The 57,671-nt window shown below is 44.5% G+C and carries 57 protein-coding genes (2 of these 57 cut by a window edge); 6 read left to right on the forward strand and 51 right to left on the reverse strand.

Going from position 1 to position 57,671, the window contains the following annotated elements; genetic code table 11:
• From IRB79_RS00285 to prfA, 11 genes are all read right to left on the reverse strand, one after another.
• Positions 1-69, reverse strand: the 5' end (the start) of a protein-coding gene (locus IRB79_RS00285) for a TIGR01440 family protein (protein ID WP_431833404.1). The gene continues 498 nt to the left of window position 1, outside the view; 69 of the gene's 567 nt are visible here — the first part of the coding sequence; it begins with the start codon at positions 67-69; its stop codon lies off the left edge, out of view.
• Between the two features lie 22 nt (positions 70-91).
• Entirely contained in the window at positions 92-532 is a 441-nt protein-coding gene (gene rpiB, locus IRB79_RS00290) for a ribose 5-phosphate isomerase B (RefSeq protein ID WP_048010927.1), read from the reverse strand.
• A gap of 115 nt (positions 533-647) precedes the next feature.
• Positions 648-1,943, reverse strand: coding sequence for a methyl-accepting chemotaxis protein (locus tag IRB79_RS00295; RefSeq protein WP_243506202.1), 1,296 nt, complete (start codon positions 1,941-1,943; stop codon positions 648-650).
• Positions 1,944-1,960: 17 nt separating this feature from the next.
• Positions 1,961-2,401 (reverse strand): low molecular weight protein arginine phosphatase, encoded by a 441-nt coding sequence (locus IRB79_RS00300; protein WP_243506204.1) that lies wholly within the window; start codon positions 2,399-2,401, stop codon positions 1,961-1,963.
• 190 nt (positions 2,402-2,591) lie between these two features.
• Positions 2,592-3,143 (reverse strand): manganese efflux pump MntP, encoded by a 552-nt coding sequence (locus IRB79_RS00305; protein WP_243506206.1) that lies wholly within the window; start codon positions 3,141-3,143, stop codon positions 2,592-2,594.
• Positions 3,144-3,256: 113 nt separating this feature from the next.
• Positions 3,257-4,300 (reverse strand): L-threonylcarbamoyladenylate synthase, encoded by a 1,044-nt coding sequence (locus IRB79_RS00310; RefSeq protein ID WP_243506207.1) that lies wholly within the window; start codon positions 4,298-4,300, stop codon positions 3,257-3,259.
• Between the two features lie 177 nt (positions 4,301-4,477).
• Positions 4,478-4,924 (reverse strand): GNAT family N-acetyltransferase, encoded by a 447-nt coding sequence (locus tag IRB79_RS00315; protein WP_243506209.1) that lies wholly within the window; start codon positions 4,922-4,924, stop codon positions 4,478-4,480.
• 185 nt (positions 4,925-5,109) lie between these two features.
• On the reverse strand, positions 5,110-5,490 hold the full coding sequence (gsiB, locus tag IRB79_RS00320) for a KGG domain-containing protein (RefSeq protein ID WP_243506210.1): 381 nt from the start codon (positions 5,488-5,490) through the stop codon (positions 5,110-5,112).
• A 171-nt stretch (positions 5,491-5,661) separates the two neighbouring features.
• A complete protein-coding gene (gene spoIIR / locus IRB79_RS00325; RefSeq protein WP_243506211.1) occupies positions 5,662-6,351 on the reverse strand; it encodes a stage II sporulation protein R in 690 nt (229 codons plus the stop codon).
• Between the two features lie 122 nt (positions 6,352-6,473).
• Entirely contained in the window at positions 6,474-7,328 is an 855-nt protein-coding gene (prmC, locus tag IRB79_RS00330; protein ID WP_243506212.1) for a peptide chain release factor N(5)-glutamine methyltransferase, read from the reverse strand.
• Between the two features lie 7 nt (positions 7,329-7,335).
• Positions 7,336-8,409 carry a peptide chain release factor 1 gene (gene prfA / locus IRB79_RS00335; protein ID WP_243506213.1) on the reverse strand — a complete coding sequence of 358 codons (1,074 nt, stop codon included), beginning with the start codon at positions 8,407-8,409 and terminating at the stop codon, positions 7,336-7,338.
• Positions 8,410-8,624: 215 nt separating this feature from the next.
• Here prfA and IRB79_RS00340 point away from each other — a divergent pair, with 215 nt between their 5' ends.
• Together IRB79_RS00340 and IRB79_RS00345 are read left to right on the forward strand one after the other, a co-directional pair.
• Entirely contained in the window at positions 8,625-9,278 is a 654-nt protein-coding gene (locus tag IRB79_RS00340; protein WP_243506214.1) for a GntR family transcriptional regulator, read from the forward strand.
• Positions 9,279-9,289: 11 nt separating this feature from the next.
• Positions 9,290-10,252 carry a DMT family transporter gene (locus tag IRB79_RS00345; protein ID WP_243506215.1) on the forward strand — a complete coding sequence of 321 codons (963 nt, stop codon included), beginning with the start codon at positions 9,290-9,292 and terminating at the stop codon, positions 10,250-10,252.
• Positions 10,253-10,282: 30 nt separating this feature from the next.
• On the opposite strand, the gene IRB79_RS00350 is transcribed toward IRB79_RS00345, so the two are convergent.
• The 9 genes from IRB79_RS00350 to IRB79_RS00390 form a co-directional block, all read right to left on the reverse strand.
• Positions 10,283-10,723, reverse strand: a complete 441-nt coding sequence (locus IRB79_RS00350; RefSeq protein ID WP_243506217.1) for a putative periplasmic lipoprotein — start codon at positions 10,721-10,723, stop codon at positions 10,283-10,285.
• Positions 10,724-11,011: 288 nt separating this feature from the next.
• Positions 11,012-11,632 (reverse strand): thymidine kinase, encoded by a 621-nt coding sequence (locus IRB79_RS00355; RefSeq protein WP_009332277.1) that lies wholly within the window; start codon positions 11,630-11,632, stop codon positions 11,012-11,014.
• A 204-nt stretch (positions 11,633-11,836) separates the two neighbouring features.
• Positions 11,837-12,049, reverse strand: a complete 213-nt coding sequence (gene rpmE, locus IRB79_RS00360) for a 50S ribosomal protein L31 (RefSeq protein WP_009332279.1) — start codon at positions 12,047-12,049, stop codon at positions 11,837-11,839.
• 162 nt (positions 12,050-12,211) lie between these two features.
• Positions 12,212-13,480, reverse strand: a complete 1,269-nt coding sequence (gene rho, locus IRB79_RS00365; RefSeq protein ID WP_113882361.1) for a transcription termination factor Rho — start codon at positions 13,478-13,480, stop codon at positions 12,212-12,214.
• A gap of 405 nt (positions 13,481-13,885) precedes the next feature.
• Positions 13,886-14,848 (reverse strand): class II fructose-bisphosphatase, encoded by a 963-nt coding sequence (gene glpX / locus IRB79_RS00370; protein WP_009332282.1) that lies wholly within the window; start codon positions 14,846-14,848, stop codon positions 13,886-13,888.
• A gap of 147 nt (positions 14,849-14,995) precedes the next feature.
• A complete protein-coding gene (locus tag IRB79_RS00375) occupies positions 14,996-16,282 on the reverse strand; it encodes a UDP-N-acetylglucosamine 1-carboxyvinyltransferase (RefSeq protein WP_243506219.1) in 1,287 nt (428 codons plus the stop codon).
• A 531-nt stretch (positions 16,283-16,813) separates the two neighbouring features.
• On the reverse strand, positions 16,814-17,458 hold the full coding sequence (gene fsa / locus IRB79_RS00380; protein WP_243506221.1) for a fructose-6-phosphate aldolase: 645 nt from the start codon (positions 17,456-17,458) through the stop codon (positions 16,814-16,816).
• 193 nt (positions 17,459-17,651) lie between these two features.
• Positions 17,652-18,509 carry a class II fructose-bisphosphate aldolase gene (locus IRB79_RS00385; RefSeq protein ID WP_019380596.1) on the reverse strand — a complete coding sequence of 286 codons (858 nt, stop codon included), beginning with the start codon at positions 18,507-18,509 and terminating at the stop codon, positions 17,652-17,654.
• Positions 18,510-18,763: 254 nt separating this feature from the next.
• Positions 18,764-19,141: a response regulator gene (locus IRB79_RS00390; protein ID WP_175502221.1), complete on the reverse strand. Its 378-nt coding sequence runs from the start codon at positions 19,139-19,141 to the stop codon at positions 18,764-18,766.
• A gap of 217 nt (positions 19,142-19,358) precedes the next feature.
• Here IRB79_RS00390 and IRB79_RS00395 point away from each other — a divergent pair, with 217 nt between their 5' ends.
• The gene (locus IRB79_RS00395; RefSeq protein WP_243506223.1) at positions 19,359-19,880 is read left to right on the forward strand and encodes a DUF2529 domain-containing protein; all 522 of its coding nucleotides are present in this window, start codon (positions 19,359-19,361) and stop codon (positions 19,878-19,880) included.
• A 39-nt stretch (positions 19,881-19,919) separates the two neighbouring features.
• Here IRB79_RS00395 and hxlA read toward each other — a convergent pair whose 3' ends face one another.
• The 22 genes from hxlA to IRB79_RS00505 form a co-directional block, all read right to left on the reverse strand.
• The gene (gene hxlA / locus IRB79_RS00400) at positions 19,920-20,546 is read right to left on the reverse strand and encodes a 3-hexulose-6-phosphate synthase (RefSeq protein WP_243506225.1); all 627 of its coding nucleotides are present in this window, start codon (positions 20,544-20,546) and stop codon (positions 19,920-19,922) included.
• A gap of 91 nt (positions 20,547-20,637) precedes the next feature.
• Complete coding sequence (locus tag IRB79_RS00405; protein WP_243506226.1) at positions 20,638-21,477, reverse strand: SDR family oxidoreductase; 840 nt, start codon at positions 21,475-21,477, stop codon at positions 20,638-20,640.
• Positions 21,478-21,488: 11 nt separating this feature from the next.
• Positions 21,489-22,550, reverse strand: coding sequence for a mannonate dehydratase (gene uxuA, locus IRB79_RS00410; protein WP_243506227.1), 1,062 nt, complete (start codon positions 22,548-22,550; stop codon positions 21,489-21,491).
• Positions 22,547-23,182 (reverse strand): bifunctional 2-keto-4-hydroxyglutarate aldolase/2-keto-3-deoxy-6-phosphogluconate aldolase, encoded by a 636-nt coding sequence (locus IRB79_RS00415; RefSeq protein WP_243506228.1) that lies wholly within the window; start codon positions 23,180-23,182, stop codon positions 22,547-22,549. Before IRB79_RS00415 ends, uxuA begins: the two co-directional genes overlap by 4 nt.
• 11 nt (positions 23,183-23,193) lie before the next feature.
• Positions 23,194-24,213: a zinc-binding alcohol dehydrogenase family protein gene (locus IRB79_RS00420; protein ID WP_243506229.1), complete on the reverse strand. Its 1,020-nt coding sequence runs from the start codon at positions 24,211-24,213 to the stop codon at positions 23,194-23,196.
• An 11-nt stretch (positions 24,214-24,224) separates the two neighbouring features.
• Positions 24,225-25,499, reverse strand: coding sequence for a TRAP transporter large permease (locus tag IRB79_RS00425; protein WP_206840777.1), 1,275 nt, complete (start codon positions 25,497-25,499; stop codon positions 24,225-24,227).
• Positions 25,496-25,990: a TRAP transporter small permease gene (locus IRB79_RS00430; RefSeq protein ID WP_243506230.1), complete on the reverse strand. Its 495-nt coding sequence runs from the start codon at positions 25,988-25,990 to the stop codon at positions 25,496-25,498. Before IRB79_RS00430 ends, IRB79_RS00425 begins: the two co-directional genes overlap by 4 nt.
• A 78-nt stretch (positions 25,991-26,068) precedes the next feature.
• The gene (locus tag IRB79_RS00435) at positions 26,069-27,073 is read right to left on the reverse strand and encodes a TRAP transporter substrate-binding protein (RefSeq protein WP_243506231.1); all 1,005 of its coding nucleotides are present in this window, start codon (positions 27,071-27,073) and stop codon (positions 26,069-26,071) included.
• A gap of 28 nt (positions 27,074-27,101) precedes the next feature.
• On the reverse strand, positions 27,102-28,112 hold the full coding sequence (gene allD / locus IRB79_RS00440; RefSeq protein WP_243506232.1) for an ureidoglycolate dehydrogenase: 1,011 nt from the start codon (positions 28,110-28,112) through the stop codon (positions 27,102-27,104).
• 10 nt (positions 28,113-28,122) lie between these two features.
• Positions 28,123-28,668 carry a 6-phospho-3-hexuloisomerase gene (hxlB, locus tag IRB79_RS00445; protein WP_243506233.1) on the reverse strand — a complete coding sequence of 182 codons (546 nt, stop codon included), beginning with the start codon at positions 28,666-28,668 and terminating at the stop codon, positions 28,123-28,125.
• 10 nt (positions 28,669-28,678) lie between these two features.
• Entirely contained in the window at positions 28,679-29,635 is a 957-nt protein-coding gene (locus IRB79_RS00450) for a sugar kinase (protein ID WP_243506235.1), read from the reverse strand.
• Between the two features lie 19 nt (positions 29,636-29,654).
• The gene (locus tag IRB79_RS00455) at positions 29,655-30,659 is read right to left on the reverse strand and encodes a LacI family DNA-binding transcriptional regulator (RefSeq protein ID WP_243506237.1); all 1,005 of its coding nucleotides are present in this window, start codon (positions 30,657-30,659) and stop codon (positions 29,655-29,657) included.
• A gap of 184 nt (positions 30,660-30,843) precedes the next feature.
• Positions 30,844-32,448 (reverse strand): CTP synthase, encoded by a 1,605-nt coding sequence (locus tag IRB79_RS00460; protein ID WP_243506239.1) that lies wholly within the window; start codon positions 32,446-32,448, stop codon positions 30,844-30,846.
• 273 nt (positions 32,449-32,721) lie between these two features.
• Positions 32,722-33,303 (reverse strand): DNA-directed RNA polymerase subunit delta, encoded by a 582-nt coding sequence (gene rpoE / locus IRB79_RS00465; protein ID WP_243506241.1) that lies wholly within the window; start codon positions 33,301-33,303, stop codon positions 32,722-32,724.
• A gap of 518 nt (positions 33,304-33,821) precedes the next feature.
• Positions 33,822-33,998, reverse strand: a complete 177-nt coding sequence (locus IRB79_RS00470; RefSeq protein ID WP_243506243.1) for a hypothetical protein — start codon at positions 33,996-33,998, stop codon at positions 33,822-33,824.
• A 148-nt stretch (positions 33,999-34,146) separates the two neighbouring features.
• The gene (icmF, locus tag IRB79_RS00475; protein ID WP_243506244.1) at positions 34,147-37,413 is read right to left on the reverse strand and encodes a fused isobutyryl-CoA mutase/GTPase IcmF; all 3,267 of its coding nucleotides are present in this window, start codon (positions 37,411-37,413) and stop codon (positions 34,147-34,149) included.
• Between the two features lie 59 nt (positions 37,414-37,472).
• Entirely contained in the window at positions 37,473-38,117 is a 645-nt protein-coding gene (locus IRB79_RS00480; RefSeq protein ID WP_243506246.1) for a TetR/AcrR family transcriptional regulator, read from the reverse strand.
• A 32-nt stretch (positions 38,118-38,149) separates the two neighbouring features.
• Positions 38,150-39,289, reverse strand: a complete 1,140-nt coding sequence (locus IRB79_RS00485; protein ID WP_243506247.1) for an acyl-CoA dehydrogenase — start codon at positions 39,287-39,289, stop codon at positions 38,150-38,152.
• A 63-nt stretch (positions 39,290-39,352) separates the two neighbouring features.
• Complete coding sequence (locus IRB79_RS00490) at positions 39,353-40,483, reverse strand: acyl-CoA dehydrogenase (RefSeq protein WP_243506248.1); 1,131 nt, start codon at positions 40,481-40,483, stop codon at positions 39,353-39,355.
• A 49-nt stretch (positions 40,484-40,532) separates the two neighbouring features.
• Positions 40,533-41,387 (reverse strand): 3-hydroxybutyryl-CoA dehydrogenase, encoded by an 855-nt coding sequence (locus tag IRB79_RS00495; protein WP_243506249.1) that lies wholly within the window; start codon positions 41,385-41,387, stop codon positions 40,533-40,535.
• A 272-nt stretch (positions 41,388-41,659) separates the two neighbouring features.
• Positions 41,660-42,847 (reverse strand): acetyl-CoA C-acetyltransferase, encoded by a 1,188-nt coding sequence (locus IRB79_RS00500; RefSeq protein ID WP_243506250.1) that lies wholly within the window; start codon positions 42,845-42,847, stop codon positions 41,660-41,662.
• A gap of 327 nt (positions 42,848-43,174) precedes the next feature.
• A complete protein-coding gene (locus IRB79_RS00505) occupies positions 43,175-45,286 on the reverse strand; it encodes a (Fe-S)-binding protein (RefSeq protein ID WP_243506251.1) in 2,112 nt (703 codons plus the stop codon).
• Positions 45,287-45,563: 277 nt separating this feature from the next.
• Between IRB79_RS00505 and cls the strand changes: the two genes are divergently transcribed.
• Positions 45,564-46,745 carry a cardiolipin synthase gene (gene cls / locus IRB79_RS00510; RefSeq protein WP_243509682.1) on the forward strand — a complete coding sequence of 394 codons (1,182 nt, stop codon included), beginning with the start codon at positions 45,564-45,566 and terminating at the stop codon, positions 46,743-46,745.
• 30 nt (positions 46,746-46,775) lie between these two features.
• Positions 46,776-47,732: a UV DNA damage repair endonuclease UvsE gene (gene uvsE, locus IRB79_RS00515; RefSeq protein WP_243506253.1), complete on the forward strand. Its 957-nt coding sequence runs from the start codon at positions 46,776-46,778 to the stop codon at positions 47,730-47,732.
• Between the two features lie 29 nt (positions 47,733-47,761).
• On the opposite strand, the gene IRB79_RS00520 is transcribed toward uvsE, so the two are convergent.
• From IRB79_RS00520 to speE, 7 genes are all read right to left on the reverse strand, one after another.
• Complete coding sequence (locus IRB79_RS00520; protein ID WP_243506255.1) at positions 47,762-48,310, reverse strand: cysteine dioxygenase; 549 nt, start codon at positions 48,308-48,310, stop codon at positions 47,762-47,764.
• 25 nt (positions 48,311-48,335) lie between these two features.
• Entirely contained in the window at positions 48,336-49,238 is a 903-nt protein-coding gene (locus IRB79_RS00525) for a DMT family transporter (protein ID WP_243509684.1), read from the reverse strand.
• Between the two features lie 369 nt (positions 49,239-49,607).
• Positions 49,608-49,787 carry a XapX domain-containing protein gene (locus tag IRB79_RS00530; protein WP_243506257.1) on the reverse strand — a complete coding sequence of 60 codons (180 nt, stop codon included), beginning with the start codon at positions 49,785-49,787 and terminating at the stop codon, positions 49,608-49,610.
• Between the two features lie 128 nt (positions 49,788-49,915).
• Complete coding sequence (gene argS, locus IRB79_RS00535; protein WP_243506259.1) at positions 49,916-51,583, reverse strand: arginine--tRNA ligase; 1,668 nt, start codon at positions 51,581-51,583, stop codon at positions 49,916-49,918.
• Positions 51,570-52,022 (reverse strand): YwiB family protein, encoded by a 453-nt coding sequence (locus tag IRB79_RS00540; RefSeq protein WP_243506261.1) that lies wholly within the window; start codon positions 52,020-52,022, stop codon positions 51,570-51,572. The genes argS and IRB79_RS00540 overlap by 14 nt, the downstream gene beginning before the upstream one ends.
• A 257-nt stretch (positions 52,023-52,279) precedes the next feature.
• Positions 52,280-53,158: an agmatinase gene (gene speB / locus IRB79_RS00545; RefSeq protein WP_026041615.1), complete on the reverse strand. Its 879-nt coding sequence runs from the start codon at positions 53,156-53,158 to the stop codon at positions 52,280-52,282.
• 60 nt (positions 53,159-53,218) lie between these two features.
• Positions 53,219-54,046 (reverse strand): spermidine synthase, encoded by an 828-nt coding sequence (speE, locus tag IRB79_RS00550; protein WP_197249049.1) that lies wholly within the window; start codon positions 54,044-54,046, stop codon positions 53,219-53,221.
• Between the two features lie 247 nt (positions 54,047-54,293).
• Between speE and IRB79_RS00555 the strand changes: the two genes are divergently transcribed.
• On the forward strand, positions 54,294-56,363 hold the full coding sequence (locus IRB79_RS00555; RefSeq protein ID WP_243506262.1) for a transglycosylase domain-containing protein: 2,070 nt from the start codon (positions 54,294-54,296) through the stop codon (positions 56,361-56,363).
• Between the two features lie 219 nt (positions 56,364-56,582).
• Here IRB79_RS00555 and IRB79_RS00560 read toward each other — a convergent pair whose 3' ends face one another.
• Positions 56,583-57,095: a YwhD family protein gene (locus IRB79_RS00560; RefSeq protein ID WP_243506264.1), complete on the reverse strand. Its 513-nt coding sequence runs from the start codon at positions 57,093-57,095 to the stop codon at positions 56,583-56,585.
• A 37-nt stretch (positions 57,096-57,132) separates the two neighbouring features.
• A protein-coding gene (locus tag IRB79_RS00565; protein ID WP_019380571.1) for a site-2 protease family protein crosses the window boundary here: on the reverse strand, positions 57,133-57,671 show its 3' portion. The gene runs 121 nt beyond the window's last position; the window shows 539 of its 660 coding nt (coding positions 122-660); its start codon lies beyond the right edge, outside the window — the gene reads right to left on this strand; its stop codon occupies positions 57,133-57,135.

A 57,671-nucleotide genomic window follows, 5' to 3' on the forward strand; every position in this document is an offset into this window, starting at 1 on the left:
ACTTAAAGGAACTTGTTCGCAAAATTCACGAATGATTGTATCCAGTTCTTTTTTCCATTGTTCAATCAAAATGCTCACCCTTTCGGAAGATTCACTTCGTTTCGTAAGCAGTAATCTTTCCTACACGGTTTTCATGTCGGCCGCCTTCAAAATCCGTTGAAAGCCATACTTTTGCAATTTCACGAGCCAGGCCAGGGCCAATCACTCGTTCTCCCATAGCGAGGATGTTGCTGTCATTATGTTCACGGGTTGCTTTTGCACTGAATACATCATGCACAAGCGCACAGCGGATTCCCTTTACTTTGTTGGCAGAGATGCTCATGCCAATCCCAGTCCCGCAGATCAGAATGCCTTTGTCGAATTCGCCACCCGCTACCTTTTCAGCAACAGGCAATGCATAATCCGGATAATCTACTGAAGTTTCACATTCACAGCCGAAATCTTCATATTCAATGCCCATTTCATCCATTAGGCTTTTAATTTCTTCGCGGAGATTAAGTCCGCCATGGTCTGATGCAATTGCAATTTTCATTATGAAACCCTCCTGTTTGAAGCCCGCTTATTTTTGACATTATGCTCTTATTTTGACACAAAACCTTGAAAATATAAAGAAAGGGAGCTGCATTTTTGGCTCCCTTAAAAATCGTTTATAGTTTAAATTTAGTAATTGTGCTATTTAATTTTTCTGCCTGTTCTTTAAGCTCGATGGCCAGTTTTTCGACATTGCCAATCACAGCGGTCTGGTGCTGAGTGGCTGCTGAAACCTCCTGTGCGCCTGCTGACGTTTCTTCAGCAATTGCCGCAACTTCCTGGGATTGTGTGGATGTAAGCTGTATTCCCTCCATCTGGTTATCAACCAGGCCTGAAATGGCAGACACGGATGCAGCCATTTCATTGACCACTTTCGCCATTTCCTCAATCACTTCGTTTGTTTTCGTCCCTTTTTTCACTTCATTATTAGCAGTCTCCACTTGGTAAGAGATTTGCGTGACAACATTGCGGACCTCTTCCTGAATGTTTTTTATCAATTCTGAGATGCCCTGGACTGCCTGCGCACTTTCATCTGCAAGTTTACGGACTTCTTCAGCGACTACGGCAAATCCTTTGCCATGGTCCCCCGCACGCGCTGCTTCAATGGAAGCATTTAAAGCAAGAAGGTTAGTCTGCGCTGCAATGTCACCGACAAGCTGAATAATCTGCTCCACTTTCACGGCATTTTGCTCAAGACGCTTCACTGTCTGCAGTGATTCCTCATTATCGTGGGCCAGTTTTTCTATACCTGAAATAAGTGAATGGATCACTTTCTTTGATTCCATCAGGTCCTGAACCATTTCGCCGGAAACATTTTGTGATGCTTTTGCTGTATCCTGGACTTCCTGAGCAATTCGCAGGACATCTTCCATTGATTCAGCTGTTGATTGAATGGAAACCGCAGAACTATCTGCTCCCTGGGAAATCTCGCTGATGGTTCTGGCAATCGCATCTGCCTGCTCTGCAGCTGCCGAAGACTCGGAAGACATCGCAATTACTTTTTCATTCGTTTCTCTAAAGTTCTCGTCAATTTTATGGACCATATCCCTTAAATTGAAAAGCATATGGTTGAATGCAATGCCCAATGAACGGATTTCATCATCCGAGTTGGAAAGCTCTGCGTCCTGGCCGATATCGCCATTGGCAGCCATGAGTGCTGTTTTTTCAAGTTTCTGTAAAGGTTTGATAATGAAACCTGCAGCAAAAAAGGCAAGAACACCTGACCAAAAAATACCCATTCCTAAGGTTAAAATAGTAAAAACACCCTCTCCAAATGGAAGCATCTCTTCAATGCCAGGAAATAAAAAGTAAAGAAATACAGCACTTGTTGTGTATGTAATGATGGCCAGCGATGTGATAAATAATACGAGCTTTTTCCTAAGGCCAAACTTATAGCCCTTTTTCTCCCCCATTATGTTGCCCCCCTGGATTAATCTGGTCTCTTTACGCGATCCAAAATTTGTTCAATCGCTTTTGTCAGATCTTTAAATGTATTTCTATATATCTCAACCGGCCCCCCATATGGATCGATAATATCTCCCGCGGCTCCGGCAAACTCTTTTAGTGTGAAGATTTTGCCCCCTGCTTCAGGAAACATGGACAGAACGGTATTTTTGTGGCCGGCTGTCATTGTTAAAATATAGGTCGCCCAGTCAATTAAATCTTCACTCATGCTGGAAGACTGATGCTGCAGCAGAATCCCATGCTCCTCCAGCACACTTTTTGTATGCGCGGACGCCTCGCTGCCGTCTGCTGCAAATACTCCAGCCGATTTCACTTCTACACCCGGGAGCGATTTGCTTTTTAAAATGGCTTCTGCCATCGGGCTTCTGCAAGTATTTCCTGTACATACAAATAATACTTTTGTCACAGAGATACTCCCTCCTTATATATCGGTCTATAACCATAAAACTTTATTCAAATATTACGGTTTGCACTTTTCTTACATTATAAGACAAATTTCCCATAACACCTATAGCTCCAGTGCAAAAAAAGAAAAAGGCCGCCCCGCACCCTTTCCATTTTTCACAAAATATTAACATTTAAACACAGGCTCACGTCTATAAAAATAAGAGTTTTACCCCGAAAGCAAGGAGGATGGCACCGCCTAGAGCCTCGCTGTAGGAGCCGATCCAGCTTTGGACTTTTCTGCCGGTGAGGAGGCCGGCCCAAGTGAGGATGGTCGCCCCGGCTCCGAAGAACACGAGTACAAGCAATGTTTTGGCTCCGTAGATTCCCAGGCTGAGGCCTACTGAAAAACTATCAAGGCTGACGCTCAAGGCAAAGATCAGCAGCCCTAAGCCCACTGGCGTGATTAAGCTGTCTTCATCATCCCTGAAGCTTGACCAAATCATCTGCACACCTAATAAAAGGAGCAATCCCCCGCCTGCATAACCGGCAATGGCTCCGAATGTATTTGAAAGAAATCGGCCTGCTATCATTCCCAATAAAGGCATCCATACATGGAAAAGGCCAATGGTGATGCCGATTTTAGCTATTTGTCTGAGGCGGAGTTTGTACATCCCCATGCCAAGACCTACCGAAAAGGCATCCATCCCCAATGCGAATGCCATTAGAGCCAGTGTTAAAATTTCTCCGATCATTGCAGACATTTTTCCGCCTCCTTGGACTTGCTAATTCAGCATATGCACGTCCATGCGGTTTTAGAATGCCATTGCCTTTTTCCAAAACAAAAAACCGCTTCATAAGGAAACGGTTTCTTTATCTATCTGCTAATGACCCTGTGTCCTGCTGCTTTCATCAGGCGGTTCATGATTGCGTGCCCCACACCAACACCCGGGAACATCTCACAGAAAATAATATCAGCATCTGTTGTGTTGAAGTATCTTAATGCTTCATAGAGGGAGCTGGCCACGGTCTCAAGCTTTTCCCGCTGCCCGCAGGCATAGATAAAATCAGCACGATAAAATTCCAGGTTTTCTAATGTCGTCAGAACTCCCACCGAAAGGCCTTCCTGCTTTTTATCCTCAACAAAATGCTGGATGTCTTCTCTTGTTCCTTCTACTATATAAAGAGGAGCATCCGGTGCATAGTGCCGGTATTTCATGCCGGGAGATTTTGGCGCCTGGCTTTCATCCGCTAATGCAGGATCCACACTGACCTCGCCTACAACCTCTTCCAGCTGTTCTCTGGTAATGCCGCCTGGCCTTAAGATGACCGGCACTTCACCTGTACAATCCACTACGGTTGATTCCACACCAACACCTGTCGGACCCCCGTCCACTAATCCAGCTATTCTTCCATTCAGGTCTTCCCAAACATGGTCAGCCGTTGTCGGACTCGGCCTTCCGGAGCGATTTGCACTTGGAGCGGCAATTGGCAATCCTGTTTTCTCCAGCAGCGCCAGGGCTAATGGATGATCAGGCATTCTCACACCAACTGTGGATAAACCCGCTGTTGCATAATGGGAAAGTACGTCTTCTTTTAGATTATAAATGAGCGTAAGCGGACCCGGCCAAAATCGATCCATAAGCGCCTGCGCATTTTGCGGAATTTCGGTTACAAAAGCGTCCAGCTGGGCTTTGTCAGCAATGTGAATAATCAGGGGATTATCACTCGGACGTCCTTTTGCCTCAAATATTTTTCTGACCGCTTCATCATTTTCCGCATTCCCACCTAATCCATATACGGTTTCTGTTGGAAAAGCGACCACTTCATTATTTTTTAACAGATCGGCAGCCTGTGAAAACTGTGAATAACTATCTTCTTTATCCACACTGTTATCCACCGACCATCTTTTTGTAATCATTGTTATCCACCTTCACAAAAAATGTTTTATTGCTGCCAAAATTCCTATGTTTTCGACATTTTTTTTGAACATTCCTTTGGAAAGTATAGTAGAAGACGCTGGATAACTCAAGTCTTATCCACAAATTGTGTATAAATAAGAAGGATTTGTGTATAACTTTAGCAAGATACCCACAATTCACATGGATAATTTCAAAAAGAAAGAGTTATCCACAGTCAGGATGTGTTTAACATGCTCCGACTCGAATAAGACTTCCGGCAATCGCGGTATTTCTTCCTGTTTAAAGCCAAGCAGGCTGAAAAATGCCAGCGAGTTTCTTTTATTCGATGCGAGATACAAGGACTCCATGCCCCTATCCCTTGCCAGCATTAATATTTGCTCAAACAAAATAAATAGATCTTTTTCAGATGCTGTGGATGTCATTACAAGGGACCTTAAAAGACCAATCTTTCCATGGGGTTCAATTCCCAGGGTAGCCTTAATATCCCCAGAATCATTCTCCATAATTAAAAAATATTCGATTGCTTCCCTTATCCCATCCGTACTTAAGTTTGCCGATTCCAGAAAAGATGCCAGATTCTCCACATCTGAAGCATCAGCACATCTCACTACACCTGTTTCCATTTCTTCACCCCATTTTCTTATTGTCACTCTATGAATATGAAAAAATAGAAATAGTAGAACTAGATTTGAAAAATATTTCAGAATGTGAGAGAAAGAAAGATTTCTGTAAAATAAAAACACGGCAGCTGTAGGAATTCGGCTGCCGTGTTTATATTACGATCATATGCAATTTATCCGCGGCAAAATTAGTCGTTCGACTTGCCGCCTTTTCTGCCGATTTCTTCGTAGAAATCGCGGTCATGGTTTTCACTTGTTGCTTCTCCGCCTTTGCGTCCAATTTCCTGATAGAATTCCTTGTCATGATTTTCCGCTGTTGCTTCTCCGCCTTTTTGGCCAATCTCCTGATAGAATTCACTATCATGATTTTCCGCTGTTGCTTCTCCACCTTTTTGGCCTATTTCCTGATAGAAGTCCTTGTCATGGTTCTGGCTAGTTGCTTCTCCGCCCTTTTGTCCAATTTCCTGATAGAATTCCTTATCATGATTGCGGCTTGTTGCTTCTCCGCCCATGCGTCCTCTTTCCTCACGAGACATTTTATCGTTGTTATTATTGTTGTTTTTAGCCATTATCTTTCATCTCCTTTTTGTTTAAGTTTTGTTGTTACACTACTTTAAATATCCGTTTTTAGTAGAATCAAACGCATGAAAAGAAGATGTTAAATGCTTGTCTTAAATGTAATTTGATTTCCAGTTTTTAAAGTGATTCTAAAAAAGAAAGACCCTGCTCTGCAGCAAGGCCTAACCGAAGATTTTCTCCCATATTTCAGCTAAAAAGAATTTTACTTCTACAGGTTCTTCATCTTCCTCTGTATAAACGGGAGGGGTTTCTTTTTCGGAATCAGTGTCAGCAGCGATTTCTTCTGCTTTTACTTCTCCTTTCTTTTCTTCTTCTTCAAAGCCTTCGCTTACAGCCACACCGTTTGAGAAATCAAGGAAGCAAAGAGGAGGGAAAAGCACACACCACCAGTTGGCTCCTTTTCCTTCGCCAAGAGTGATCAAGATCGCTTCGTATTCGCCAGCCGGGTATAAAAACTGTCCGTATAATTTCGTCGGGAAGCTGACTTTTCCAAAGTCGGCATTTACTTTCTGGTCAGATCCTTCATCAGCTACAACTTTTTCGGCAATCTTTTGAATCTCAGGCAATCTGGACTGGATCAGTTCACGGGCATCTTCGATTGAAGTTAACTCTGCCACCCACTCAGTGATTTCTGCATTTACTGCGTCCCTTACTTTCCTTTTAATCGCCTGGTCTTCTTCATTATCGCTGTTAGCCAGAATGCGCAGCCTGATTGCCTCGCTCGGTATTACCATTGGCTCATCTGCTGTGACTTCTGTTTGCGGTATATATAAACTTAAAATGGTTCCTAAGGATAAAATCAGTACATATAATTTCACAATCGTTTTTGTATTCAACATTTCCGGCACCATCCCTTCACTATCCACAGTGTGGACAGGATGCCAGAATCTTAAACTATTAAAATTAAATTTTTTTATAGTATTCTGATGCGGTCCCTCTCACCTAATAAAAAACCGCCATTCCGGCGGCTGTGTTACTCTATTTCCGCAAAAACCATCCGATCTTTGCCGTTAATGTCATAGACTGTTTCTACATTTGCCTGCGGGAAAACCTGCTTCAGGAGTGCAGATACTGCTTCACTTTGGCCGGCACCTACCTCGAAGCCGATGAGGGCACGGTCTTTGATGACAGCTGGCAATTCCTCCATAAAGCGCTTGTACAGATCCAGTCCATCTTCTCCTGCAAAGAGGGCACGGTGCGGTTCGTGCTTAGTGACTATATCCGACATCCACTCGATATCCCTTTCCGGTATATATGGAGGATTGGATAGAATGATATCAAATTTCTTCCCTTTTGAAATAAGAGGCTGGAGAAGGTCTCCCTGAAAAAAATCAATTTCCGCGCCATTCTGTTCTGCATTTTTCTCAGCCAGCTCAAGGGTCGGTCCGTAGATATCTGTGGCCGTGACATTTAATTCCGGCTTCTCGAGCTTCATCGTAACGGCAATCGCTCCGCTGCCTGTGCCGATGTCTGCCATTTCAAGCCCGTTCAAAGAGCCGAACAGCTTGTTTATCTTCTGCAGGGCGTTATAAACCAGTTCTTCCGTTTCTGGCCTTGGAATAAGGACATCTTCATTCACCTGGAAGGTGCGCCCGTAGAATTCTTCAGAGCCGATGATATACTGAACAGGCTGGCCCGCCGCGTGTTCGTGCACTGCCTTCTGGAATTTATCCAGAACTTCCGGATGCAAATCCTCGCGTAAATTAGCCAAAAAGCTTGTCCTGCTCATATTCATGAAATGCCGCAATAACAGCTCACCGGCATTCTCATCACGGTTTGACTCATTTAAAAAAGAAGAAGCCCAGTTGAGGGCTTCATATACTTTCATAGTTGGATTACTCATTGGATGCACTGTCCAGCTTCGCAGATTGCTCTTCAACGATCAGCGCGTCAATAACCTCATCGAGCTTGCCTTGAAGGATCTGATCAAGCTTTTGGATCGTCAAACCGATGCGGTGATCCGTTACACGGTTTTGCGGGAAGTTGTACGTCCGGATGCGCTCAGAGCGGTCTCCTGTACCAACTGCTGATTTACGCTGCTGGTCATATTCCGCCTGTGCTTCCTGCTGGAACTTATCATAAACACGGGCACGAAGAACCTTCATCGCTTTTTCTTTATTTTTGATCTGTGATTTTTCATCCTGGCAGGATACAACCGTACCTGTCGGCAAGTGAGTCAGACGAACAGCTGACATCGTTGTGTTAACACTCTGTCCGCCCGGTCCGCTTGAAGCAAATGTATCCACACGGATATCTTTTTCATGAATTTCAATTTCCACTTCTTCTGCTTCAGGAAGAACCGCTACTGTTGCAGTTGAAGTGTGGATGCGCCCGCCGGATTCGGTTTCCGGTACACGCTGAACACGGTGTGCGCCATTTTCAAACTTAAGCTTGGAATAAGCGCCATTTCCGTTGATCATAAAGATAATTTCCTTATAGCCCCCAACGCCCGTAGAGCTTGCCTCAATGACATCAATCTTCCAGCCCTGCGTCTCGGCATAGCGGCTGTACATACGGTATAAGTCACCTGCAAATAAGGCAGCTTCATCACCGCCTGCCGCACCGCGGATTTCCATAATAACGTTTTTATCATCATTAGGGTCTTTAGGAATGAGGAGAATTTTCAGACGTGCTTCCAGTTCCTCTTTTCTTTCCTCAAGCTCAGCCAATTCTTCTTTTACCATTTCGCGCATTTCTGCATCAAGCTTCTCTTCAAGCATGGCACGCGCATCCTGATACTGCTCTTTCACTTCTTTATATTCGCGGTATGTGTCAACAGTTTCCTGAATACCAGACTGTTCTTTTGAATATTCGCGAAGCTTTTTCGGATCATTGACAATTTCCGGATCGCTCAAAAGCTCATTTAATCTTTCATAACGGTCCTCGACAGATTGAAGACGATCAAACACAGCCATTCACCTCAATTTTTTATCCAATAACCGCCGGATATTGTCCAAGCGGGGTATAGTTTCATTTTTTTAAAACCGAAACTCCATAACATTCTAATTATAGTATAGGTGATTGTTGCAGTCAAAACCATTCGGAATAAGGATGCCTTCCTCCCTGTTAATAAATTTTCAGAAAAATCATTGCGGGTTTTTGTGATATCCGATATATTGGTTTTATGAAAAATAAAAATATCACTCCAATTAAACGTTTGTCACTTAGAGATGAAGTATACGAAACACTTAAGAAGAATATAATCGAGCTTGAATTTGAACCTGGTTCGCGCCTTCATGACAAGGAGCTTGCAGAAGACTTTGGGATCAGCCGCACTCCTGTCCGGGAAGCCTTAAAGAGGCTTGAGGATGAAGGGCTCGTTGTATCAACGCCCGGCTCCTCCACTCGTGTCACTCCTCTAAATGAAGATGGTGCAAGCCACGCCTTTCCGGTGGCAGCTTCCCTGCATGCTTTAGGTGCCAGACTTGGCGTTCCCCGCTTAATGCCAAGTGATTTTGCAAGGCTTGAGGCAGCCAATAAAAATCTGGAGTCCGCCATGAAAAAACAGGATATTCTTGGTGCAGTAAAAGCAGATGAAGCCTTCCACGAGGTTTATCTTTCTGCTGCAGATAATCCCGAAATTATCTCAGCATTAAAGAGGATTATGCCCAAAATTCAGCGTCTGGAAATTGCTCAATTCGGATCTTTGAATGGGCTGAAATCTGTTGAGCAGCATAAGAAAATCATGGAAGCCAGCAGGAAAGGCCAGGAGCAGCTGGCATCCAGGCTGGTGGAGGAAAACTGGCTGAGTCTTGGCGGGCTATTAACAGGGAAATGAGGTGAACTGGCATGAAGGCTATTCTTTTAGGCGTTTGCTCCGCCTTCTTTTTTGCTTTCACATTTGTATTAAACCGGGCAATGGAAATGGATGGCGGAAGCTGGCTATGGAGCGCATCGCTCCGCTATTTTTTCATGATTCCTCTTTTGGGTGCCATTGTAGCATTCAGAGGGAATTTGCGGCCATTATTTACTGAAATGAAAAAAGCTCCCGGGCAATGGCTGTTATGGAGCTTTGTCGGCTTTGGCTTATTCTATGCCCCGTTATGTTTTGCAGCAGCCTACGGTCCCGGCTGGCTGATTGCCGGAACCTGGCAGATTACGATTATCTCCGGCTCCCTGCTTGCACCACTGTTTTTTGTTGCATATCAAACTGGAAATGGAACTGTTAAGGTTAGAGGAAAAGTACCATTTCGCGGTCTGATGATGAGCCTGATCATTCTTCTTGGAGTTGCTGTGATGCAAGTCGAGCATGCCTCCTCCATTTCATTTCGGGATACGATGCTTGTGATCATTCCTTTAATTATCGCATCCTTTGCCTATCCATTAGGCAACCGCAAAATGATGGATGTGTGTGAAAATCGGCTGGATGCCTACCAGCGTGTGCTCGGAATGACGATTGCCAGTCTTCCGTTCTGGGTCATTCTTTCTGCAGCTGCCCTGACAACAAGCGGAATGCCCAGTTTTGGCCAGGTCACTCAGTCCAGTTTAGTCGCCCTATTTTCCGGCGTCTTTGCCACGGTATTGTTCTTTGCAGCCACTGACCTTGTCCGCGGCAATATGCACAAATTAGGGGCGGTGGAAGCAACTCAATCCCTCGAGGTCCTTTTTGCTGTTCTCGGTGAAGTGTTGCTGCTGGCAAGTCCCCTTCCGTCTGGAATTTCTTTTACAGGCATGGCACTTGTGATCGTCGGCATGGTGCTGCACAGTTATGTAACCTCGAACAAAGTCATTTTAAAAAGAAAGGCTGCGTAAAAAAAATGCCCTGGGTAAGCAGGGCATTTTTTACGTGCGGTCTTCCTGAACCTTTACTTCAATGTGATAAGTCGGAAGAGCTTTAATGAGATCTTTATGCAATTGAGCCTGTGAATCAATCTTTTCCTGATGGGTCATATTGCCTTTTCTGTATGCAGTCACCCACATATCCTCTCCATTTACCCAAACAGCTCCTGGGCGATACCCCTCGTGAGCTGCAATCACACTGCGGGCCTGATCGATATCATCCTGATTATCCAGGCGTTTGCCGTCAAAATTGATAAAGTTCGGGTTCTGCTCACCGCTCATCGTCCGGTCCAATGTATCATTGTCCTCGGTGCGGTCCAGATCATTATTTATAAATGAAACTCCATCCTGGGTCTCATGGTCATACTCACTCTCAGTTGCCTGATTGTTGGCACAGCCAGCCAGAAATGCGAGCATCAAAAGGAAAACACTAAGTTTTTTCATTACTGCACCTCCTTTTTATAGCATGTCCGCTATAAGGAGGAATGTGCAGTCCAATATAAGGCAGAGCTGGGATGAACGTTTATGGCGACCATTTCTCTTCGTCCCTTCGCTTTTCGGCTTCATGAGCCGTTCATGACGACCTTTTCTCTGCTTCCCTTCCGTTTTTCGGCTTCATGAGCCGCTCAGGGTGAAATTTTTAATTTCGTCTCCCGTTTTCTGCGCCATAAAGACCCAAATTAAAAAAACTGCCCGGAATACGCCAGGGCAGAGAGATCGTTTAGTATAAAATTATGATAAAAACTCGGTTGTTTTATGTTTGTCTAGAACATTTGGCGATTTGGGAACTTCATGGTGATGGCGGCAGCGCGGTTCATATGCTTCTGATGCGCCAACTAAAATAACCGGGTCATCATATGAAGCTGGCTTTCCATTGATCAGGCGCTGCGTACGGCTTGCAGGTGAACCGCAAACGGCACAGACAGCTTGAAGCTTTGTAACCAATTCTGCTATCGACATGATGGCAGGCATTTGCCCAAAAGGCTCCCCGCGGAAGTCCTGGTCAAGTCCGGCAGCTATGACACGATGTCCGCTGTCAGCCAGGTGCTGAATGACTTTTACAATTTCATCATCAAAAAATTGCACTTCATCAATCGCAATCAAATCAATGTCAGCTGTAATGTATTTAAAAATATCGGTAGACTGGGAAATGGGTCTAGCTATGACCGAAGTTCCATTATGTGAAACGACAGCTTCATCACTGTATCGGTTATCAATCTGCGGCTTAAATACAGCAATTTGCTGTTTGGCGAACTGAGCTCTGCGCACACGGCGAATCAGTTCTTCTGATTTGCCGGAGAACATGCTGCCGCAAATGACTTCCACCCATCCGTGATGATTCATAACGTACATGAACGGCCTCTCCTTCCTCGTTCTAACTAATAGAATGGCTTGTTTTCATTTTTTTATGAAGAAAGGGTCGAGCTGTTAATTTTAATTGTACTCGCGCTTTTTAAAGCAAAAAGGGTCCCCTTAAAACATTTCTTCATATCCAATAAGGCTTATTTCGCAATAAAAAACAGGCAAGATAGTTAACTTGCCTGTTTTTGTTGTTTATTATTTTTGTTCTGACTTAATGCCGTATTTCTTATTGAAACGGTCAACACGTCCGCCAGCTTCAGCGAATTTTTGACGTCCAGTATAGAATGGGTGGCACTCAGAGCAAGTTTCAACGCGGATCTCTTCTTGAACAGAACCGGTTTCGAACTCGTTACCGCAAGCACATTTCACCATTGCTTTTTTATAGTTAGGATGAATTCCTGATTTCATTCTTTTCATCTCCTTCCGCCCTGAATCATTCGAAACAGAGTTATATATTACGGGCAATCATGAATTGCCGTAAACTTCAAAAACACACTGTCATCATTATAACAAGTCCATATATATTTTGCAATATGCGAATTCGGCATCCTAGATTTTCCAAATGAAATCTTATTGCGAACGCTTAGCCTTCATTTCTTCTGCCAAATTAGCAAAAAACTCTTCGTTCGATTTTGTCTGTCTTAGCTTGCGAAGCAGTTTTTCAGCAAAATCCGGTGAATCGGACATGGATTTGCGGATTGCCCACAGCTTGTCCAGGTGATCTTTCTGGATAAGAAGTTCTTCTTTGCGCGTTCCGGAGCGCCGGATGTCGATGGCAGGGAAGATTCTTCTTTCAGCCAAGGAGCGGTCAAGGTGCAGTTCCATATTGCCTGTCCCCTTGAATTCTTCGTAGATGACGTCATCCATGCGTGAACCCGTGTCAACGAGTGCAGTTGCCAAAATCGTTAAGCTTCCGCCCTCTTCAATGTTACGCGCTGCACCGAAGAAACGCTTCGGACGGTGGAATGCCGCCGGGTCAATACCGCCGGAAAGTGTTCTTCCGCTTGGAGGAATAACCAGATTATACGCTCTTGCCAGCCTTGTAATGCTGTCCATTAAAATAACAACATCACGCTTGTGCTCAACGAGGCGCATAGCGCGTTCAAGAACAAGCTCGGCCACTTTAATGTGATTTTCAGGCACTTCATCAAACGTAGAGCTGACCACATCGCCTGCAACTGAACGCTCGATGTCTGTTACCTCTTCCGGGCGCTCGTCAATCAATAGCACGATCAGTTCCGCTTCCGGGTGGTTGGTTGTAATGCTATTGGCAATTTCTTTTAAAAGCATGGTCTTACCTGCTTTTGGAGGCGCAACAATCAGACCGCGCTGCCCAAATCCGACCGGTGCAAGCAGGTCCATAATTCTTGTAGACAGCTGTCTTGTACCTGTTTCCAGTTTCATATGGCGGTTTGGATATAGAGGTGTCAGACCAGGGAAGTGAACGCGCTCTTTTGCGGATTCCGGATCATCGCCATTCACGGCTTCAACTTGCAGAAGGCCGAAATAACGCTCATTTTCTTTTGGAGGACGGACTTTTCCTGAAACCTTATCTCCGTTTCTCAAGTCGAAACGGCGGATCTGGGAAGCGGAAATATAAATATCCTCAGAGCTTGGTGAATAGTTGATTGGACGAAGGAAGCCGAATCCTTCTGACTGAATGATCTCCAGGACACCTTCCATGAAAAAGTAGCCTTCCTGCTCTGCTCTTGCTTTTAGGATGGCAAAAATCAATTCTTTTTTCGATAACTTGCTGTAATAAGAAACTTTATATTCACGGGCAAGCTCATAAAGCTCTTTCAGCTTCATATTTTCTAAACTTGAAATGTTTAAACCCATTTTTACACCACACTTTTGAAATTTTCAATCATTTCCTCCATATGCAGCTGTATTAATATTGAACGGTATATGAAAGGAAAGGGAAAGATACTTTGAGGCACTGAAAATAGCTGAAGAATCTATCATTATGTTCTTAATTAAAGGTTTCGAGGAATGGAACGGTTTGTTGTCCGTTTTTCGGTTGAAATTTTTGAGGTATCCTCTTCTTCGAAAAGCGCAAGCGCCTTGCCCGACCCTCGAGGGGTTAGACGCTGGAGCCATTTAAAAAACAATCTCTATTTTACCCCTTAATATGAAAATTAATCAATAACTAAATTTGATATGGAAAATATGGCAGGAAGGAAATGAAAATGAGCAGGCTGGCGCATATGGCCAGCTCTCATTTTCTTCTATTTTTTATGAAAATTATTTAATAACAAGATTTGGCTTTTTCTTTAGACTATGGCGTCCCTCTACAAAGCGGACCGTACCTGATTTGGCTCGCATGACAAGCGAATGGGTCGAACCATATGAGCCTTTAAACTGCACGCCTTTCAGAAGCTCTCCGTCTGTTACGCCTGTTGCAGCAAAAATGGCATCATCGCCTTTTACCAGGTCTTCCATAAGAAGGACTTTATTAATATCGAGGCCCATCTTCAAGCAGCGCTCAGCCTCTGCGTCATTTTGCGGAAGAAGTTTTCCTTGAATTTCTCCGCCAAGGCACTTAAGGGCAACAGCTGCCAATACGCCTTCTGGTGCTCCGCCTGATCCGAACAGGATATCCACACCTGTCTCATCAAAAGCTGTATTAATGGCTCCAGCTACGTCTCCATCATTGATTAACTTAATTCTGGCACCAGCTTCGCGAAGCTGGCTGATGATGTGCTCATGGCGCTCACGGTTAAGCACTGTAGCCACGACATCCTGGATATCTTTGTTTTTTGCTCTTGCGACCGCTTTCAAATTATCCAAAACAGAAGCGTTAATATCAATTTGTCCAACCGCTTCAGGACCGACCGCGATTTTGTCCATGTACATATCCGGAGCATGCAGAAGGTTTCCGTGGTCAGCTACCGCAAGAACAGCTAATGCATTCCAGCCCCCAGATGCTACGATGTTGGTGCCTTCCAGCGGATCGACAGCAACATCTACACGCGGACCATAGCCTGTTCCAAGCTTTTCCCCGATATAAAGCATTGGCGCTTCATCCATTTCGCCCTCTCCGATAACGACTGTTCCCTTCATTGGTACAGTATCGAATACATCTCTCATTGCAGAAGTAGCGGCATCATCCGCTTCATCTTTTAATCCACGGCCCATCCAGCGTGCTGATGCTAAAGCGGCACCTTCCGTTACGCGAACTAGTTCCATTGACAAACTTCTTTCCATCGATTTTTCCTCCCCGGATTCTTAGGCTGGCAGCATGGCGAATGCGGACCGGCTCTTTACCGCCGGCACCGCATTGCCCGCCTAAATTTGTATTTGTCTGCTGATGTTACTATCAGTCAGCTGTCAATATTCCAAGATGTTTCTCTATTATGCGTTCTTCATTTGTTCCATTTCTTCTTTGCTCATTTCTTCGCGCCAGATTGTGGCACCAAGTCCATTCAGCTTTTCAACAAGATGGCTATAGCCTCTGTCGATATGCTCTAAGCCTGTGACTTCGGTAACTCCCTCAGCCATCAAGCCGGCAATTACCAGTGCTGCGCCTGCGCGCAAATCGCTCGCCTTAACTTTAGCGCCCTGAAGCTGAATTGGCCCATTGATGATCGCCGAGCGTCCTTCCACTTTAATGTTGGCATTCATTCTGCGCAGCTCATCAATATGCTTGAAACGGGCACTATAAATGGTATCCGTAACCATGCTTGTCCCTTCTGTACCAGTTAACAGAGAAGTCAGCGGCTGCTGAAGGTCTGTAGGGAAGCCAGGATAAACAAGCGTTTTAATATCCACTGCTTTCATTTTCTCAGCTGGCCCGACAAATACCTGGTCGTCGTTCGTTTCAACCTGAACGCCCATTTCGCGAAGCTTTGCTATTAGGGACTCAAGGTGATGCGGGATGACATTGTCAATCAGCACACCTTCTCCGGCCGCTGCACCAACGATCATATAGGTTCCCGCTTCAATCCGGTCTGGGATAATCGTATGCTGGCAGCCGTGCAGATGATCCACGCCATCAATGCGAATCACATCTGTGCCGGCACCCTTGATTTTCGCACCCATATTGGTTAAAAGCGTAGCAACATCAATGATTTCAGGCTCTTTTGCAGCATTTTCAATAATTGTTCTGCCTTTTGCCCTGACAGCGGCAAGCATGATATTGATGGTTGCCCCAACGCTGACAACATCGAGATAAATACGGGCTCCGCGAAGCTCATCGGCACGAAGGTAAATGGCTCCCTGCTCATTGGTCACACGCGCGCCAAGAGCTTCAAAACCTTTAATATGCTGGTCAATCGGCCTTGGCCCCAGATGGCACCCGCCAGGAAGTCCAATAACCGCTTTTTTGAATCGGCCGAGCATTGCTCCCATTAAATAATAGGAAGCGCGTAATTTTTTCACTTTTCCGTTCGGCAAAGGCATGGAAATCATGGAAGAGGGATCAACTGTCATATCATTTTCAGAAAATTCGACAGTGCCCCCTATTTCTTCAAGCAAATCTTTTAGAATTTGTACATCCGAAATATCCGGTAAACCTTCAATTGTCACAGGCGATTCCGCTAAAATGGTAGCTGGAATCAATGCTACTGCACTATTCTTCGCTCCGCTGATCCGGACTGTTCCTTTTAATGGATATCCGCCTGCAATCATTAGCTTTTCCATTTGTAACTCCCTTCTAAGCCGTTGTTAAACATACATGCTGATATTTGACTTCAATATTTAAAAAATTGATAGCCCTTACAGCAAAGGCTACACACTACTTTTCTAACCAATTCCGCCAGAAAATAGCCCCAGCTTCTATAAGAAACCAAATAGGCTTGTCTTTTTTTTAATATCGGAAAAATAGTCTTTGGGAAAATATGCACTTACATATTATCATGTATCTGCATTTTGCAACATTGCAAGATGAATAAGGAACAATTTTCCATATGTTTTTTACAGATTCCGACATTATCTTTATCTTATAGTTTACACGAAAAATCAAATCTCATGTATTGTATTCAAAAAAAGTTAAAATTAAGAAAGAAGCACTAAAAGCCGGGGTACAAGTGAAGGGGCTGGCTTTGCTCAAGAAAAGCGCAAGCGCCTTGCCCACCCCCGACACCTCGAGGGGGTAGGCTGCTTGCGCTAGACAGCTCTCAAAGTACAAATAAACAAAGCCAGTTTCCTAGAGTTATTTTTCCGAAGAAAGCATTATCCTCTTGAGTTCCAGTCTGCAAGGAACGCTTCGATTCCCTTATCTGTCAGAGGATGGTTGAATAATTGCTGGATGATTTTATAAGGAACTGTCGCAATATGGGCTCCTCTTAATGCTGCATCCGTCACGTGCTGAGGATGTCTGATGGAAGCTGCTATGATTTCTGTATCAATGTCATGAATCGCGAAGATTTCTGCGATTGTGGAAATGAGATCCAGACCGTTATGGCCAATATCGTCCAAACGTCCAAGGAAAGGAGAAACGTATGTAGCACCTGCTCTTGCAGCAAGCAGCGCCTGGTTTGCACTGAAGATCAAAGTTACATTTGTTTTAATGCCTTCTTTTGAAAAAGCACTTACTGCTTTTAGGCCATCGGGTGTCATTGGCACCTTGATTGTGATGTTCGGTGCAATCGCCGCAAGCTCTCTTCCTTCTTTAATCATGCCTTCAGCATCAAGGGCGATAACCTCTGCGCTTACTGAGCCTGGCACCAAGTCCGTGATTTCACGAAGACGGTCAGGGAAGGATACATTCTTTTCCTTTGCCACCAATGATGGATTGGTTGTTACTCCTGCTACTACCCCAAGGGCGTATGCTTCTTTAATTTCGTCCATGTTTGCTGTATCGATGAAAAACTTCATAATAATCCCACCTTGTTTAATATTTTGATAATTAATGCTGCGGATATCTATGTATTATTAAATAAAGTTGTGATTCTGTAAAGCCTTACAATTGTATGCAGAAATTCCGCAGCAGGCACTCAGTGAACCTCCTGATAAAATACAGGGAAACCGCCCCTAAATCTAGAAGCGGTTTCTTATGCAATGATATTAATTATGCTTTGTTTGAAGAACCAAACTCGCGCATTTTGCCGATTACAGTTTCTTTAATCGCTTCGCGTGCTGGTCCTAAGTATTTGCGCGGATCGTATACTTCTGTATCTGCTGCCAATACTTCGCGAACGCGTTTTGCAGAAGCAATTTGGTTTTCAGTGTTTACATTGATTTTTGCAGTTCCTAAAGAGATAGACTTTTGGATATCCTTTGTTGGGATTCCAGTTCCGCCATGAAGAACTAAAGGAACACCAGTAAGGCTTCCGATCTCTTCCATTTCAGCAAAGCCAAGGTTTGGCTCGCCTTTATATGGGCCATGAACAGAACCTAGTGCTGGAGCAAGGCAGTCGATGCCTGTGCGTTTTACCAGCTCTTCACATTCTTTAGCATCAGCATAAATAACGCCATCAGCAACAACATCGTCTTCCTGTCCGCCGACAGTTCCTAACTCCGCCTCTACTGAAACGCCTTTTGAATGTGCATATTCAACTACTTTAGATGTAGTCTCAACGTTTTGTTCGAATGGATCATGAGAAGCATCGATCATAACGGATGTGAAGCCTGCATCGATCGCTTCTTTACATTTATCAAAACTTGAACCGTGGTCTAAGTGGATAGCCACTGGAACGGTAATTTTGTAATCTTCCAGCAGTCCTTCAACCATCTTTACAACCGTTTTGAAACCGCCCATGTAGCGTGCAGCACCTTCGGAAACACCAAGGATAACCGGTGATTTTTCTTCTTCTGCCGCCTGCAGGATAGCTTGAGTGAACTCAAGGTTATTTAAGTTAAATTGACCTACTGCATAGCCTTCTGATTTTGCTTTATTAAGCATTTCAGTCATAGAAACTAAAGGCATTTTTCTTCCTCCTTATTGATAATCGTTTAAGTTCGTCAGACTAAATACTGTTAAAGTTTTCCCCTTAACACTATCGAATATGTACCCTTAAAATAGTCCGCTAAACAGAGACGATCCTTTGGAATTCATCTGTTATCATACCAAAAAGGACTTAGAAAAGCCATTATTCCAGAGCGTTTTTGTTAATTGTCATAAAGCAAACGCTATCATTTTTATAGCGATGGAATTTCAGGTTAAAAACGGTTAATTTTGGTTTATTTCGAGTTAGGCACAGGCAAATATTTCTTTACCGCTGCCCTGATGTCATCGATATCGAATGGCTTCGCAAAGTGAGTAAGAGCACCCAGATCCTTGGCCTCCTGAATCATATCGAGTTCGCCATATGCAGTCATGATAATGACGCGGATATCTTTATCCACCACTCTCATTCTTTTTAAAATTTCAATCCCATCCATTCCCGGTATCTTCATGTCGAGAAGAACAAGATCAGGCGAATGCTTGGAAACAATGTCGAGAGCCTGGACTCCATTGGCAGCCTGGTATGTGTCGTACCCTTCTTTCTGTAGTACCTCATTAAGCAAAATACGGATTCCGAACTGATCATCTACAATTAATATTTTCCCTTTCATCAAGCCACCTCTTCCTGTCGTATTAAAAGCACTTAGGTTTAAAACCATACTGAATTATGACTGCAGGTCACTTAACTATACATTCTCCTACAGCTAATTTCTCTGTGAAACATGATTATTCCTGCTGGTATTTGCAATTTCAAATGTGAATATTTTACCTTTTCCTCCCTTTTCACTATAATAGAACCGCTAAGTGCAGTGACCGAAGGAGTGAAATAATTTGCTTAAGATGTTTTCTACCCAGCTGACAGGCTTGTTTAAAAGACTTCAGGAAAAGGAAGAGTTTTCCATAGAGGACAGTGCACGCCTATTGGCTCAGGCTGCCGCCGGTGATGGGAAAATATATATTTACGGTACAAAAGAAATGGCTGCGATTGGCTATGAAGCCGTTCAAAGCCAGGAACCGCTTAGAGATGCAGCGATTTTGGAAAGTGATGAGGAAGTCTCAGAAACAGACAGAGTAATCATCTTCTCAAGACATTCAGATGACGAAGACGCAGCCTTTCTGGCAAAATCTTTGTCTGAAAAAGGAATTCCCTTTGTGGCAGTGAGCACTGTTAAGGCGGAAAACAATGTTAACATCGCTGATTTAGCCGATGTCCATATTGATTTGAAGCTTGCTAAAGGGCTTCTTCCTGATGAAGAAGGCAACCGCTTCGGCTATCCGGCTTCCATGGCTGCTTTATTTGTTTATTATGGAATTAAGTTTACGATTGAAGAGATTTTGGCGGAGTATGAATAATAGATGAGCAGAAGCAGCCCCCAATTTTGGGGGCTGCTGTCATTTTTTTAGTTTGTTCCTTATTGCTGAGCTGGCTTCTTTTGGTGCTTGATTACCTGTAATGGCACTTCCAATAATGACTACATCGGCAATACTATCCTTCAATTCTCCGATTGTTTTTTCTGAAATCCCGCCTGCAATAGCGACTTCGATATCATTTAACCCTTTAACAAGCCTGAATAAAGCGGGATCCGCTATAGAACCCTCTTTCTGCATATCCTTTCCTATATGGAGACAAAATAAGTCCGCCCCCAAATCATATAGGCTCTTAACTCTTTTGGCGTCCTTAATTCCCAGCAGATCAATCATAATTCTTTTATTAGCGGCATTTGCAATCTCTAATGCCTGTTTTATCGTGCTGTTATGTGAAAAGCCCATCACAGTCATAACGTCCGCCCCTGCTTTAAAGGCCTGTTCTGCTTCATGTTTTCCTGCGTCACAAGTTTTCATATCCGCCACAATTGTTTTTTCTGGATAAGCAGCCTTCATTTCCCGAACTATCTTCATACCATATTCTTTAATAACGCCCGTCCCGATCTCAATCCAATCGATATTTTCACAAGTTTCATCTGCGATACGGAAACATTCCTGCTCGGTTAAGCGGTCAAGTGCAAGTTGAATTTTCACTTCTATTCTCCTTCTTTTAGAATTGTATTTTATAAGGAAGCAGCCTGAAATAAAAACCACAGGAATACTTCCTGTGGCCTTATTTTTCATATTAAACTCCTGAGTATGCCATAAAGCCGCCGTCAACTGGTACCGTAACACCCGTTACGAAACCAGAATATTCTTCGTCAGCAAGCCACAGCAGCACACCAAGTAAATCTTTTGGCTGGCCAAATCTTTTCATTGGTGTATGAGCAATAATTTTTTCTGATCTGGCCGTATGGGAACCATCTTCATTCAATAATAAATTGCGGTTTTGAGTTGTTAAGAAAAAGCCCGGAGCAATTGCATTTACCCGCAACCCTGTTTCTGCGAAATGTACAGCCATCCACATTGTAAAATTATTAATGGCTGATTTGGCTGCACTATAAGCAGGCACTTTTGTCATTGGCGAGTAGGAACTCATTGATGAGATATTAATAATGATAGGTGATTCCTGCTTTAGCAGTTCTTTGCCAAAAACCTGGCTGGCTAAAAAAGTCCCTGTAAAGTTGCTGGCAAATACTTGGGAGAAGCCTTTCTCATCCATATCAAAGAAGGACTTTTCAGAAGAAGACTCCACATTATAGGTTTCTAAAGAAGTAATGGCATCCGGATGATTCCCGCCTGCTCCATTAATTAATATATCTACCTGCCCAAAGTGGCTGATCACTTCTTCCCTTGCTTTTTCCAGGGATTCACGATCTAAGACGTCTGCTGCAACAGCAATCGCTGTTCCCCCTGCTTTTTCAATTTCGGCCGATACCGCAGCTCCCTTTTCTGCCGTACGATTAAGAATCGCCACTTTCACACCATGCCTTGCGAGCTCCCTGGCCATTTCCGAGCAAAGCACTCCGCTTCCGCCCGTAATCACAGCTGTTTTTCCATTTAAATTTTCATGTATTGGAAACATTAGCATTCTCCTTATTTCTCAGATTGATAGGCATCCCATAATCCGTGAAGATACATGATTCCAAGAGCCCGGTCATATAATCCATATCCCGGTCTGCAGTCTTCACCCCAAAGATGCCGGCCGTGGTCAGGACGTACGTAGCCCTCATATTGAATCTCGGATAACTCTTTGACGACCCCTTTAATATTGATTGAACCATCTGCAGTCAAATGAGAAGTCTCAATAAAATCACCATTCTCGAATATTTTTACATTCCGGATATGGGCAAATGGTGATCTTCCTGCAAATTTTTTTGCCAGGTCAACCATGTCATTTTGCGGATTAGCCCCTAGAGAACCCGTACAAAATGTAATGCCGTTGGAGGGAGAGTCGGAAATAGATAGGAGTTTCTGCAGACTTTCTTCTCCGGTCATGATTCGCGGCAGGCCAAAAATGGACCAAGGCGGATCATCCGGGTGGATAGCCATCTTGATGCCTGCTTCTTCTGCCACTGGCAGAATTTCCTTTAGGAAATAGCCCAGATTGTCCCATAAGTCCTCTGCAGTTACATCCTGATACGCTGCAAATAACTCTTTAATCCGGGACATTTTCTCCGGCTCCCAGCCAGGAAGAGTCAAATCAGAAGCCTCGGAAACCGTTTTGATTAAATCCTGCGGATCCAGATTTTCCACTTTGTTCTTTTCATAAAATAATGCCGTTGAGCCATCTGGAAGTGCGCGGTATAAGTCAGTCCGCGTCCAATCAAAGACAGGCATGAAGTTATAACATATAACTTTTACCCCAAGTTCACCCAGGTTCCGAATGGTTTTCTTATAATTTTCTATATATAAGTCCCTTTCATTGTTTCCCAGCTTAATAGATTCATGTATATTAACACTTTCCACCACATTTGCATGAAACCCAAAGGACTTTATAAACTCAATTTCAGATTTAATCTCGTCTGTCTCCCAAACTTCCCCGACAGGTTTCCTGTGAAGGGCCCAAACGATTCCTTTCACATTGGGAATCTGTTTCACTTGTTCAAGAGTTACGGTATCATTATCCCTTCCATACCAGCGAAAGGTCATATTCATTTTCCGCCGCCTCCATTAGTCGCTTCGACATATTTTCCACAAAGTGCTTTTACTGATTCTTTCCCGCCAGCTTTGTATGCCTTGTTTAAGTCACTTCCAATGCCGGCTGCGACAGCGCCAGCATCAAGCCACGCACCGACATTATCTAAATTCACCCCGCCAGTGGGCATGATGCGTACCTGTGGCAGGGGACCATTGACTGCACCGATAAATGATGGATCAAAACGATTAGCCGGGAACAGCTTTACAATGTCACAGCCATATTCGAGAGCTGTCATGATTTCAGTTATGGTCATGCATCCAGGAAGATATGGAATGCTGTATCGATTGCAAAGCAAGGCTATATTCTTATCAAAATGCGGACTAACAACAAATTCCGCCCCATTTAAAATGGCATGACGGGCTGTTTCCGAATCCAGAACTGTCCCAGCCCCGATTACACCGTCTGAACCTCTTAAAGTCTGAAACACTTTTTCCGCTTCAGGTGTAGTATAAGTCACTTCAATAGCACGAAATCCGCCTTCAATGGCTGCTTCAGAAATATCAATCGCTTCTTCAGGTGTTTTTCCGCGCACAACTGCAACCACTTTTGATTCTATTAGCTGGTTAAGTTTCTCTATTTTTAAGTTCATCTAATCTCCCCTTAATCGAAAACAATAACTGCTTTTCGAACCTGGTCAGGATTGTTCTCTACATATTGGAATGCTTCCTTCACTTCACTAATTGAAAACTGGTGGGTGATAAACCCGTTTGATTGAAGCTTTCTTTCATTGAGTAAAGAAACAACCTTTTCAAATTGGTTTGTCTGCAGCCTTGAGCCAACAATGGTTACTTCTTTTTTAGTGATTGGAAGCTGCGGAATGGATGATGGCCGTTCATCAAACCCCAGCACAACTACCGTGCCAGCAGGCGATACAAGATTTACGCCAAGCTCAAAGGTAGAAGGCAGACATACTGCATCAATCACAACATTTGGTCCTTCACCATCTGTCAATTCCAATACCCGATCTTCTACAGACTCTTCCGATGCATTAATAATTTCATCTGCCCCATTTTCTTTTGCAAATGCTAGTCGCTCCTGCTTCAAATCACTGATAATGACTCTTGCTCCCTGCAGCTTCGCCATTTTTAAAATGCATATGCCTATCGGGCCGCTTCCCTGAATGAATACAGTATCACCTTCTCCAACAGCCCCGCGCCACACAGCCTGAGCTCCAATGGTGTAGGGTTCAGCCAATACGATTTCATCCCATTCTAAAGATGAATTCACAACATGAAGCTGTTTTTCAGGCAGTACAAAGAATTCCCGCAAGCCTCCATCTTCATGAACACCAAAAACAGATAAAGACTGACATACATTCGGGCGCCCTTTCCGGCATGCGTAGCACTCTCCGCAGTAGCGGATTGGCTCCACTACAACATGGTCACCAGGTTTTATTCCTGAAACATTTGACCCGACTTTAACGACTTCTCCTGCCACTTCATGGCCAACAATTCTTGGATAAGTGGCAAGTGGATTTGTACCATGGTAAATATGCATATCAGAACCGCATATACCGACCCTTTTCACTTTCACCAGGACTTCATCGGGATCGCTTATAACTGGTGTTTCTATATCAATAACTTCCATTTCCATTGCACTTGGAATTTGAACTGCTTTCATTTTACTGCCCCCTATTCAAATAAACTTGGAAGAAACAGTGAGATTTGCGGCACAAAAGCCACAAGCATTAAGACTGCCAGACTGACACCTAAAAATGGCAGTAATTCTTTTGCTGTTTTCCCAATTGAGATCTTGCCAATTTGTGATGCTACGAATAGACATACACCAACCGGAGGCGTTACAAGGCCAATAACAAGGTTCAATACCATCATGACACCAAATTGAACCGGATCCATACCGATGGAAGCCGCTACTGGCAATAACACCGGGAATAGGATGACTAGAGCCGCAATCGTCTCCATGAACGTTCCAACAAACAACAGCAGCAAGTTAATCAATAGAATAACGACAATTGGGTTTGAAGAGATCCCCAGAATCGCATCTGCAACCATTTGAGGAATTTGTTCACTTACCATAATCCAGCCAAACAGGTTGGCAAAGCCTACGAGAAGCATGATAGAAGCCGTACCTGTCATGGAAGAGAGCATAATTTCCGGGATTTTTTTGATTGGAAGCTCTTTATAAACGAAGATTCCAATGACAAAGGCATACAATACTGCAATGACTGAAGCTTCAGTCGGTGTGAAGTAGCCTCCGAGAATTCCATACATAATGATAACTGTCATAAATAGTGCCCAGAACGCTCCAGTGAAACTTTTCCATATTTCCTTTAATGACTTTCTTTCCCCTTTGGGATAATTTCTTTTAACAGAAATGATATAGGTTGGAATCATTAATCCCAGGCCAAGTAATATCCCTGGCAGAGCACCAGCCAAAAACAGATCGCCAATAGATACTGACGCAAGTGTCCCCACGATAATCATTGGAAGAGACGGAGGAATAATCGGGCCAACCGTTGATGAAGATGCCGTTACAGCTGCAGAAAAACCTGCTCCGTACCCTTCTTTTTTCATCGCAGGAATAAGAATAGCTCCTATACTGGCTGTGTCTGCCAATGCTGTACCTGAAATGCCTGCAAATCCCATCGAGGATCCTACATTCGCTAAGCCAAGGCCCCCGCGGATATGGCCGAAGCAATTATTTGCAAACTGAATGATGCGATCTGTAATACCGCCAGCATTCATTAGGTTTCCTGCCAGAATAAACCCGGGAATACAGAGCAAAACAAAGGAGTTTAGTCCTCCAAACATTTTTTGCGGAATGATGCTTAACGGGATATCAGCCAGTATTAAATAAAAAAGTGAAGATAGGCCAAGGCTGAATGCTACTGGCACGCCTAGGAATATCAGGATTATGAACGAGAAAAACAAAATGGCTGCCATCATAGCTCCCCACCACCCATTTGTGAATTAAAGTCTTCTTCATTTCGAATTAGCCTAATGATTTTGACAATTGAATACAATAATAAAAATGAACTCATGATAAATATTGCAGCGTGGATTACCGACATCTGAAAAGGCATTGTAGCTGAAGTCTGGTTTCCTCCTAGCTGTGTAAAGAACCATCCTTCTTTAACGAGAACCCCGCTTAACAATATAATCAGCAAATAAATTCCAATTTCATAATAGCGGCGAATAGCATGTGACATTTTTGTGAGAATCAGATCCACATTAATAAACTCGCCTCGAAGCAAAGCTAGCGGTGCCCCAAAGCAAATGGAGTATATAAACAAATATCGCGTAAGCTCTTCCGTCCAAATTGCTGTGTAGGGAAGATAGCGCGACATGATTTGGATGGTAACCACGATAATAACCCCTGAAAAACTCATAACAGTCAAGAAGGCTAATATTCGGTCAAGCCAAATTCGAATCTTCATTTTTTCATTCCTTCCTTTAATTAAAGGCACTGCTGGCAAAATAGTCAGCGGTGCCTTTAACTTGTTCCAATAAGACTATTATTCTACCTCTAGAATTTTTTCATAAAGCTCATACTGTTCTGGCTTAAGGCTATCTTTAATCGCAGGCTGCATTTTTTCACGGAAGGCATCCTGGTCAACATCAACAAACTCCATTCCTTCACTTTCAAGCTCAGACTCTATTTTTGAAATTTCTTCATCATAAAGTTTTTCTCCAAATGCCTGGGCTTCTGCAGCTGCTTCTGTCACAGCTTTTTTCTGTTCATCATTCAAGGCCTCAAACTGCTTGTTGCCAATTAGGATATAAATCCATGAATAAACATGCTCTGTACGATTCACATACTTTTGAACCTCATACAAACCGCCGCTCTGGATTAAGTCCACAGGGTTTTCCTGTCCTTTAATAACTCCTTGCTGAAGGCCAGTAAATACTTCATTGAAGTCCATAACCTGCGGCTTAGCGCCTGCGGCTTCCCAGACTTTCAGGAACAATGGAACATTTGGCACACGCATTGAGAATCCCTTCAAATCAGATGGTGACTCAATAGGCTCACTTGAAGTCAAGTTACGTGGAGCACGTGTATGATAATACAAAGGAGTCAAGCCAACTTTTTCAGTGATTTCCTTTTCAATTTCTTCACCGATTTCCCCTTCTACAACCGTTTTTACATGGTCAAGATCACGGAAGGCATACGGTACTGCCATTAAAGCAGCTTTAGGTGCCCAGTTTTGCATGGTTTCCCCTGAAATGACCATGTCAGCTGTACCCGCCTGAATGGCATTGATTGTATCTGTTTCTCCGCCAAGAGAGTTATTCGGGAAAATTTGAATTTCAATTTGCCCGTCTGTTTTTTCATTAACCAGATCTGCAAATTCCTCAGCTGTTTTATGCCAAATGTGATTCTCATCTGCCAAGTGGCCAAACTTCCACTTGATTACTTCTCCCTCTTGCTTCTCGCCACTTGCCCCATTAGAACCGCCCGAACCGCAGGCACTAAGCATCAAAGTCGCAGCTAAAACACCGGATAACCACTTAAATTTCATTGTTTTTCTCCCCTTTTTTTCTATGGATTTAGTTTGTTAAAAACTGATGTACCGTTGAAGCAATTGTTATCCCTTTTTCGAGATTTCTTTCTTCATTCATTTGTTCAATTTCACCTGGCACAAGAACACTTTTAAAACAGGGAGCTGGAGGTGCCTGACGGATTTCTGCCATCATTTGATCCATATTTCCCAGGAATGCTTCTGCATCCGTGAAGAATGCCGGATTAATTGCACAGAAATAATGGCCAAGTTTCCTCTTCTTATCCAGGTCTCCATACATCTTGGCTACATGCGGCCCAAAAGCTGCACCTGCAAGCAAACCTGAGAAGATGTCGACAATCATTGATAGCCCATAGCCCTTAGGCCCCCCAAACGGAGAAAGTGAAACGACTTTTGAAGGATCTGTTACGGTTTCCCCATTCTCGTCCACACCCCATCCTTCTGGAATTTCTTTTCCTTCCTCTTTATATTGAAGGATTTTCCCCAGAGCTACATTCGATGTTGCCATATCCAGGATGAATGGTTTTTGTGTTTTTGCCGGAACGCCATAGGCAATTGGGTTGGTCCCAAGGAAAGCATCTTTGCCTCCAAATGGCACGACAATCTTATCGGTATGAGTCATTGCTATTCCAATCAGGTTTTGCTCTGCCGCGTTTTGAACAAAATAACTAAGTGCACCGCAATGGCTGCTGTTAATGGCTGTTACCATTCCCACACCATTTTCCTTTGCCATTTGGATGGCATGATTCATGGCTTCATCTGCAATGACGTGTCCAAATCCGTCATCCCCATCAACGACACCTGTCACAGGACCGGTCTTATTGAATGTAATCTCCGGATTGGGATTGATTCCTCCCGCATTTAGACGATTCACATAATGTTCAGTACGAAGTACACCATGTGAGTTAACATTTCTTAAATCCGCATGAACCAGGATTTCCGCAACTTTTTCTGCATGTTCATGTATTAAGCCTGCACCTGTTAATTTCTGCACTACTAGCTTCTCAGCTTCTTCATGATGAATTGTCACAGTAGACATAATGATCCCCCTACTCCAGGTTGGTATGTTTCTTGACCATTTCTTCGTTCGAATTTCTTTCTGATAAACTATCAATAATTGCAGCATCTAAGATAAGATGGGCGGCCTGATCAAACTGATTTCCAAGCGGCTGAATCGTAACCGGCTCTCCTGAAAGGCGGTATTTAGTCGCTGCAGGAATCTGCATTCCCCCAGTAAAGCACGACTGATGAACCGCCTCTTTATTAGTGGTTATTAAAAATACTTTTGCCCCCGCCCTGAAGGCGTTTTCAGAAAAACTTATTGTCTGTCCTGTTTTGGCTGAGCCAGATAAAACGATTAATATATCGTCTTTCTGAATGGCCGGTGTTGTTGTTTCTCCCAAAACATAGACCGTTTTTCCGCTATGCATAAGACGCATGGCAATCGCCCTTGCCACTAAGCCTGAACGACCTTCTCCAGTAAAGAAAAAACGAGCGTCACTCTTTAAGAGTGCTACGAAAGATTCGTATTCGTTCTTATCGACATGTGAGCATACTGCTCTCATTTCTTTGAGAATTGTAAGAATCGTATCCATTGTCCACCTCTTATCTTTCAACAATAAGGTCATTATTGATAAATGCGTTTACTTCATTTAGATAAGGAAGACCTTCATTATCTCCTGAGACGGTTGTAACCAGGGCGCCTACGCCATTAGCAAATTGAAGCAGCCTTTCCTTGCTGAAACCGTTCAGCCAGCCATAAATGTATCCCGCATCGAATCCATCTCCGGCTCCGACTGTATCAACTGGAGTCACACGGAAGCTCTCTGCCCGTGTCCAATCGCCATCCCGGAATAGCTTTGATCCGTTAGCGCCATCCTTTAAGACCAAATCTCTGATGCCATATTCTCTGGCAAATAGCGCAAGTTCATCTTCTTCTTCCATCCCGCTTATTAACCTGATCTCTTCTAATCCAGTCAGCAGGATATCAACATGCGGAAGAATTTCTTTATACGCTCTTCTCGCTTCCTCAATCGACCAAAGCTTCAGTCTGATATTTGGATCAAAGGAGATTGGAATCTTTTTTTGTTTTGCAGCTTCAATCACTTTTGCGGCAATTTCGATGTTCTTTGGATCAATAGCAAGGAAAACACCTGTAAGATGGACAAGATCTACATTTTCAAACTGTTCTTCCTGAATCATATCCGGTGTCAAAGTTAAAATAGGCGAGTTATACCGGTAATAGAATGTCTTGCCTGATCCATCCTCATTGATTTCCTTAAAGTTAAGTGATGTTGGGCAGCCGCTTACAAAATTTACACCCGATACATCTACGCCCTCTCCCCGAGCGAAGTTATATATGACTCTGCCAAACTCATCTTCCCCCAGCCGGCTAATCCACTTGCTGCCTAACCCAAGCCTTGCACATCCAATGGCAAAGTTAAGTTCTGCACCGCCCACCTTGCGTTCAAACTGGGTGACATATCTTAGTGGCCCTTTTACAGCTGGGTTCAGTGTTATCATGGCATCTCCGATTGTTAAAACTTTGAATGGTGATGACATTATTTTCTCTCCTAACACTCTATAAAGATTCCCGCTCAACTAATGCAGGAGCGTATCTTTTAATCTCGTATACTTCCTCAAATCGAGGATTTCTAATTAAATCTAATAAAACAGAAGCGGCATCATTGCCAATTTCAAAAGTCGGCTGTTTGATGGCTGTTATCGGTGTTGCCGAGATTTCCAGGAAATCAGAGTCATCTACTGCGATAACGCTTACATCTTCGGGAACTTTTAAATTCTTTTTTCTTAAAAATTTCAAAAGTTCAATGAGCGAAAGATCGTTTGTAGCAAAAAATGCCTCTGGTGTTTCTTTACACATCCACATTTTTTCCAGTTCAGGGATAATGTCTTTTCGTTCTGCCGCAATAATCCAATCATCCTTTACAGGCAAATCATTTTGTTTCAGCTTTTTCTTGTATCCATTAATCCGTTCAATCCGGGGTGTCACTTTTTGGCTTAAGGACATGGATACCAGACCTATTTTCCTATGGCCTTTTTGGACGATTTCCTGAACGGCAATCTCAGCTGCTCTCTCGTTATCCAAAAGCAGTGTTGGATAAATAGTTTTATCAAGCTTTCTATCTACAAAAACAATGGGAAAATTTGAAAGCTTCAGCCGTTTATATTGATCTTCATTTCCGATGGTCGGAAAGATAATCAGACCATCAACTTGTTTAGCTAAAAGCATATCAATGTATGCACGTTCTTTTTCCGGATTATCGTCTGCGTTACAGACAAACAAATGAAATTCATTTTTTTCGCAGACATCTTCAATGGCCCTGATAATTTCTGTCGAAAACGTATGAAGTATATTGGCAACAATCACTCCAATGGTTGATGACTTCTTTTGCTTCAAACTTTTAGCTACGAAATTCGGGATATATCCCAGCTCGCGAATGGCGTCTTCAATTCGCATTTTAGTGGATTCCGCCATATACTCGTAGCGATTATTGATATACTGTGAAACTGTGCTCTTTGATACGTTTGCTTTTTGCGCAACATCTAACATCGTTATTTTTTTCATGTTGTACTATCCTCTCGCAAAACCGATTTGGTAAATCGGTTTAGTAAACCGGTTTAGTGAAAGTATAAATGAAAACCTTTTCAAAATCAATACTAAAATTTCTGAATTTTTTTTGCAGAAATCATTCAACAACGATCCAGACAAAAAAAATCCCTCCGAATCCGAAGGAATTTTTCAAACTTTATTATTTCTCGCTAAATTTCAATGCCGCCCCGACAAATTCACGGAATAATGGCTGAGGGCGAGTTGGTCTTGAGATAAATTCAGGATGGAACTGGGAAGCAACGAACCAAGGGTGATCCTTCACTTCGATGATTTCCACTAAGCGGCCGTCCGGGCTTGTACCAGAGAAGACAAAGCCTGCTTTCTCCATATCCTGGCGGTAGTGGTTGTTGAATTCATAGCGATGGCGATGACGCTCATATACCACCTCATCCTGGTATGCCTCAAATGCTTTTGTATCTTCATTCAATTTACAAGCTTGCAGGCCAAGTCTTAGAGTTCCGCCTAAATCCTCAATATCCTTTTGCTCTGGCAGAAGGTCGATAATTGGATGCGGTGTTTCAGGAGCAATTTCTGCTGAGTGTGCCCCTTCAAGACCCAGTACATTTCTTGCAAATTCAATCGAAGCCAGCTGCATGCCAAGGCAGATGCCAAGGAATGGCTTTTTGTTTTCACGTGCATATTGAATTGCAAGGATTTTTCCTTCAATACCGCGATCGCCAAATCCGCCTGGAACCAGGATTCCGTCAGCATCCTGAAGCAGTCCATTCACGTTATTGCTGTCCACTTCTTCTGAGTTGATCCATTTGATTTCAATATCAGAATCAAATGCATAACCCGCATGCTTTAAGGCTTCGACAACTGAAATGTAAGCATCCTGCAATTCAACATATTTACCGACAAGGGCAATCTTGGTTTTTTTGGAAAGGTTCAGAACCTTGTCAACCAGCTGCTTCCACTCGGTCATGTCCGCTTCTCCGCAATTCAGCTTCAAATGCTTGCAGACGATTTCATCAAGCTTCTGATCTTGAAGGGATAGCGGTATAGAATATAATGTATCCGCATCTGTTGCTTCAATAACTGCTTCTTTATCGATATCACAGAATAGCGCAATTTTATCCTTCATATCCTGGGAAATTGGCATTTCTGTACGCAGAACGATTACATTTGGCTGAATGCCAAGGCTTCTCAGTTCTTTTACACTGTGCTGAGTCGGCTTTGTTTTCATTTCGCCTGCTGCCTTGATATAAGGAACCAATGTACAATGAATGTACATCACATTATCGCGGCCGATATCGCTCTTAATCTGGCGGATCGCTTCAAGGAATGGAAGTGATTCAATATCCCCTACTGTTCCGCCGATTTCTGTGATGACAACATCAGAATTCGTTTCATGGCCTGCACGGAAAACTTTATCCTTGATTTCATTTGTGATGTGCGGAATAACCTGCACTGTTCCGCCGTTATAGTCGCCGCGGCGCTCTTTTCTAAGGACGGTTGAGTAGATTTTACCAGTTGTTACACTGCTGTATTTTGTCAGGTTAATATCAACAAAACGCTCATAATGGCCTAAGTCCAGGTCAGTCTCCGCGCCGTCACCTGTTACAAACACCTCACCATGCTGGTACGGGCTCATTGTTCCCGGATCCACATTTATGTAAGGGTCGAATTTCTGAATCGTAACCGTTAACCCTCGGTTTTTCAATAAGCGGCCAAGTGATGCTGCCGTGATCCCTTTTCCTAGTGACGAAACAACTCCGCCCGTAACAAAAATATACTTAGTCATGAAAAATTCCCCCTTGATATCAGTTTGTGCATAATGATGCTGGATTAAAGACTTGATGATAAAAATTCTATCGTTCTGCCTCCGATTTTTTCAGCGGAAGCTTATCGCAAAGGGATGGTTTAGCTCTTTTAAAAAGGCACATGGCCTATAAAAAAATAAAAAGCGCCCCTCTTACTTAAGTAAGTAAGGGAGCGCTATTAGCGTCTAAACGAATCGTTCCTTTTTTAAGGAGCCCAAAAAGTATTCTACAAGCCCAGAAACGAAAAGTCAAGATTATAAATCTTCTTCGTCTTCGTCAGCGTCGAGGTCATCTTCCTCAAGCTCTTCGTCCTCATCGCCAAGGTCGAATTCTTCATCTTTTTCGATTATTTCATCATCGTCTTCGAAGTCATCATCATCATCAAGATCATCGTCATCGTCGAGAAGATCGTCATCATCGTCTTCTGTCAGATCATCATCGTCGAATCCGTCGATATCGTCGTAATCAATATCCTCTTCATCAAGCTCATCATAATCTTCAAGATCGAGATCATCGTCGTCCTTTTTCTTCGCCTTTTTCTTCTTAGGCTTGATTACGGTAACGATTTCTTCTTCATATTGGTCAACCGGATACCATGAACGAAGGCCCCAGCGGTTATCGCCCAATCCGATAAAATGGCCATCTATATTTAAATCTGTATAGAACTGTGCAATTTTCCCTTTGACTTGTTCCTCTGAAAGGTTCATAAGTTTAGCCACTTCATTCATTATGTCATTAAAGGCCATTGGTTCTTTTTTGCTTGTTAGAAGTTCATAAGCCACTTCGATCAATGACATTTCTTGTAATTCTTCTTTTGAGAACTGTTCCAAACTCAATATCAGCACTTCCTTTCCCTATGTAAACGCTCATTCTGCAGCGCAAATCACAAACTATTTAAGCTGAAGTTCCGCAGCTGTCCGTAAATGCATGCGGACAGCCTGCAAGAAGGCATATTCTTCATTATAAACAAATTTTTACGGTTTATGCCAGTTATATCTGCTGTTCTGCCCTTTTTTCTGCAATTTTTCTTGCCGCAATATATTTTGTAGCTTTGTTTGATAGGCCTGTTGATTTCAGCACGGGGCACTTGCTTTCCGCGGGCGGTCCGGGAGCCTCCTCGTCGCATTCGCTCCTGCGGGGTCTCCCGATGACCCGCATCTCCCGCAGGACATTGAATAAGCTTCCTTGAATTTAACACCGCAGGAAGAAAATGCGCCAGCATTTTCGAGGATCAAGTGCCCTCCGCTCCAATCAACAGGGTGCTGACTACACGTTTTTTACTATCACTGCCGAATCAAAAATGCCTTCCCTTTTTGAATACGAGTGTTCGGATAAATTAATGTAACACATAAAGCTAATCTGCCCTTTTCCTCCTCCTGCGCTTTAACGGGTGATCCCATTTTTTATAAGCGAGCCAGGTGAAGTAGATGGAGAGCAGATAGAATGCAATGGCTCCCAGCTGTTTTCCATATAAGAAGTAGACTCCTGCAGCAGCTGCAAGGATGGCTGTGTAGAGCAAGATTTTTTTCATTTTTTCACATCCTCAGGTTCCCCGAAGTGCAATGCTATGTATTGATTCCATTATATAGGATATGGATGTATTTTATATTAATTCTATGTTAAATAATAGTGCAGAAAACAAGGGCCTGCAGCTGCAGGCCCTGTTAATCCACTTGGTTTTACATATTGCGGCGGTACTGTCCGCCCACTTCGTATAACGCACGGGTGATTTGGCCGAGGCTCGCCACTTTGACGGTTTCCATCAGTTCGGCAAAAATGTTGCCGCCGCTGACTGCTGCTTCCTTCAATTGTTTCAGCGCCTCTTCCGATTTGTCTTTGTTGCGCTCCTGGAAGCTGCGCAGATTGCGGATTTGCGTTTCTTTTTCTTCCTTCGTTGCCCTTGCAAGCTCCATATTGTTCATCTCATCCTCTGATGGAGGATTTGGGTTCAAGTAAGTGTTGACCCCTATAATTGGAAGCTCGCCAGTATGCTTTTTCATTTCATAGTACATGGATTCATCCTGAATTTTTCCGCGCTGATACTGAGTTTCCATGGCGCCAAGAACGCCGCCGCGGTCATTGATGCGTTCGAACTCTCTCAGCACCTGCTCTTCCACTAGGTCTGTCAGTTCATCCACGATAAAAGCACCCTGCAGCGGATTTTCATTTTTCGATAAGCCATGCTCTTTTGTAATGATCATCTGGATGGCCATTGCACGGCGGACAGATTCTTCTGTCGGTGTCGTTATGGCTTCATCATACGCATTGGTATGAAGCGAGTTACAGTTATCCTGAAGCGCCATTAATGCCTGCAGCGTTGTGCGAATATCGTTAAAATCGATTTCCTGCGCATGCAGTGAGCGTCCGGACGTCTGGATATGGTATTTCAGTTTCTGGCTTCTTTCATTGGAGCTATATTTATCTCTCATAACCGTTGCCCAGATGCGGCGCGCCACACGGCCAAGCACCGTATACTCCGGGTCCAGTCCATTCGAGAAGAAGAATGAAAGGTTAGGAGCAAAATCATTGATGTCCATGCCTCTGCTCAAATAATACTCGACATAAGTGAAGCCATTTGCCAGCGTAAAAGCAAGCTGTGAAATCGGGTTCGCACCCGCTTCCGCGATATGGTAGCCGGAAATCGAAACAGAGTAATAATTGCGGACTTTATGATCGATGAAGTACTGCTGAATATCCCCCATCATCCTCAAAGCGAACTCCGTCGAGAAGATGCAAGTATTCTGTCCCTGATCTTCTTTTAAAATATCAGCCTGAACCGTGCCGCGGACAGTCTGCAGCGTTTTCGCCCTTACTTCGGTGAATTCTTCAGGTGTCAGCACGCGGCCAAGCTCCTGCTCTTTTGCTTCAATCTGCTGTTCGATGGCCGTATTCATGAACATCGCCAAAATGATCGGTGCCGGCCCATTAATCGTCATCGATACAGATGTGGATGGATGGCACAAATCAAATCCGGCATACAGCTTCTTCATATCATCAAGTGTACAGATGCTGACTCCGCTTTCCCCGACTTTTCCGTAAATGTCCGGGCGGTAGTCAGGATCTTCCCCATATAGGGTTACAGAATCAAACGCTGTGCTCAGACGCTTTGCGGCATCATCTTTGGAGAGATAATGGAAACGGCGGTTTGTCCGTTCAGGTGTACCCTCTCCGGCAAACTGTCGCTTCGGATCTTCACCCTCGCGTTTGAACGGGAAAACACCGGCAGTATAAGGGAATGAGCCCGGTACGTTTTCTCTGTACACCCAGCGGATGATTTCTCCGTAATCCTTGTACTTAGGCAGTGCCACTTTTGGAATGGACAGCCCGGATAAGCTTTTTGTTTTTAATACCGTTACGATTTCTTTATCTCTGATTTTTGTCACAAATTGCTCGCCTGAGTATTTTTCCTTCAGATCATCCCAGCCAGCAAGGATTTTCTTTGTTTCAGCAGTCAGCTTCTCTTCTGCTGCTGATTTAATGGCTTCAAGAGAAGAAATGACTTCTTCATTTCCTTCTTGTTCTTTCACAGCAAGCAGAGCCCCTTCCAGCTGGAACAGTTTGCGGGCAAGATCGGCCTGCTCCTCGGCTTTCTTGTGGTAGCCGCGGACTGTTTCAGAAACTTCGCGCAGATAATAGCGCTGTTCATTCGGAATAATGACATTCTGCTTTTCAACTTTTGCGTTTTTTGTAAAACTTGTCTTCCAGTCTGTACCTGCTTTTTCATTAATCGTTTCCACAAGTGCCGCAAACACCGCATTTGTGCCAGGATCATTGAACTGGCTGGCAATGGTTCCATAGACAGGCATGTCTTCAAGCTCTTTTTCAAAAAGCATCCGGCTGCGCTGGTACTGCTTTTGCACCTGACGCATGGCATCCTCAGAACCTTTGCGCTCAAATTTATTAATGACGATCAAGTCTGCATAATCAATCATATCAATTTTTTCCAGCTGGGATGGCGCCCCGAATTCACTTGTCATGACATACATGGAAGCATCGCAAATTTCCGTAATGCCGGCATCTCCCTGCCCGATTCCGCTTGTTTCCACAATAATCAGGTCAAAGCCGGCTGCTTTGACAACTGAAATCGCATCCTGAATCGCAAGCGACAGCTCACTGCGGGAATTTCTTGTTGCCAGGCTTCGCATATAGACTCGCGGATTAAAGATGGCGTTCATGCGGATACGGTCGCCAAGAAGCGCACCGCCCGTTTTTTGTTTTGTCGGGTCAACAGAAAGAATCGCAACTTTTTTCTCCGGAATTTCATTGATGAAGCGGCGGATCAATTCGTCAGTCAGCGAGCTTTTTCCAGCACCGCCTGTACCCGTAATTCCCACTACAGGAACCTGTTTTTCCAGTGACTTCACTTTCTCCATGACCGGCTCAAGCGATGCTGCCGCTTCTTTGCCTACTGTTACCTGATGCTCAGCCAGTGTAATCAGCTTCGCGATGGCATTCGTTTCCCCTTCCTGAAGCTTTTCAATCTGCTCTGAAGCTTCAGCTGTGAATGTAGGGAAATCACATTCCTTGATCATTTGATCAATCATCCCTTGGAGGCCGTATTGGCGGCCATCTTCCGGAGAGAAAATCCTCGCGATTCCGTAGTCATGCAATTCTTTGATTTCCTTCGGGATAATGACACCGCCCCCTCCGCCATAAATGCGGATGTGGGATGCGCCTCGTTCCTTCAAAAGGTCATACATATATCTGAAGTACTCTACATGTCCTCCCTGATAGGAGGAAATGGCGATTCCCTGCACATCTTCCTGGATCGCAGCATTTACGACTTCCTCCACAGAACGGTTATGCCCGAGGTGGATGACCTCTGCACCGCTTGCCTGAATGATGCGGCGCATAATATTGATGGAAGCATCATGTCCGTCAAATAGACTGGAAGCCGTAACGAAGCGAATGTGATTTTTCGGCTTATAGACTTCTGGATTGCTCATCGTTCTCCCCCTTGTCCGTAAGCGCAGGCACCAGTGCTGCTGATGCCTGCGCGCTATTATTAAGCTTTTTCCGAAACTCTGCCTGGATCCTTTATTCCTTGAAAAAGGAGATTGGTCTGCAGCTGGATATATTCATCGATGCTGTACATTTTCTGCAGCGACCAGCGGCGGAATGCCCACATTTGCCCTTGGACAAAAATGTTATGGGCGATCATTTTGATTTTTTCTTCTCGCAGGTCCAGTTCCCCGTTCTCCACGCAAAGTGTAATGACATGCTCGAACATGCCGACCATTTCAATTTCTTTCTTCAGAACATACGGAAGCGCGTCCTTGGTCAGCGCCTTTACTTCCTGGTACATGACGAGCACTTCATCCTGCATTTCATCGACCACTTTGAAGTAATCAGCAATGCCCTGCTTCAGGCTCTCAAGCGTGCCCTGCTTCGTATCAAGGCCTTTTTGAAGCCGTTCGGCGACCTGGTCATAAATGCTGTCACAAACCAGATATAAGACGTCTTCCTTCGTCCGGATGTATTCATAAAGCGTTCCAATACTAAAACCAGATGCCTTTGCGATCTCTCTAGTTGTTGTACGATGGAACCCCTTTTGGATAAAAAGGGTGACGGCACCTTTAATCATCTGATCACGTCTTTTTTTGACAAGACGTTCATCTTTAACAGAAGCCTGCACTTCTCGTTTTTTCATTGTTTACCTACCGCCTCCCTCTTTGAGATCTATTATTTCGTTACCATTCGAGAGATTACGAGACGCTGGATTTCCTGTGTACCTTCGTAGATTTGCGTAATTTTGGCGTCGCGCATGTAGCGTTCAACCGGGTAATCCTTTGTATATCCATATCCGCCAAAGATTTGAACGGCGTCTGTTGTTACTTTCATGGCCGTGTCACCGGCAAGGAGTTTGGACATGGCAGATTCTTTTCCGTATGGAAGGCCTTCTGATTCCAGCCAGGCTGCCTGGTAAGTTAATAGTCTTGAAGCTTCAATGCTTGTTGCCATGTCTGCCAACTTGAATCCGATTCCCTGCTGGGCAGCAATTGGTTTTCCGAATTGGTGGCGTTCTTTTGCATATTCGACGGAAGCATCCAGTGCGCCCTGTGCAATCCCGACTGCCTGGGCAGCGATGCCGTTGCGGCCGCCGTCAAGTGTCATCATGGCAATTTTGAAGCCTTCGCCTACATTGCCCAGCACATTCTCAACCGGAACCTTGCACTCTTCGAAAATGATCTCAGTTGTAGGTGAGGAACGGATACCCAATTTCTTCTCCTTCTTGCCGACAGAAAAACCTTCAAAGCCGGATTCTACGATAAACGCAGTTGTTCCTTTGTGCTTGGAAGCTGGATCTGTCAGGGCAAATACAACATAGATATCTGCGATTCCGCCGTTTGTGATAAAAATTTTGCTGCCGTTTAAGACGTAATGATCTCCCTCAAGCCGTGCCGTTGTTCTCATTCCGCCGGCATCTGATCCGCTTCCTGGTTCCGTAAGGCCATATCCGCCGATTTTTTCACCCTGGGCCATAGGCTTTAGATATTTTTGCTTTTGCTCTTCGCTTCCGAATTTGAAAATCGGCCAGCCTGCCAGGGATGTATGCGCTGAAAGAGTTACACCTGTTGAGGCACATACTCTGGAAAGCTCTTCAACTGCGATGCAATATGCAAGGTAATCACTGCCGATTCCGCCGTACTCTTCAGGCCACGGAATCCCTGTTAAGCCAAGCTCTGCCATTTTGTCGAAAATCTCTCTGTCAAAGCGCTCTTCTTCGTCGCGCTCAGCAGCAGTCGGGGCCACTTCATTCCTGGCAAAATCACGCACCATTTTTCTGATCATTTCATGCTCTTCACTCAATTGGAAATTCATTGTCTTTCCCTCGCTTTATATGGATTCGTTGATATATGGTGAATTCATTATTGGTCTGCTTCTTTACAGCTGTTTGCTGATGACAATCCGCTGAATTTCGCTTGTGCCTTCATAGATTTCGGTAATTTTGGCATCACGGAAGTAGCGCTCAACCGGGTAGTCTTCCGTGTAGCCGTAGCCGCCGAAGACCTGGATGGCTTCTGTTGTCACGTCTACTGCTGTTTTGGATGCAAAAAGCTTTGCCATTGAGGCTTCGAGTCCGCACTTGACGCCGCGCTGGCGCATGTCTGCTGCGCGATAGATTAATAGTTTTGCAGCTTCAACGCTTGTTGCCATGTCTGCAAGCTTGAATCCGACACCTTGCTGTGCAGCGATCGGCTTGCCGAACTGTACACGTTCCTTTGCATAGCTTGCGGCTGCTTCAAAGGCCGCTTCTGCGATTCCAAGCGCCTGTGAAGCAATGCCGATCCGCCCTGCGTCCAGGTTTGCCATCGCAATCTTGAAGCCTTCTCCTTCATTGCCGAGAAGATTTTCAGAAGGAACACGCATATCTTCAAATGTCAGCTGAAGCGTTCTTGAACCGTGCAAGCCCATTTTGTGCTCATCTTTCCCAAATACAAGGCCTGGCGTATCTTTCTCTACAATAAAAGCGGAGATGCCTTTGCTGCCAAGCTCCGGATTTGTGGATGCAAATACTATATATACGTCCGCTTCGCCTGCATTCGTGATGAACACTTTTGAGCCATTAATGACATAATGGTCTCCATCTTTTACTGCACGGGATTTCAGGCTTCCCGCATCTGAGCCTGCGCTCGGTTCAGTGAGGCAAAAAGCGCCGAGATACTCGCCTGAAGCAAGCTTCGGAATATACTTCTGCCTTTGCTCTTCCGTACCGAAGTAAAGGATTGGGTTTGTTCCAACCGATGTGTGGACCGATAAAATAACGCCAACTGTCGCACTTACGCGGGACAGCTCATGGATGGCTATAATATAAGAAGTAAAGTCCATTTCAGATCCGCCGTATTTTTCAGGAATCGGTATCCCCATCAGGCCAAGCTCTCCCATTTTTCGGAGAATCTCCCTTGGGAATTCGCCCTGCTCCATTTTTTCAACAAAAGGCGCAATTTCCGTCTGGGCAAAATCGCGCACCATTTTTCTCATCATTTCCTGTTCTTCTGTAAATCTCAGGTTCATTTGTATACCCTCCGATGCCGCCAGGCTCTATTTAGCCGGGATCCTCTGATTATTTTTCGTAAACGTAGAAGCCTCTGCCTGTCTTCTTGCCAAGCCAGCCAGCCTTTACATATTTTCTTAACAGCGGGCATGGACGGTATTTATCATCGCCAAAGCCTTCATGCAGGGTTTCCATAATATACAGGCATGTGTCCAGGCCAATGAAGTCAGCCAAAGTCAGCGGTCCCATTGGATGGTTCATGCCAAGCTTCATCACTTCATCAATGGCCTCTTTTGTCGCAACCCCTTCATAAAGCGTGAAGATTGCTTCATTGATCATCGGCATCAGGATGCGGTTAGATACGAATCCAGGGAAGTCATTCACTTCAACAGGCACTTTTTTAAGCGTCTTCGTGATGTCTTCAATGGTTTGATACACTTCGTCTGCGGTCGCTAGGCCGCGTATGATTTCTACAAGCTTCATCACCGGCACTGGATTCATAAAATGCATGCCGATGACTTTTTCAGGACGTTTTGTCGCTGCTGCGATTTCTGTAATAGGGAGAGATGACGTATTGCTCGCCAAAATCGCATGTTCGGGTGCAATCTCATCCAGCTGGCTGAAGATTTTTGTTTTGATTTCCATGTTTTCAACGGCTGCTTCGATGACGAGCTCAACGTTTTTTGCATCCTGCAGATCGGTTGAAGCGGTTACATTTTTAAGCACCGTTTCCATTTCCTCCGCTGTCATGCGCTCTTTTTCTACCTGGCGGGAAAGATTCTTTTTAATCACACCAAGGCCGCGTTCAACAAAATCTGGCTTTAGGTCGTTTAAGATGACGCTGTAGCCTGCCTGCGCACAAACCTGTGCGATTCCTGAACCCATTTGTCCAGCACCGATTACCATAATGTTTTTTACGTTCATTTTTGTATCCTCCGTTCTGGGGTTTGGCCGGTATTTCTGTCGATTCGGCCGGTAAATATCAGTTTTTGGCCGGTAAATGTTTGTTAAGTCCTTCGATTTATCCATTTGGCCGATAACCTGCCTGGTTTGGCCGTTAAAAGTTCAAGTTTGGCCGATAAATTGATTATTTTGGCCGTTAAAAGCCTAACTTGGGCCGATAAATGATTAGTTTCATCTATCGTTCGTCAGGTAAAACGGAGTTTTTTCGGCTGCAGCCACCATCCCAAAACAGATTACTGCTTCGGAACCTCAATCATCACCGCATCGCCCTGGCCTCCGCCGCTGCAGATGGCCGCAATGCCGATTCCGCCTCCGCGGCGCTTCAGTTCATGCATCAGTGTTAGAATGATTCTTGCTCCGCTTGCACCAATTGGGTGGCCCAGAGCAACGGCACCGCCGTTGACATTCACTTTTTCTTCATCAAGGCCGGCAATTTTTCCGCTTGTTAAAGCAACAGCCGCAAATGCTTCGTTAATTTCAAATAGGTCAATCTCTTCCAGGGTTTTTCCTGTCTTTTTCAAAAGAGCATTAATGACAAGGCCAGGGGTTTGCGGGAAGTCCTTGGCTTCCACCGCTAGCGCTGTATGGCCAAGAATATAAGCTTCCGGCTTTTTGCCTTGGCGTTCTGCACGCTCTTCGCTCATCAATACTAATGCTGCTGCCCCGTCGTTAACGCCAGGCGCATTCCCGGCAGTGATCGTTCCGTCGGAGTTAAAAACAGACCCCAGCTTAGCCAGTTTTTCTAAGGAAGTATCTTTGCGGGGTGACTCATCTTGGGACACAACGATTGGCTCACCCTTTCGCTGCGGCACTTCCACTGGCACGATTTCCTCTGCCAATTTGCCGGATTCAATTGCTGCAATGGCACGTTCATGGCTTCTTAGCGCCCAGTTGTCCTGCTCTTCTCGGCTGATTTCGAATTCTTTAGCTGTCGAGTTTCCGTAAGTTCCCATATGGACGCCTGTGAAGCTGCAGCTTAATCCGTCATGAACCATTAAGTCCTTAACCGTTGCATCGCCCATGCGCAGGCCCCAGCGCGCTTTCGGCAAAATGTAAGGCGCATTGCTCATGGATTCCATGCCGCCGGCCACGATGACTTCCTCGTCACCCGCCCGGATGATCTGATCTCCTAAAGTGACACTTCGCATGCCGGAAGCACAAACTTTATTAATCGTTTCCGTTTTCACTTCCCACGGCAAGCCGGCCTTTTTCGCAGCCTGTCGTGAAGGAATCTGGCCCTGACCTCCCTGAAGAACGGTTCCGAGAATCACTTCATCTACCTCTTCAGGATTAACGCCGGCTCGGTTCAGCGCTTCTTTTACTGCAAATCCGCCAAGGTCAGAAGCTGTATAGCTGCTAAGCGCTCCGGCAAATTTTCCAAAAGGTGTTCTTACTCCGCTAAGAATTACGGTTTTTCCCATAAAAGAATCGCTCCTTTGTACTATTAATTTAAAATGTTCGCAAAATTACTTAGAAAAAAATTGGGTCTTTGAAGCTGTTCTGGCTGAAGTTAAATGTTTGTGAAGGTGCTTCGGTTGACTGAACGCTCGCTCGAAAAGACCGCGGAACAAAAGGATTTACCCGATCTTCAGTCACCCAGCAAAATTGTAAGCGCTTTATCATTTTCTATTTTACTAGAAAAATAGCAGAAATTGAAACACTTTACACAAAATTCTGGTAAAAACATTTTTCGTCAAAATGCTTTAGCTGAAATTTGCTTCAGTGCTTCAATTTCCACTTTCAATATATTAGGATGCTAAATTCTGGCTTTCACCTATAACAGACTTTTCGAGAATTTCAGCAACATCATACGTATGAACCTGTTCTTCCACTTCTTTTGCTTTCGTTCCATCTGACAGCATCGTTAAGCAGTACGGACATCCGGAGCTGATCACGGATGGATTCACTGCCAATGCCTGCTCGGTCCGTGAGACGTTGATGCGGTGTCCTGTTTCTTCTTCCATCCACATCAAGCCGCCCCCTGCTCCGCAGCACATGCCGGTTTCGCGGTTTCTTTCCATTTCCACAAGCTTGACGCCCGGGATGCTCTTAAGAATTTCACGCGGAGGATCGTACACCTCGTTGTAGCGTCCAAGATAGCAGGAGTCATGGAATGTGATCGTTTCTTCTACAGCATATTGCGGCTTCAGCTTGCCTTCTTCCACAAGCTGGGCAAGAACTTCAGTATGGTGATAAACCTCTGCCTCTAATCCGAAATCCGGATACTCATTTTTGAAAATGTTGTAGGCATGAGGGTCGATCGTTACGATCTTCTTCACTTCATTTTTCTCAAACTCTTCAATATTCTTCGTGGCAAGCTCCTGGAATAAGAACTCGTTTCCAAGGCGTCTTGGGGTGTCACCAGAGTTCTTTTCCTTGTTTCCAAGGATGGCGAACTTAACGCCGGCCTCATTCATTAGTTTCGCAAAGGAAAGAGCGATCTTTTGGCTGCGGTTATCGTAAGATCCCATGGAGCCAACCCAGAATAAGTATTCAAACTCTTCTCCTGCCTTTTTCATTTCCTTCACTGTCGGCACATGAACATCTTCGCGTGCTTCTCTCCAGTCTTCGCGCTCCTTGCGGTTCAGTCCCCAAGGATTGCCCTGGCGCTCGATATTGGTCATGGCGCGCTGTGCATCAGCATCCATTTTACCCTCTGTTAAAACAAGGTAGCGGCGCAGATCAATGATTTTATCAACATGTTCATTCATAACCGGGCATTGGTCTTCACAGTTGCGGCAAGTCGTACAAGCCCAGATTTCTTCTTCTGTGATGACTTCCCCGATCAGGCTTGGGCTGTAAGCAAGGCCTGCAGCTGCTTCTTCTGCCCCCTGGCCGGCAGCTGCAAGGGCAAGCTGATTGCCTTTCGTATTTGAAAAAGCGAATGTCGGCACCCAAGGCTGCTTCGATGTGACAACAGCACCGTGATTGGTTAAATGGTCACGCAATTTCAGGATTAAATCCATTGGCGAAAGCATTTTTCCCGTGCCGGTTGCAGGACACATATTGGTACAGCGTCCGCATTCCACACATGCATAGAAATCGATCATCTGATGCTGTGTAAAATCTTCAATCTTTCCGACACCAAAGCTTTCCTGTGATTCATCTTCAAAGTCGATTGCCTTTAATTTCCCCGGATTATCCAGACGGTTGAAATATACGTTGGCCGGTCCGGCGATTAAGTGGGCATGCTTGGATTGCGGCACGTACACAAGGAATGCAAGCAGGAATACTAAGTGAATCCACCATGCGATGTAAAACACAACAATCGAAGCCGTTTCACCCATCCATGAGAAGGCACCGCCAATCATGGAAGCAACCGGTTCTGTCCAGGTTCCTTCATGGCCATGCCAAATCATGCCCATTCCATTGCCAAGCAGTACGGAAAGCATGAGCCCTCCGATAAAAATAAGTACGAGACCTGATTTGAATCCGCGTTTTAAGCGGACAAGCTTTTCCACATAACGGCGGTAGAAAGCCCAGATTACCGCAACAAGGATCATCAGGGTCACGATTTCCTGGAAAAAGGTGAAGCCAGGATATAATGGTCCAAGCGGCAAATGCGCACCTGGCTTAATTCCTTTAATAATAAAATCGATTGCTCCAAATTGGACAAGAATGAAGCCATAGAAAAACATCACGTGGATGATTCCGCTTTTCTTATCCTTTAAAAGCTTTTTCTGGCCAAATACGTTGACCCAGATCTTCTCAAGGCGCTCTTTCACTTTGCCGTCAAACTCCACCTTTTTGCCAAGCTTGATATATTCAATCCGCGTCTTCACAACATAGACAAACAGGCTGACAGCGTAAGCGGTTACAAGAAGAAATGCAATTAAGTTGATCCATAATAAACCGTTCATGGGCATGGTGCTCCTTTCTTCATCTTAGAAAATTTTAAAAACAGTATAATTTTCTGAATTTACTCTTACTTCCATTATATTATGAATGAGCATTCAGTCAACCATTTTTCATTAAACTTGTTCGAAAAATTTTATTATTTTCATTTATTAAATTCTTTTTAAAGGTGAAAAGTCCTCCCTTTTTGGGAAGATTCCATGATAGAAAAATCTCTGCAGGAAATACTAACAGGAAAATCCTGTCGAGAGGAAGATCGCATTGACTGTCTGGAATATCATTATGGCCGTTTTACTCGTCATTTTCTTATGGCTCTATATCGATTTTACATGGGGCCGGAAAAGCCATATGAAAAAGCTTGAGCGGACCGCCTTACCCATCCGGCAGTCTGATATGGAGTTGTTTGCAGATGGGCCTGCTTTATTTGATGATTTATTTTCCGAGCTAAGAAAAGCGCAAAAGCACATTCATGTTTTATTTTATATTGTGAAGGATGATAAAATCAGCAAGGAGTTTTTAACTATTTTAAAGGGTAAAGCAAAAGAAGGAGTGGAAGTCCGCCTTTTGCTCGACTGGGCCGGAAGCTTTCCGGTTAAGAAAAAGACTGTTAAGGATCTTAAAAGCAGCGGCATTAAGTTTTCGTTTGCCCATGTGCCAAAGCTTCCTTTTCTCTTCTATTCTTTCCAGGCCAGGAACCACCGGAAAATTACCGTTATTGACGGAAAGATCGGTTACAGCGGCGGCTTCAATATCGGCAAAGAATACATCAATCAGGATAAAAAGCTGAACCCCTGGCGTGACTATCATTTGAAATTCCGCGGCGAAGGTGTGCTGGATCTGCAAAGAGAATTTCTAGCCGATTGGTATAAAGCAACTAAGACCGACCTGCTCGCAAACAGCGTCTATTTTCCTGAGCAGCACGCAGGTGAATACCGCCATCAGTTTGCGGCTTATAAGGGAGCTTTTTTAGAAGAAAGCTTCTCCTCCTTAATACGCAATGCGAAAAAGAGCATTACCATTGGGACTCCCTATTTTATTCCTGGCAAAAGGCTTTTTCAGGACTTAATTCATGCCCTGGAACGCGGCGTTACAGTAAAAATACTCGTCCCATGCATCACGGACCATATTCTTGTAAAAGAGGCCTCTTATCTTTATTTAAGGACCTTGATTAAACAAGGTGCTTATGTGTATGAGTACAAAAAGGGCTTTTACCATGCAAAGGCGATTGTTATCGATAATGAAATCAGTGATGTCGGAACAGCCAATTTTGATAAGCGGAGCCTGTTCTTAAATTATGAAATCAATTGCTTTATTTATGACAAAGAGTTCATTAAGCAGGTCCAAGCTGTTGTAGACAAAGACATACTAAATGCAAAGAGATTGACGCTAAAAGAATTAAACCGGCTGGATCCTTTACGGACATTCAAAGAGATGCTTGCCCGGTCTGTGGCAAGCTTCCTCTAAAGGAGGCCAGTAAAAAGAAGGTGCTGCAAATTGAAAATCAGACTGGGATATGTTTCTCATGCCATCAGCTTGTGGGAGGCATCTCCCGCGAGAACGTTAACGTTTACGCGCTTTCAGCAAATGCCTGAGGAAGAAGGGCTGGAAAAACTGAAGGCCGTCACAGCGGTGAATCTGCAAAATACGTTAAGAATGCTTTATTTTAATATCGCCCATGAAATTCAGCTATATCGGCTTTCAAGCTCCATCGTGCCCCTGGCCACACACCCGGAGGTTTTATGGGATTTTGTCACACCCTTTAAGGATAAATGGCTTGAAATCGGTGAATTGATTAAAAAACATGGACTCCGCGTCAGCTTTCATCCCAATCAATTCACCCTGTTCACATCTCCGCGCGAGGATGTGACCCGAAATGCAGTCAAAGATATGGAATACCATTACCGGATGTTCGAGGCCATGGGCGTTGAAAACGAAAGCATCATTAATATCCATATTGGCGGGGCTTACGGGGACAAGCTCACGACCATCCGCCGTTTCCATGAAAATCTCCAAATGCTGCCTTCTCATATTAAAGAGCAAATGACACTCGAGAATGATGACAAAACCTATAACGCGGATGAAACTCTCCTGGCCTGCCAGAAAGAAAACATCCCCCTTGTGTTCGATTATCACCACCATATGGCGAACCTCGGCACCCGCCCGCTGGATGAGCTTCTCCCGGAGATTTTTCAGACGTGGGAAAAAACAGGACTCAAGCCGAAAATCCACATCTCCTCGCCCAAATCGGAAAAAGCCTTCCGGTCCCATGCCGACTATGTTGACATTGATTTCATCAGGCCACTTCTCGATCTGCTGAAAACCTTTAATCGGGATATCGATTTCATGATTGAAGCTAAAGCAAAAGATAAGGCTGCGCTTAAGCTGACAGAGGATATCAGCAGCATCCGCGGGGTGAAAAGGATTGGCGGGGCGGAGATTGAGTGGAAATGAGGAAGGCGTTCCATGTGCGGAACGCCCTTTTATCTTAACTGAATCTCCTTCACCTTCTGTCTCACCTCCTCAGGCCACCATGCCCCACAGTCTTCAGAGACTACACAGGCAGCGCACTTATGCAGGTCGTAAACCTTCATACCAGTAATCGGAGGTGAATAAAGATGCAGTGTGACAAGGTTCTCCCTGCCTGCACTCTTCATTTTGTGCACACCTTTTTTGGGAGCAAAAAAGAAGGAGTCTTTGGACTTTATCTCTGCAAAAAGCTCAACTGGGACGTCTTCCTTCACTTCAAAAACGGTGTTTTCCGAATCTCCATTTAACACTTGAATCCATCCCTTTGAATTTCCATGATCATGCGGGGCGCATTCGATATCAGACCAGTTCATGACGAGCAGCTCCACTTCATCATTCTGGTAGAGCAGCTTGCGGTAATAGGGTTTTCCATCTGCCGGCAGCAAGTGCGGAAGCAGTTCCTCAAGCTTGATATCAAGTGATGCCAAAGCCTTTCTAAGTTCTTCTGCAGAAGGTGATTTCAATGAATCCAAAATGTTTTTAAACCGTCCCTTCAAGACCATTAAACGACTCCCCCTTTAATGTGGATTATCGTTTCCTCCATGAAAAATATTGCATCTGACCATTCACCATGATCACTCCTATAATAATTATGATCCCGCCCATGATGCTTATGAAGAAAATTTTTTCACGAAGCAATAGAATGGCCGCTATAAAGGTAAACAGCGGTTCCATATAGATAAACATCGATACTTTGGAAGCTTCCAAAACCTCGAGTGCCTTGGACCAGTACCAGTAGCCAATCCCCGATACAAATATGCCCAGAAACAATATATGAGCCCATTCAGCATCTGATAAAAGATGGAACTTCTCCCACCCTCTATCTCTCATTAAAAAGGGAATGGTCAACAAGCATCCAAGCAAACTCATATAAAAAGTGACCGCAAGGGACGGCAGCTTAATTTGCAGTTTCCTCACCAAAATCGAATATACCGCCCAATTCAGTGTACTTAGGATCATCAGAAAATAGCCTATATTTAAAGCAAATCCCAGCGTCTGGCCGCTTCTCGCTCCCGTTACCATGAGCACGCCGGAAATGGCTGTTATAATGCCTAGTGTCTTAAGTAATGTCAATTTTTCATGAAGAAAGATCATGGAGAGCAGCACAGTGAATACAGGTGAAAAAGAAATAATCCATCCTGCAGATGAGGCGTCTATCGTCTTTAGAGCTGTTACCTGGATGACCTGGTGAATGAAAACGCCGAGAACACCGAGAACAACTAAATGAGGAATATATTTGAGCGGAATCTGGAGAGGATATCTTTTCAGCAAGAGCAAAAGAAGCAGAAAAGCCGCCCCGATGGCAAACCGGAGCATGATTAATGTATAAGGATCCAGCTTATCCAAAACTGCTTTGGTGGAGACAAAAGAGACTCCCCAAAAACAGATTGAAATGGTTGCGTAAAGTGAGGCTGCAAACTGTGGTTTCATGGGCGGGCATGTCCTTTCCGGAAGGGTTTCTATCATGATATGCTCGTCCCGATGTAACATGCGGAGTTTAGTTTGATTTACTTGCGGGTTCGGACAGGTTATTTGCTAAATTTATCATTTGTTTGCTGATTTGCCGGGTTTGTTGACTAATTTTTTGGGGTTTGCTCTTTAGTTTTCCTGGATTGCTGCCTGGTTTTCGGTTTGTTTGCTGATTTACCAGGTTTGTTTGCTGGTTTCCTGATTTGTTTGCTAGTTTCAACTATTGTTTGCTGGTTTCCAAGGTTTATTTGCTAAATTCAGGATTTATTTGCAAAGTTCACATTTAGACAAAAAGGATGTCCCCAAATAACATGGACACCCTTTCCCAATCTATCTCAATATCCCCTGCAGCCAGGGCAGAATCACTTCATATGCTTTAAACCCGAGGTAAATGCCGACAATCCCCATAATGCCAGGCAGAGCTGGCGGTGCGGGAATCGGCAGCTTCATGAAAGCAAAGACAAATCCGACAAGAAATCCTGTAAGTATGGATAAAAGAACGATTTTCATGAGATCCTCCTATAATGGATTACTATGTTTTACCAGTTTAACTATAACCTTAAACATATGCCTTTAGCTTCCCCTTTTCCGTCAAAAACATGAAAAAAGCCGGCATCTATAAGTGCCAGCTTTGAGGTTTACATTTTTTCAGGTGCAGATACCCCGATTAACTTCAGAGCATTCTTCAAGGTAGTCTGAACTGCTTTGATCAGTGCCAGACGGGCTTTAGTTCTTTCCGGATTTTCCGCATCCAATACTTTTTCAGCATTATAGAAGCTGTGGAAAGAAGAAGCCAGTTCATAAATATAGTTCGTGATTCTGTGCGGCATGCGCTTTTGCGCCGCTTCGCCGACAGCCTGCGGGAATTCGCCGATTTTCTTCAGAACGTCGATTTCCTTTTCCGCCTGAATCAGGGAGTAGTCTGCAGCTCCGGCAGCCATGCCCTGCTCTTCACCCTGGCGCAGGATGCTGGAGATACGCGCGTGTGCATACTGGGCATAGTAAACAGGGTTTTCATTGGATTGCGATACAGCCAGATCAAGGTCAAAATCAAGATGCGTATCAGCGCTTCTCATCGCGAAGAAATAGCGTGTTGCGTCCAGTCCTACTTCTTCCACAAGGTCACGCATTGTTACCGCTTTGCCGGTGCGTTTGCTCATCTTCATTTTTTCGCCGTTTTTGTATAAGTGTACCAGCTGAATGATTTCGACTTCGAGCGCCTCACGGTCATAGCCAAGCGCCTGGATGGCCGCCTTCATGCGCGGAATGTAGCCATGGTGGTCAGCGCCCCAAATGTTGATCAGCTTTTCAAAGCCTCTTTCAAGCTTGTCTTTATGGTAAGCGATATCTGGAGTCAGATACGTGTAAGAGCCGTCATTTTTAATAAGAACACGGTCTTTGTCATCACCGAAAGCAGTTGAGCGGAACCAGGTTGCACCCTCTTCTTCGTAAATGTGGCCGTTATCCTTTAATGCCTGAAGGGCTGTGTCGATTTTGCCATTATGATAAAGGGATGTTTCAGAATACCAAACATCAAATGGCACGCGGAAATCTTCAAGATCCTGCTTCAGCTTCGCCATTTCATATTTCAGGCCGTATTCACGGAAAAAGTCAAAACGCTCTTTTTCATCCGCATTTACATACTTTTCGCCGTACTCTTCAGCCAGCTTTTTGCCGATGCCGATGATGTCTTCGCCATGGTAGCCGTCAGCCGGCATTCCTTTTTCAAGGCCAAGAGCCTGGAAATATCGCGCTTCAACCGATAGAGCCAGATTGTTAATCTGGTTGCCGGCATCATTGATATAGTACTCACGGGATACATCGTAGCCAGCTTTATCTAAAATGTTACATAGAGAGTCGCCGACAGCTGCGCCTCGGGCATGTCCAAGATGCAAGTCCCCTGTTGGGTTAGCTGAAACAAACTCGACCTGGATCTTCTGGCTGTTTCCAACTGTTGTTTCTCCGTAATGATCTCCTGCTTCCAGAACGGCCGGAATCAGGTCAGTCAAATAAGAATTATTCATATAAAAATTGATGAAGCCAGGCCCGGCAATTTCAATTTTTTCGATCGATGCCTTGGAGCTGTCAAAATGAGCGATAAGATCTTCCGCAATCATTCTTGGCGCCTTTTTAGCCACACGTGCTAATTGCATCGCCATATTGGTGGAATAATCGCCATGAGCCTTTTCCTTCGGGATTTCAAGAATTACATCAGGGATCTGCTCTTCCGCTGCCAAACCAGCCTTTACAACCGCATCCTTGATTTCCTGCTTTAATTTGTCTTGCACCTGCTCAACTATGTTCATTGTTCTCCTCCTCAAACGTAATCGCCAAATGGTATGTACCTGCCTGGGATCCCTGCACTTTCAGATCGTATAAAATATCAATCGAACCTTCACCAGATTCGTGATCATATTGATGGACCATCCGCTTGGTCACCGTGCCCATCTCAAACACTCCGTAAGGCGTCTCGTAGCTGCCGCGGAGCTTTTTATTCATTCTGAAAGGGAGCCTCATTTTCACGGCGCCGCTTCGTAAAATCAGCCCATCTGCATCGGACATTTTTATGATCGTCTTTACTGTTCCCTCTTCCATCACTTCATCATACTGAAGGAACCGGGCAGAATCTTTTATATAGTATCGGCCAAAAGCAGTCAATTCAAAAGTCTCTTTGCTGCCTCCGCAGCGAATATCTGTCTTCACATTAATCTTCACAGGCATTTGTTCCGCTGAGCGACTGGACAACGGCAACACATCCTTTTCATCGTATATAACTATATAAGTATAAATACTCGCTGGGGAAAGTGCAAGGAGGTGAAAGACGAAAAAAACGGAGACCGAAGTCCCCGTTTATCGCAGTCTAACGGGCAGTAAGCCCCCCCATTCAAGACTCAGAAGAATGAATGGAGTATTAGTGGGGTCAAACTGCCCGTAAAGGCCCGATTGGTTCAACTAACAATCAGTTGGGGATAAAGAACTCCCCAACTGATTGAAGTTTCACTTTATTTTTTATTCACCCATCCAAGAATCATTTCACGGATCAGTTTGCTTGCTGTATTGGCTGTTTGTTCAGATGGATCATAGATTGGCGCAACCTCGACAAGGTCAGCTCCAACGACTTTAACATCTGAATGGGCAATTTCATGAATAGAAGCAAGAAGCTCTCTTGAAGTGATGCCGCCTGCGTCGACTGTGCCTGTTCCCGGCGCGTGGGCAGGGTCGAGAACATCAATATCAATCGTTACATAGACCGGTCGTCCTGCAAGCTTAGGAAGGATATCTTTCAATGGCTTGTGCACTTCGAATTTTGAAATGTGCATGCCGACTTCCTTTGCCCACTGAAATTCTTCTTTCATGCCGGAACGGATGCCGAAAGAATAGATATTGCCAGGTCCTATCAAATCAGCTGCTTTTCGGATTGGTGTAGAGTGGGATAATGGCTCCCCTTCATAATCCACACGAAGATCCGTATGGGCGTCCATGTGTATAATCGCTAAATCCGGATATTTTTTGTACATCGCTTTGATGACAGGCCAGGAAACCAAATGTTCTCCGCCCATGCCAAGCGGGAATTTATCCTCCGCCAGAAGCTGATCGATAAACTCCTCAATCATATCGATACTTTTTTGCGGATTTCCGAATGGCAGCGGAATATCGCCTGCATCATAATATTTTACCTCTTCAAGCTCGCGGTCCAGGTATGGGCTGTACTCTTCAAGCCCGATGGACACTTCACGGATGCGGGCAGGGCCGAAACGGGAGCCCGGACGATAGCTGACCGTCCAGTCCATCGGCATTCCATAAATGACCGCTTCACTTTCCTCATAACTAGGATGGCTTTTAATAAACACATTGCCTGAATAGGCTTCATCAAAACGCACCAAGGTCATCCCTCACTTTTTATGTATTCAAGAAGGCCGCTTTAGAAAGCAGCCTGTCCATTACTTTACTAAGTCTGCAACAAATTTTGGCAATACAAATGCCGCTTTATGCAATTCTTTCGTATAGTATTTTGTTTCGATCTCATGGAAGCGATCTTCGCTTACTTCTAATGGATCGTATTTTTTAGATCCGATTGTGAAGGCCCACATGCCGCTTGGGTACGTAGGAATGTTGGCAGTGTATAGGCGAGTGATCGGGAAAATCTCTTTCACATCGCGCTGCACGTTGCGGATAAGGTCCGCTTTGAACCAAGGATTGTCAGACTGGGCCACAAAGATGCCGTCTTCTTTTAACGCTTTAGAGATTCCAGCATAGAAGCCTTTTGTGAATAGATTTACCGCAGGTCCTACCGGCTCAGTTGAGTCAACCATGATCACGTCATATTCATTTTCGCTTTCAGCAATGTGCATGAAGCCATCGCCAACCTGCACATCAACGCGAGGGTCATCAAGCTTGCCTGCAATCTCAGGAAGGTATTTTTTTGAGTACTCAATAACCTTTCCATCGATATCCACAAGAGTCGCCTTTTTCACGCTTGGGTGCTTAAGGACTTCACGGATGACGCCGCCGTCACCGCCGCCAACGACAAGAACGTTTTCAGGGTTTGGATGCGTGAACAAAGGAATATGCGCAACCATCTCATGGTAAACAAACTCATCCTTGATTGAAGTCATAACCATATCATCAAGAAGAAGCATATTGCCCCACTCTTCTGTTTCCACCATATCAAGCTTCTGGAATTCTGTCTGTTCTGTATGTAAAGTACGCTTCACCTTCATCGTAATGCCAAAGTTCTCCGTTTGTTTCTCTGTAAACCAAAGTCCCATTCTTTAATCATTCCTTCCATAAAAAAATGAATTATCACTAAAGAGCAGCAAAAAGCATTTTCATCTTTTATACTTCCCTAACATGCAAATAACAAACACAGAAAAAGTATAGATGAATCTAGCAAAATTGCAAGAAAAATTTCGCTAATTAGTAGAGAAAGATGTTTAAAATCGCCCTCTTTTTTCAATACTGAAGATATGTACTTATGTTTATTTTACTTTTAGAAAGAATCAGGGGGTGTCAGACTTGGAATTAATGACGGATCAGCGTTTTCGGAAAACAATGAAATATTTGCGTGCGGTTCTCATTATTAGCTTAATAGGAATGGCTTTAGCCGCCGTGATGATCGGAGGCATTCTGGTATATGCAAAAATCTTGGGGCCGCCGCCGCTCGCCGTTCCGCAATCGACTTTATTTTTCTCGGATGATGGCACGGTTATCGGAGAAAGCCACAACGGCCAAAAGCGCTATTGGGCACCACTTGATGACATCAACCCGCATTTGATTGATGCGACGGTCTCAATTGAGGATAAGAATTTTTTCGAGCACAATGGATTTGATTATAAAAGGATCGCAGGTGCCGCCCTCGCTGATATAAAGGCAATGGCCAAAGTTCAGGGTGCCAGCACCATCAGCCAGCAATATGCACGCAACCTGTTCCTTGAACATGAAAAAACCTGGAAGCGGAAACTGCTTGAGGCTTTTTATACCATCAGGCTTGAGATGAATTATACGAAGAAAGAAATCCTTGAAGGTTATTTAAATACGATTTATTACGGCAATGGAGCTTACGGCGCACAGGCAGCAAGCCAGTTCTATTTCGGGAAGGATGCAAGCGAGCTGACATTGGCTGAGGCTTCGGTTTTATCCGGCATCCCTAAGGGTCCTGGCATTTACTCGCCATTTGCATCAGCAGAAAAAGCGGATCAGCGGCAGAAAGTGATTCTGCAGACGATGGTAAACAACGGGCTGATCAGCCAGAAAGAAGCAGATCTCGCGGCAGCGGAAGAGCTTGAGCTGGTTGGCGAGCACATGCACCCAAGAGCGAAAACAGCCCAGTATTTCCAGGACGCTGTCCGCAATGCCCTTAAATCACAGCTGAAGCTGGATGACCGGACCATTGAACTGGGCGGATTGAAGGTTTATACCACTTTGGATCTGAAGGAACAGGAAATAGCGGAAGAAACAATAGATAAGCTTATTTCAAAAGACTCGGAGATTCAGGTCGGAGTCGTGGCCATGAATCCGAAAAATGGCTATGTGAAAGCGATGGTCGGCGGACGTGATTATGAGGAAAGTCCTTTTAACCGGGCAGTCCAGGCAGTCAGGCAGCCAGGATCGACGATAAAGCCGCTTCTCTATTATGCGGCATTGGAGCAGGGCTTCACCCCTTCCACTCCAATCCGGAGCGAGCAGACGACTTTTCGATTTGAAGACGGTACGCCAGACTACACACCGCATAACTTCAACAGCAAGTATGCGGATGACGAGATCACCATGGCCCAGGCCCTTGCTCTATCGGACAATGTCTATGCGGTGAAGACTCATTTATTTTTAGGAGAAGAGACGCTTGTCAATACAGCCAAGAAATTTGGCATTACCTCTAAAATGGCGAAGGTGCCTTCCCTTGCACTCGGCACATCCGGCATGAGGGTCATTGAGCTTGCGAACGCCTACAGCATGTTTGCCAATGGAGGGAAAAAGGTCTCGCCAGTACTGATTAAGCGCGTGGAAAACCATAAAGGCGAAGTCATTTACGAGCAGGAGCCATTCCAGATGAAGGTTCTGAAGCCTGACCTCGCTTTCGTCATGACCCATATGATGACAGGCATTTTTGACCGGAAGCTGAACGGCTATGCCCAGGTAACGGGAAGCACGGTCATCAACGACATGACCCGCCCGTACGCCGGCAAGTCCGGTTCGACTGAAACAGACAGCTGGATGGCCGGCTTTACACCACAGCTTGTCACAGCGGTATGGACCGGCTATGACAAAGGCCAGGTCATTACAAAAACCGTTGACAAAACGTATGCCAAAAACATTTGGATCCGGTTCATGGAGGAAGCCCATAAAGGAAAGCCGGCCAAGGACTTCAAAGCGCCCAAAGACACAGTCGGCGTCTACATTGACCCAGCCAACGGGAAAATTGCCGGGGAAAACTGCCCGGTCAAGCGCCTAACCTACTTCGCAGAAGGCACAGAACCAGCGGAATACTGTACAGACCACTTGAACCATAAAGAACAGAAAAAAGCTGAGCAGCCGGAAAAGAAGCCGGACACACCTTGGTATAAGAAACTGTTTCGGTGGGCATCGTGACGGTGACAGGCATCTATACCACCCGTTAAACTGGTATAGGTGCCACTTTAATAAAAGTGAAAAACCCCGGGGTCCGAATCCCGGGGTTTTTCGTGTCCTAGTGCTATATTGTGCCTTCACACTGTTAAATAGTTTACTTTTTTTATGGGAATTGTACAAGTAGTTAGAAAATCAAGTCAAAAAAATGTCACAATTTCGTCACAAAATTAGACTTTTTTTCTAAATGGCTTGTAAATCTGTTTTTAGCTGTTCCGCCGATCTTTCCCACATGCCTGCGTCATGATTTTTCAGGAAATCTGCCAGCACTTTTTTTGATTTCTCGTCCATATGATCCACCATGATGTGTCTTTTAATCGACTTATCCATCCGGTTCACATGCTCTGGCAGCGATTTGTAGCCCCGGCGGATTTCTCTGTCGACCGTCATCTCACATGCAGTAACACCTGCATAATAAGCGCCCCCCTCTTTGCGGTCAATGGTGACCCAAATCAGCCAGTACGGTTTCCCGTTTGGCACTTCCTCTTTGCTTTTCAAAAACTTGATGCCTTTTTCAACAGGGCTGCGCGCATGCATGGCGCCCACTTCAATAGACGCCTCCCCGGCATCCACATCAATAATAACCGGTGTTACATTATCAAGGCTCAGAGTCCCGACCCCAAATCCGCCATGTCCTTCAGTCGGGTCACTCTTGATTATATTAAAATCGACTTTCTTTTTCTTTTTTTCTTCCATCTTCAAGTCCTCCTAAGCAAATATTAGGCTCTTATTATTATGTCATAAATATTTCATAGAAAAAATCATTTAGGCCGCTCGCCAGCACTGGCAATACGGTGTTAAAAATCGGCTGGATGGTGTATTGATCCAGCGGTGTAATGACAAGGATAAGGAAAATCACGGAGCCATATGCCTCAAACTGGGTCATTTTCGGGCGAATATGTGCTGGTGCCAGATCCTCAATAATTCTGTAGCCATCAAGCGGCGGAAATGGCAGCAGGTTGAATACAAACAGCACTAAATTCAGCTGAATAAAGATATTCAGGAAATCTGCCACAAACGCTGGAAACGAAGCAGCGAGTCCTGTACCGGCTAGGGCATACCAGATAAAAAAGCCCAGGACAGCCATCACCAGATTGGATATCGGTCCCGCTATCGAGACAGATATCCCGGCAAGCTTCGGATTTTTGAAAAAGAAACGGTTGACCGGTACAGGCCTGGCCCATCCAAAACCGGCAATAAAAATCAGGATTGTTCCAATCGGGTCCAGATGCTGCATGGGATTTAGGGTTAATCTGCCCTGATTTTTTGCAG

Origin of the sequence: Cytobacillus oceanisediminis (assembly GCF_022811925.1) — a bacterium.
In the GTDB taxonomy this organism is placed as follows: Bacteria; Bacillota; Bacilli; order Bacillales; family Cytobacillaceae; genus Cytobacillus; species Cytobacillus oceanisediminis_D.

Bases quoted from the DNA above. Each gene is read 5' to 3' on its own strand.
- rpiB (WP_048010927.1), bottom strand. From the start codon at position 532: ATGAAAATTGCAATTGCATCAGACCATGGCGGACTTAATCTCCGCGAA.
- IRB79_RS00505 (WP_243506251.1), bottom strand. From the start codon at position 45,286: ATGAACGGTTTATTATGGATCAACTTAATTGCATTTCTTCTTGTAACC.
- cls (WP_243509682.1), top strand. From the start codon at position 45,564: ATGGCCGTTTTACTCGTCATTTTCTTATGGCTCTATATCGATTTTACA.
- allD (WP_243506232.1), bottom strand. From the start codon at position 28,112: ATGTCTACTGTGACAATTCATCATGAAGAAGCTGAGAAGCTAGTAGTG.
- IRB79_RS00560 (WP_243506264.1), bottom strand. From the start codon at position 57,095: ATGGAAGAAAAAAAGAAAAAGAAAGTCGATTTTAATATAATCAAGAGT.
- argS (WP_243506259.1), bottom strand. From the start codon at position 51,583: ATGAACATAGTTGAGCAGGTGCAAGACAAATTAAAGCAGGAAATCAAG.
- IRB79_RS00470 (WP_243506243.1), bottom strand. From the start codon at position 33,998: ATGAAAAAAATCTTGCTCTACACAGCCATCCTTGCAGCTGCTGCAGGA.
- IRB79_RS00425 (WP_206840777.1), bottom strand. From the start codon at position 25,499: ATGATGGCAGCCATTTTGTTTTTCTCGTTCATAATCCTGATATTCCTA.
- IRB79_RS00350 (WP_243506217.1), bottom strand. From the start codon at position 10,723: ATGAAAAAACTTAGTGTTTTCCTTTTGATGCTCGCATTTCTGGCTGGC.
- IRB79_RS00345 (WP_243506215.1), top strand. From the start codon at position 9,290: ATGAAGGCTATTCTTTTAGGCGTTTGCTCCGCCTTCTTTTTTGCTTTC.
- prmC (WP_243506212.1), bottom strand. From the start codon at position 7,328: ATGAAAGTATATGAAGCCCTCAACTGGGCTTCTTCTTTTTTAAATGAG.
- IRB79_RS00500 (WP_243506250.1), bottom strand. From the start codon at position 42,847: ATGGGAAAAACCGTAATTCTTAGCGGAGTAAGAACACCTTTTGGAAAA.
- IRB79_RS00315 (WP_243506209.1), bottom strand. From the start codon at position 4,924: ATGGAAACAGGTGTAGTGAGATGTGCTGATGCTTCAGATGTGGAGAAT.
- IRB79_RS00375 (WP_243506219.1), bottom strand. From the start codon at position 16,282: ATGGAAAAGCTAATGATTGCAGGCGGATATCCATTAAAAGGAACAGTC.
- hxlB (WP_243506233.1), bottom strand. From the start codon at position 28,668: ATGGATACGATTCTTACAATTCTCAAAGAAATGAGAGCAGTATGCTCA.
- IRB79_RS00305 (WP_243506206.1), bottom strand. From the start codon at position 3,143: ATGTCTGCAATGATCGGAGAAATTTTAACACTGGCTCTAATGGCATTC.
- IRB79_RS00435 (WP_243506231.1), bottom strand. From the start codon at position 27,073: ATGAAATTTAAGTGGTTATCCGGTGTTTTAGCTGCGACTTTGATGCTT.
- IRB79_RS00310 (WP_243506207.1), bottom strand. From the start codon at position 4,300: ATGATTACAAAAAGATGGTCGGTGGATAACAGTGTGGATAAAGAAGAT.
- IRB79_RS00520 (WP_243506255.1), bottom strand. From the start codon at position 48,310: ATGGTCTTGAAGGGACGGTTTAAAAACATTTTGGATTCATTGAAATCA.
- IRB79_RS00490 (WP_243506248.1), bottom strand. From the start codon at position 40,483: ATGAACCTGAGATTTACAGAAGAACAGGAAATGATGAGAAAAATGGTG.
- IRB79_RS00530 (WP_243506257.1), bottom strand. From the start codon at position 49,787: ATGAAAATCGTTCTTTTATCCATACTTACAGGATTTCTTGTCGGATTT.
- IRB79_RS00460 (WP_243506239.1), bottom strand. From the start codon at position 32,448: ATGACTAAGTATATTTTTGTTACGGGCGGAGTTGTTTCGTCACTAGGA.
- IRB79_RS00450 (WP_243506235.1), bottom strand. From the start codon at position 29,635: ATGTCATCACCATTCAAAGTTTTAACAATCGGAGATGCCATGATAACA.
- IRB79_RS00355 (WP_009332277.1), bottom strand. From the start codon at position 11,632: ATGTACGTTATGAATCATCACGGATGGGTGGAAGTCATTTGCGGCAGC.
- gsiB (WP_243506210.1), bottom strand. From the start codon at position 5,490: ATGGCTAAAAACAACAATAATAACAACGATAAAATGTCTCGTGAGGAA.
- IRB79_RS00485 (WP_243506247.1), bottom strand. From the start codon at position 39,289: ATGAATTTCCAATTGAGTGAAGAGCATGAAATGATCAGAAAAATGGTG.
- IRB79_RS00295 (WP_243506202.1), bottom strand. From the start codon at position 1,943: ATGGGGGAGAAAAAGGGCTATAAGTTTGGCCTTAGGAAAAAGCTCGTA.
- uxuA (WP_243506227.1), bottom strand. From the start codon at position 22,550: ATGAATATGACCTTTCGCTGGTATGGAAGGGATAATGATACCGTAACT.
- IRB79_RS00420 (WP_243506229.1), bottom strand. From the start codon at position 24,213: ATGAAAGCAGTTCAAATTCCAAGTGCAATGGAAATGGAAGTTATTGAT.
- spoIIR (WP_243506211.1), bottom strand. From the start codon at position 6,351: ATGGTGCCGGAAATGTTGAATACAAAAACGATTGTGAAATTATATGTA.
- IRB79_RS00430 (WP_243506230.1), bottom strand. From the start codon at position 25,990: ATGAAGATTCGAATTTGGCTTGACCGAATATTAGCCTTCTTGACTGTT.
- IRB79_RS00455 (WP_243506237.1), bottom strand. From the start codon at position 30,659: ATGAAAAAAATAACGATGTTAGATGTTGCGCAAAAAGCAAACGTATCA.
- IRB79_RS00405 (WP_243506226.1), bottom strand. From the start codon at position 21,477: ATGTTTCCAATACATGAAAATTTAAATGGAAAAACAGCTGTGATTACG.
- IRB79_RS00495 (WP_243506249.1), bottom strand. From the start codon at position 41,387: ATGAACGTAAAAAACATTATGGTAATCGGTGCTGGACAAATGGGTTCA.
- icmF (WP_243506244.1), bottom strand. From the start codon at position 37,413: ATGAGCAATCCAGAAGTCTATAAGCCGAAAAATCACATTCGCTTCGTT.
- rpmE (WP_009332279.1), bottom strand. From the start codon at position 12,049: ATGAAATCAGGAATTCATCCTAACTATAAAAAAGCAATGGTGAAATGT.
- glpX (WP_009332282.1), bottom strand. From the start codon at position 14,848: ATGGAAAGAAGTTTGTCAATGGAACTAGTTCGCGTAACGGAAGGTGCC.
- rho (WP_113882361.1), bottom strand. From the start codon at position 13,480: ATGGGTTTAAACATTTCAAGTTTAGAAAATATGAAGCTGAAAGAGCTT.
- speE (WP_197249049.1), bottom strand. From the start codon at position 54,046: ATGGGACTTTGGTTTACAGAGAAACAAACGGAGAACTTTGGCATTACG.
- IRB79_RS00525 (WP_243509684.1), bottom strand. From the start codon at position 49,238: ATGAAACCACAGTTTGCAGCCTCACTTTACGCAACCATTTCAATCTGT.
- IRB79_RS00415 (WP_243506228.1), bottom strand. From the start codon at position 23,182: ATGAACTTAAAAATAGAGAAACTTAACCAGCTAATAGAATCAAAAGTG.
- IRB79_RS00480 (WP_243506246.1), bottom strand. From the start codon at position 38,117: ATGAAAAAACGAGAAGTGCAGGCTTCTGTTAAAGATGAACGTCTTGTC.
- IRB79_RS00385 (WP_019380596.1), bottom strand. From the start codon at position 18,509: ATGCCTTTAGTTTCTATGACTGAAATGCTTAATAAAGCAAAATCAGAA.
- fsa (WP_243506221.1), bottom strand. From the start codon at position 17,458: ATGAAGTTTTTCATCGATACAGCAAACATGGACGAAATTAAAGAAGCA.
- IRB79_RS00340 (WP_243506214.1), top strand. From the start codon at position 8,625: ATGAAAAATAAAAATATCACTCCAATTAAACGTTTGTCACTTAGAGAT.